This window comes from Paracoccus aerius (assembly GCF_014656455.1).
Lineage (GTDB): Bacteria > Pseudomonadota > Alphaproteobacteria > Rhodobacterales > Rhodobacteraceae > Paracoccus > Paracoccus aerius.
The window spans coordinates 1-56,378 of record NZ_BNCL01000012.1 but is presented as its reverse complement, the minus strand read 5'-3'; the positions used below and the strand labels follow the sequence as shown (position 1 = coordinate 56,378).

General features: G+C 67.2%; 53 protein-coding genes and 1 other annotated feature (1 of these 54 running past the window's edge). Of the genes, 33 read left to right on the top strand and 20 right to left on the bottom strand.

Annotated features, from left to right (window positions below):
- On the bottom strand, positions 1–771 hold the 5' portion of the coding sequence (locus IE224_RS14050) for a hydroxymethylglutaryl-CoA lyase (RefSeq protein WP_191311216.1). It extends 183 nt beyond the left edge of the window; the window shows 771 of its 954 coding nt (coding positions 1–771); it begins with the start codon at positions 769–771; the stop codon falls past the left edge of the window.
- Positions 771–1,913 carry a CaiB/BaiF CoA transferase family protein gene (locus tag IE224_RS14045; protein ID WP_191311215.1) on the bottom strand — a complete coding sequence of 381 codons (1,143 nt, stop codon included), beginning with the start codon at positions 1,911–1,913 and terminating at the stop codon, positions 771–773. The genes IE224_RS14050 and IE224_RS14045 overlap by 1 nt, the downstream gene beginning before the upstream one ends.
- A 105-nt stretch (positions 1,914–2,018) precedes the next feature.
- Here IE224_RS14045 and IE224_RS14040 point away from each other — a divergent pair, with 105 nt between their 5' ends.
- Positions 2,019–2,972 carry a LysR family transcriptional regulator gene (locus tag IE224_RS14040; protein ID WP_191311213.1) on the top strand — a complete coding sequence of 318 codons (954 nt, stop codon included), beginning with the start codon at positions 2,019–2,021 and terminating at the stop codon, positions 2,970–2,972.
- A gap of 31 nt (positions 2,973–3,003) precedes the next feature.
- On the opposite strand, the gene maiA is transcribed toward IE224_RS14040, so the two are convergent.
- From maiA to hmgA, 3 genes are all read right to left on the bottom strand, one after another.
- A complete protein-coding gene (gene maiA, locus IE224_RS14035; RefSeq protein WP_191311211.1) occupies positions 3,004–3,663 on the bottom strand; it encodes a maleylacetoacetate isomerase in 660 nt (219 codons plus the stop codon).
- Positions 3,660–4,865 (bottom strand): fumarylacetoacetase, encoded by a 1,206-nt coding sequence (gene fahA / locus IE224_RS14030; protein WP_191311208.1) that lies wholly within the window; start codon positions 4,863–4,865, stop codon positions 3,660–3,662. Before fahA ends, maiA begins: the two co-directional genes overlap by 4 nt.
- A 75-nt stretch (positions 4,866–4,940) precedes the next feature.
- Positions 4,941–6,272 carry a homogentisate 1,2-dioxygenase gene (gene hmgA / locus IE224_RS14025; RefSeq protein WP_191311206.1) on the bottom strand — a complete coding sequence of 444 codons (1,332 nt, stop codon included), beginning with the start codon at positions 6,270–6,272 and terminating at the stop codon, positions 4,941–4,943.
- A 45-nt stretch (positions 6,273–6,317) separates the two neighbouring features.
- Between hmgA and IE224_RS14020 the strand changes: the two genes are divergently transcribed.
- Complete coding sequence (locus IE224_RS14020) at positions 6,318–6,809, top strand: MarR family winged helix-turn-helix transcriptional regulator (protein WP_308434865.1); 492 nt, start codon at positions 6,318–6,320, stop codon at positions 6,807–6,809.
- 7 nt (positions 6,810–6,816) lie between these two features.
- Here the strand turns inward: IE224_RS14020 and IE224_RS14015 are convergent, their stop codons facing one another.
- Complete coding sequence (locus tag IE224_RS14015; RefSeq protein WP_202380140.1) at positions 6,817–7,707, bottom strand: DMT family transporter; 891 nt, start codon at positions 7,705–7,707, stop codon at positions 6,817–6,819.
- Between the two features lie 169 nt (positions 7,708–7,876).
- Between IE224_RS14015 and IE224_RS14010 the strand changes: the two genes are divergently transcribed.
- The 3 genes from IE224_RS14010 to IE224_RS14000 all read left to right on the top strand — a co-directional run bounded on the left by IE224_RS14010 (position 7,877) and on the right by IE224_RS14000 (position 10,601).
- Positions 7,877–8,770 carry a LysR family transcriptional regulator gene (locus IE224_RS14010; RefSeq protein ID WP_191311202.1) on the top strand — a complete coding sequence of 298 codons (894 nt, stop codon included), beginning with the start codon at positions 7,877–7,879 and terminating at the stop codon, positions 8,768–8,770.
- A gap of 77 nt (positions 8,771–8,847) precedes the next feature.
- Positions 8,848–9,546, top strand: a complete 699-nt coding sequence (locus IE224_RS14005; RefSeq protein WP_191311200.1) for a GntR family transcriptional regulator — start codon at positions 8,848–8,850, stop codon at positions 9,544–9,546.
- 92 nt (positions 9,547–9,638) lie between these two features.
- Positions 9,639–10,601: a dihydrodipicolinate synthase family protein gene (locus IE224_RS14000; RefSeq protein WP_191311198.1), complete on the top strand. Its 963-nt coding sequence runs from the start codon at positions 9,639–9,641 to the stop codon at positions 10,599–10,601.
- A gap of 39 nt (positions 10,602–10,640) precedes the next feature.
- Here the strand turns inward: IE224_RS14000 and IE224_RS13995 are convergent, their stop codons facing one another.
- The gene (locus IE224_RS13995) at positions 10,641–11,672 is read right to left on the bottom strand and encodes an Ldh family oxidoreductase (protein WP_191311196.1); all 1,032 of its coding nucleotides are present in this window, start codon (positions 11,670–11,672) and stop codon (positions 10,641–10,643) included.
- 176 nt (positions 11,673–11,848) lie between these two features.
- Here IE224_RS13995 and IE224_RS13990 point away from each other — a divergent pair, with 176 nt between their 5' ends.
- The 8 genes from IE224_RS13990 to lhpI are packed head-to-tail and all read left to right on the top strand — an operon-like array spanning position 11,849 to position 19,736.
- Positions 11,849–12,661, top strand: coding sequence for an ABC transporter substrate-binding protein (locus tag IE224_RS13990; protein WP_167624203.1), 813 nt, complete (start codon positions 11,849–11,851; stop codon positions 12,659–12,661).
- A 58-nt stretch (positions 12,662–12,719) separates the two neighbouring features.
- A complete protein-coding gene (locus tag IE224_RS13985; protein ID WP_191311194.1) occupies positions 12,720–13,385 on the top strand; it encodes an amino acid ABC transporter permease in 666 nt (221 codons plus the stop codon).
- Between the two features lie 13 nt (positions 13,386–13,398).
- Positions 13,399–14,052, top strand: a complete 654-nt coding sequence (locus IE224_RS13980) for an amino acid ABC transporter permease (protein WP_167624201.1) — start codon at positions 13,399–13,401, stop codon at positions 14,050–14,052.
- The gene (locus IE224_RS13975) at positions 14,045–14,767 is read left to right on the top strand and encodes an amino acid ABC transporter ATP-binding protein (RefSeq protein ID WP_191311192.1); all 723 of its coding nucleotides are present in this window, start codon (positions 14,045–14,047) and stop codon (positions 14,765–14,767) included. Before IE224_RS13980 ends, IE224_RS13975 begins: the two co-directional genes overlap by 8 nt.
- Positions 14,768–14,770: 3 nt before the next feature.
- Positions 14,771–16,003 carry an NAD(P)/FAD-dependent oxidoreductase gene (locus IE224_RS13970; RefSeq protein ID WP_191311190.1) on the top strand — a complete coding sequence of 411 codons (1,233 nt, stop codon included), beginning with the start codon at positions 14,771–14,773 and terminating at the stop codon, positions 16,001–16,003.
- Positions 16,000–17,004, top strand: a complete 1,005-nt coding sequence (locus IE224_RS13965; protein ID WP_191311188.1) for a 4-hydroxyproline epimerase — start codon at positions 16,000–16,002, stop codon at positions 17,002–17,004. Before IE224_RS13970 ends, IE224_RS13965 begins: the two co-directional genes overlap by 4 nt.
- Positions 17,005–17,025: 21 nt before the next feature.
- Positions 17,026–18,066 carry a proline racemase family protein gene (locus IE224_RS13960; protein WP_191311186.1) on the top strand — a complete coding sequence of 347 codons (1,041 nt, stop codon included), beginning with the start codon at positions 17,026–17,028 and terminating at the stop codon, positions 18,064–18,066.
- Complete coding sequence (gene lhpI / locus IE224_RS13955; RefSeq protein ID WP_191311184.1) at positions 18,063–19,736, top strand: cis-3-hydroxy-L-proline dehydratase; 1,674 nt, start codon at positions 18,063–18,065, stop codon at positions 19,734–19,736. Before IE224_RS13960 ends, lhpI begins: the two co-directional genes overlap by 4 nt.
- 2 nt (positions 19,737–19,738) lie before the next feature.
- Here the strand turns inward: lhpI and IE224_RS13950 are convergent, their stop codons facing one another.
- From IE224_RS13950 to IE224_RS13930, 5 genes are all read right to left on the bottom strand, one after another.
- Positions 19,739–21,316 carry an ABC transporter permease gene (locus tag IE224_RS13950; RefSeq protein WP_229849391.1) on the bottom strand — a complete coding sequence of 526 codons (1,578 nt, stop codon included), beginning with the start codon at positions 21,314–21,316 and terminating at the stop codon, positions 19,739–19,741.
- 109 nt (positions 21,317–21,425) lie between these two features.
- Positions 21,426–22,430, bottom strand: coding sequence for a Fe(3+) ABC transporter substrate-binding protein (locus tag IE224_RS13945; protein WP_191311180.1), 1,005 nt, complete (start codon positions 22,428–22,430; stop codon positions 21,426–21,428).
- Between the two features lie 72 nt (positions 22,431–22,502).
- Positions 22,503–23,591: an ABC transporter ATP-binding protein gene (locus IE224_RS13940; RefSeq protein ID WP_167624193.1), complete on the bottom strand. Its 1,089-nt coding sequence runs from the start codon at positions 23,589–23,591 to the stop codon at positions 22,503–22,505.
- A gap of 132 nt (positions 23,592–23,723) precedes the next feature.
- Positions 23,724–24,473, bottom strand: coding sequence for an SDR family oxidoreductase (locus tag IE224_RS13935; RefSeq protein WP_191311178.1), 750 nt, complete (start codon positions 24,471–24,473; stop codon positions 23,724–23,726).
- A gap of 57 nt (positions 24,474–24,530) precedes the next feature.
- The gene (locus IE224_RS13930) at positions 24,531–25,358 is read right to left on the bottom strand and encodes a 2-keto-4-pentenoate hydratase (RefSeq protein WP_191311176.1); all 828 of its coding nucleotides are present in this window, start codon (positions 25,356–25,358) and stop codon (positions 24,531–24,533) included.
- Positions 25,359–25,487: 129 nt separating this feature from the next.
- Between IE224_RS13930 and IE224_RS13925 the strand changes: the two genes are divergently transcribed.
- Positions 25,488–26,303, top strand: coding sequence for a cyclase family protein (locus tag IE224_RS13925; protein ID WP_191311174.1), 816 nt, complete (start codon positions 25,488–25,490; stop codon positions 26,301–26,303).
- On the opposite strand, the gene IE224_RS13920 is transcribed toward IE224_RS13925, so the two are convergent.
- Positions 26,287–26,865, bottom strand: coding sequence for a cytochrome b (locus IE224_RS13920; RefSeq protein WP_191311172.1), 579 nt, complete (start codon positions 26,863–26,865; stop codon positions 26,287–26,289). The two genes, IE224_RS13925 and IE224_RS13920, sit on opposite strands and share 17 nt — an antisense overlap.
- A 105-nt stretch (positions 26,866–26,970) precedes the next feature.
- On the opposite strand from IE224_RS13920, the gene IE224_RS13915 reads away from it, so the two are divergent.
- The 6 genes from IE224_RS13915 to IE224_RS13890 all read left to right on the top strand — a co-directional run bounded on the left by IE224_RS13915 (position 26,971) and on the right by IE224_RS13890 (position 33,660).
- The gene (locus IE224_RS13915; protein WP_229849390.1) at positions 26,971–27,705 is read left to right on the top strand and encodes a CDP-alcohol phosphatidyltransferase family protein; all 735 of its coding nucleotides are present in this window, start codon (positions 26,971–26,973) and stop codon (positions 27,703–27,705) included.
- Entirely contained in the window at positions 27,702–29,252 is a 1,551-nt protein-coding gene (locus IE224_RS13910) for a sulfatase-like hydrolase/transferase (protein ID WP_191311170.1), read from the top strand. Before IE224_RS13915 ends, IE224_RS13910 begins: the two co-directional genes overlap by 4 nt.
- A 62-nt stretch (positions 29,253–29,314) precedes the next feature.
- Positions 29,315–30,307, top strand: coding sequence for an ABC transporter substrate-binding protein (locus tag IE224_RS13905; RefSeq protein WP_191311168.1), 993 nt, complete (start codon positions 29,315–29,317; stop codon positions 30,305–30,307).
- Positions 30,300–31,085 (top strand): ABC transporter ATP-binding protein, encoded by a 786-nt coding sequence (locus IE224_RS13900; RefSeq protein WP_191311166.1) that lies wholly within the window; start codon positions 30,300–30,302, stop codon positions 31,083–31,085. The genes IE224_RS13905 and IE224_RS13900 overlap by 8 nt, the downstream gene beginning before the upstream one ends.
- A complete protein-coding gene (locus IE224_RS13895) occupies positions 31,082–32,617 on the top strand; it encodes an ABC transporter permease (protein WP_191311164.1) in 1,536 nt (511 codons plus the stop codon). The genes IE224_RS13900 and IE224_RS13895 overlap by 4 nt, the downstream gene beginning before the upstream one ends.
- A complete protein-coding gene (locus tag IE224_RS13890) occupies positions 32,614–33,660 on the top strand; it encodes a glycosyltransferase family 4 protein (protein ID WP_191311162.1) in 1,047 nt (348 codons plus the stop codon). Before IE224_RS13895 ends, IE224_RS13890 begins: the two co-directional genes overlap by 4 nt.
- Here IE224_RS13890 and IE224_RS13885 read toward each other — a convergent pair.
- Together IE224_RS13885 and IE224_RS13880 are read right to left on the bottom strand one after the other, a co-directional pair.
- Complete coding sequence (locus IE224_RS13885) at positions 33,657–35,153, bottom strand: phospholipase D-like domain-containing protein (protein ID WP_191311160.1); 1,497 nt, start codon at positions 35,151–35,153, stop codon at positions 33,657–33,659. The two genes, IE224_RS13890 and IE224_RS13885, sit on opposite strands and share 4 nt — an antisense overlap.
- Positions 35,154–35,245: 92 nt before the next feature.
- Positions 35,246–35,917, bottom strand: a complete 672-nt coding sequence (locus IE224_RS13880; RefSeq protein ID WP_167624183.1) for an SOS response-associated peptidase — start codon at positions 35,915–35,917, stop codon at positions 35,246–35,248.
- 109 nt (positions 35,918–36,026) lie between these two features.
- On the opposite strand from IE224_RS13880, the gene IE224_RS13875 reads away from it, so the two are divergent.
- The 4 genes from IE224_RS13875 (at position 36,027) to IE224_RS13865 (ending at position 39,818) form a co-directional block, all read left to right on the top strand.
- Positions 36,027–36,443, top strand: coding sequence for a ribbon-helix-helix domain-containing protein (locus IE224_RS13875; protein WP_167624182.1), 417 nt, complete (start codon positions 36,027–36,029; stop codon positions 36,441–36,443).
- 21 nt (positions 36,444–36,464) lie between these two features.
- Positions 36,465–37,538 carry an extracellular catalytic domain type 1 short-chain-length polyhydroxyalkanoate depolymerase gene (locus IE224_RS13870; RefSeq protein ID WP_191311158.1) on the top strand — a complete coding sequence of 358 codons (1,074 nt, stop codon included), beginning with the start codon at positions 36,465–36,467 and terminating at the stop codon, positions 37,536–37,538.
- A gap of 77 nt (positions 37,539–37,615) precedes the next feature.
- Positions 37,616–37,744, top strand: coding sequence for a hypothetical protein (locus IE224_RS21300; protein WP_255432437.1), 129 nt, complete (start codon positions 37,616–37,618; stop codon positions 37,742–37,744).
- 139 nt (positions 37,745–37,883) lie between these two features.
- Positions 37,884–39,818 carry a potassium transporter Kup gene (locus tag IE224_RS13865; protein WP_191311156.1) on the top strand — a complete coding sequence of 645 codons (1,935 nt, stop codon included), beginning with the start codon at positions 37,884–37,886 and terminating at the stop codon, positions 39,816–39,818.
- Between the two features lie 33 nt (positions 39,819–39,851).
- Here IE224_RS13865 and IE224_RS13860 read toward each other — a convergent pair whose 3' ends face one another.
- Positions 39,852–40,955 (bottom strand): zinc-binding dehydrogenase, encoded by a 1,104-nt coding sequence (locus IE224_RS13860; RefSeq protein WP_191311155.1) that lies wholly within the window; start codon positions 40,953–40,955, stop codon positions 39,852–39,854.
- A gap of 142 nt (positions 40,956–41,097) precedes the next feature.
- Positions 41,098–41,153 (top strand) — a sequence feature (sul1 is cis-regulatory element that is thought to sense ions involved in sulfur or methionine metabolism; They are found in Alphaproteobacteria).
- Positions 41,154–41,192: 39 nt separating this feature from the next.
- Here IE224_RS13860 and IE224_RS13855 point away from each other — a divergent pair.
- A complete protein-coding gene (locus tag IE224_RS13855; protein WP_229849389.1) occupies positions 41,193–42,587 on the top strand; it encodes a SulP family inorganic anion transporter in 1,395 nt (464 codons plus the stop codon).
- 53 nt (positions 42,588–42,640) lie between these two features.
- On the opposite strand, the gene IE224_RS13850 is transcribed toward IE224_RS13855, so the two are convergent.
- Positions 42,641–43,324: a gamma-glutamylcyclotransferase gene (locus IE224_RS13850; protein WP_167624177.1), complete on the bottom strand. Its 684-nt coding sequence runs from the start codon at positions 43,322–43,324 to the stop codon at positions 42,641–42,643.
- Positions 43,325–43,401: 77 nt separating this feature from the next.
- Complete coding sequence (locus IE224_RS13845; RefSeq protein WP_229849388.1) at positions 43,402–43,839, bottom strand: Lrp/AsnC family transcriptional regulator; 438 nt, start codon at positions 43,837–43,839, stop codon at positions 43,402–43,404.
- A gap of 127 nt (positions 43,840–43,966) precedes the next feature.
- Between IE224_RS13845 and IE224_RS13840 the strand changes: the two genes are divergently transcribed.
- Both IE224_RS13840 and IE224_RS13835 read left to right on the top strand, forming a co-directional pair.
- Positions 43,967–44,563: a LysE family translocator gene (locus IE224_RS13840; protein ID WP_191311149.1), complete on the top strand. Its 597-nt coding sequence runs from the start codon at positions 43,967–43,969 to the stop codon at positions 44,561–44,563.
- An 86-nt stretch (positions 44,564–44,649) separates the two neighbouring features.
- Positions 44,650–45,876, top strand: coding sequence for a serine hydrolase domain-containing protein (locus tag IE224_RS13835; RefSeq protein WP_191311147.1), 1,227 nt, complete (start codon positions 44,650–44,652; stop codon positions 45,874–45,876).
- 59 nt (positions 45,877–45,935) lie between these two features.
- Here IE224_RS13835 and IE224_RS13830 read toward each other — a convergent pair whose 3' ends face one another.
- Entirely contained in the window at positions 45,936–46,823 is an 888-nt protein-coding gene (locus IE224_RS13830; RefSeq protein WP_191311145.1) for a LysR family transcriptional regulator, read from the bottom strand.
- A gap of 97 nt (positions 46,824–46,920) precedes the next feature.
- On the opposite strand from IE224_RS13830, the gene hglS reads away from it, so the two are divergent.
- The 4 genes from hglS to IE224_RS13810 are packed head-to-tail and all read left to right on the top strand — an operon-like array spanning position 46,921 to position 52,429.
- On the top strand, positions 46,921–48,291 hold the full coding sequence (gene hglS / locus IE224_RS13825; protein WP_191311143.1) for a 2-oxoadipate dioxygenase/decarboxylase HglS: 1,371 nt from the start codon (positions 46,921–46,923) through the stop codon (positions 48,289–48,291).
- Positions 48,288–49,688 carry an FAD-binding oxidoreductase gene (locus IE224_RS13820; protein WP_191311141.1) on the top strand — a complete coding sequence of 467 codons (1,401 nt, stop codon included), beginning with the start codon at positions 48,288–48,290 and terminating at the stop codon, positions 49,686–49,688. Before hglS ends, IE224_RS13820 begins: the two co-directional genes overlap by 4 nt.
- 8 nt (positions 49,689–49,696) lie before the next feature.
- Entirely contained in the window at positions 49,697–51,208 is a 1,512-nt protein-coding gene (gene amaB, locus IE224_RS13815) for an L-piperidine-6-carboxylate dehydrogenase (protein ID WP_191311139.1), read from the top strand.
- Positions 51,209–51,217: 9 nt separating this feature from the next.
- The gene (locus tag IE224_RS13810; RefSeq protein ID WP_191311137.1) at positions 51,218–52,429 is read left to right on the top strand and encodes a pyridoxal phosphate-dependent aminotransferase; all 1,212 of its coding nucleotides are present in this window, start codon (positions 51,218–51,220) and stop codon (positions 52,427–52,429) included.
- A gap of 9 nt (positions 52,430–52,438) precedes the next feature.
- Here IE224_RS13810 and IE224_RS13805 read toward each other — a convergent pair whose 3' ends face one another.
- Positions 52,439–52,909: an Lrp/AsnC family transcriptional regulator gene (locus tag IE224_RS13805; protein WP_191311135.1), complete on the bottom strand. Its 471-nt coding sequence runs from the start codon at positions 52,907–52,909 to the stop codon at positions 52,439–52,441.
- 114 nt (positions 52,910–53,023) lie between these two features.
- On the opposite strand from IE224_RS13805, the gene IE224_RS13800 reads away from it, so the two are divergent.
- Positions 53,024–55,102: an alpha-ketoacid dehydrogenase subunit alpha/beta gene (locus IE224_RS13800; RefSeq protein ID WP_191311133.1), complete on the top strand. Its 2,079-nt coding sequence runs from the start codon at positions 53,024–53,026 to the stop codon at positions 55,100–55,102.
- A 2-nt stretch (positions 55,103–55,104) separates the two neighbouring features.
- Positions 55,105–56,295, top strand: coding sequence for a dihydrolipoamide acetyltransferase family protein (locus IE224_RS13795; protein WP_191311131.1), 1,191 nt, complete (start codon positions 55,105–55,107; stop codon positions 56,293–56,295).
- The last annotated feature ends 83 nt before the right edge of the window (positions 56,296–56,378 follow it).

Below are 56,378 nucleotides of genomic sequence, written 5' to 3'. Positions count from 1 at the left end.
ATTGCCGGTGGCGCCTGGCGCAAAGGGGCAGCCCCCCAGTCCTGCAAGCGAGGCGTCGAAGACACGCGCCCCCGCGTCATAGGCCGCCAAGGCATTGGCCAGACCCAGACCCCGCGTATCATGCAGGTGAACGACATAAGGCCGGTCGCCCATCAGCGCCGTCATGCGGCGGCAAAGCTCCGCGATCTGGCGCGGCCCGCCATAGCCCACGGTATCCGCGATGCCGACCAGATCGACGCCCGCCCTCAGGCAGGCCTCGGCCAAGCGTTCGACTTCGGCGGGATCGACAGGACCCGCCAGCGAACAGCCGGTCGCCATCGCGATGCCCACGTTGATCAGGGCAGGGGATCGGATCTCATCGCGCAGACGGACTGTTGCGGCGATTTCGGACAGCGATTGCTCGCGCGGGCGGCGGGCATTGGCCATGTTATGGGCTTCCGTGGCGGACAGCACTACGGTCAGTTCCGTCACGCCCGCCTCCAACGCGTCCCGAGCACCCCGCCCGTTCAGCGCCAGCCCCAGCGAATGCGCGCCCAGGCTGTTGACCAGATCGGTCAGTTCGCGCACGTCCGCGAATTGCGGAAAACGGCTGGAGGGCAGGAACGACCCGACCTCGAAGTGGCGCACGCCGGCGGCATGTTCGCGCCGGATCCAATCCGCCTTGGCTTCGGTCGAAGGGAAGCTTTGCGTCAGTTGCAGCCCGTCGCGAAGGCCCACCTCGCGCAGGATCACCCGGTCGGCCGGATAGACGCGTTCCGCATCGCCCGCCATCACGCGCGCTCCATCTGCGGCAGGGCGGACAGGATCTCGGACGTGTGTTGCCCGACCGACGGCAGGTCCGCGTCAACCGGCCTCGGCGCCTCCCCATCGACCGAGAAGGGCAGGCCCGGCGCGCGGAAGTCCTTCTTGTCGGCATAGCGCGAATGGATCAGGCCGCCGGGGCGGGTCACATGCGGATCGTCATACATCTCGGCCGGGCGCGCGATCGGCGAACACAGCAGGGCCGCGGCCTCGCAGGCGGCCAGCAGGTCGGCATAGTCGCGCGTGGCGACGGCCTCGGCGACCATGGGCAGGGTCCAGCTTCGCGCGGCGATCTGGTCGGGGCGGGTCTGAAGCCGCGGATCCAAGAGCATTGCCTCCAGCCCCAGCACCCGGCACAGCGCCGTCCATTGCGTCTTGGTCACGGCGCCCAGGAAAATCTGGCGGCCATCGCGGGTCTGGAAGAGGTCATAAACAGGCCACGAGAAGATGCGTTCCGGCATCGGCGGGCTTTCCGTGCCCTCGATGTCGAACTGCACCATGTGCTGCGCGACCAGCAGCAGGCAATTTTCGAACAGGCCCGCGCGCACGATGCTGCCCTTGCCGTCCTGTTCCCGCGCGATGATCTGCGCCAAGACGCCGTAGGCTGCGAACAACCCCCCCATGATGTCGTTGGCCGAGGATCCGATCCGTAGCGGACGGCCGGTCGGCCCGGTCATATAGGCCATGCCGGTCATCATCTGCACCAGTTCGTCCATGGCGGCGCGGTTTTCGTATGGTCCTTCCAGGAAGCCCTTGCAGGACGCCACGATCAGCCGGGGAAAGCGCTTGCGCAGGCTTTCGGGATCCAGACCCATCTTCGCCAAGCTTTCGGTGCGGAAGTTCTCGACGAAGACGTCGGCCGTGGCCAGCAGGCGCTCCAGGTCAGCGCGGCCCTCGGGCATCTTGATGTCCAGCACCACCGATTTCTTGCCCCGGTTGAAGGTGGGGAAGAAACCCGCGCCCATGCCGGTCAGGTTGCGAGTCTTGTCACCCTCGGGCGGTTCGATCTTGATGACTTCGGCGCCCAGGAAGGCCAGGAACATCCCGCAGGACGGTCCCATGACCATGTGGCTCATCTCGACGACGCGGATGCCGTCCAGGGGCAGATGCATCGGTTATCCTCCCGTTCCTCTGGCCTCGGACGTTGCCAAGCGCCGGGGCTTCGCACAAATAGAAGATTCAGATATGCGGTTTCAGATAAACAGAAGGCTGACCGGATGCCGTTGAACCTGCGCCAGCTTCGCTATTTCGCCGAGATTGCCCGGATCGGCGTGATGGGCCACGCGGCCGAGGAGCTGGGCGTCGCGCAGTCTGCGCTGAGCCATCATATGTCCGAGCTTGAATCGCAACTGGGCGTGCGCCTGTTCGACCGTCGCCCGCGCGGCGTGACGCTGACGCCCGCGGGCGAGCGGCTGTTTGAACATGCCCAAGCCATCCTCGGCGCCCTGGAACGTGCCGAGACGGACGTTCGCGACTTCACGGAACAGGTTTCCGGCCCCTTTGTGCTGGGCTTGTGCCACACGGCGACCGAGGTGGCCGCCCTGGGGATCATGCAGCGCGTGGCCGAGCAACTGCCCGGCCTGCACCTGAGCATCGTCGAAAGTGTCAGCGGCAACCTGCTGGCGATGATGCTGCGGGGCGAGATCGACCTGGCCGTCGCCTATCAGCCGCCTGACGACAGCCGGTTCCACACCCTGCCGATCCTGAACGAACATCTCTATCTGGTGGGGCTTCCGCAGATGATCGGTGCCCAGGATGCCCCGATCTCCTTCGATGACCTGCCACAAGGGAAAGTGCTGGCGCTGAACCTGGTCCGATCCTCGCGCTCGATCGTGCACAGCCAGTTCCTGCGCCGCCAGATCATCCCGCACCCCCAGCTTGAAATCGAATCGCTCAGCGCGCTGATCCAGGCGATGCGCGCGGGCTTGGGCTGTTCCATCCTTGCCCGCGCGACGGTGGCCGATGATCTTGCGAAGGGTGGCCTTCACGCCCGCAAGATCATCCATCCCGAATTGAACCGCACCCTGTATCTTGTCACGATGGCAAACCAGCCAAGGCGACGGGCGGATGACGAGATGAGCAAGCTTGTTCTTGCCGTCCTGGATGAGGCTGTCGCCGACGGTCGATGGCCGGGTGAAAGCCTGACGGGATCAGGGGGACAGGCTCGATGACGATGGATCGGGCGGCGGGCGCCGAAGGGGATCAATGTTCAGGATCAGTTGCAGGAAGCTTGTCCGGATCGAAGCAATCGGGGTGCGCGGCAGCAAAGGCCGGTAACGTAGCGCAATTCCGTGCCACGGCCACAATGCGGGGCAGGTGGCTATAGTCCACGCCCCAGCGGCTGGCATTGTAAAGCTGCGGGATCAGCACGCAGTCAGCCATGGTGGGCCCCTCGCCGTGGCAGAAGCAGCCGGTCGCCCCCTTGGCCAGCAACGCCTCGAAGGACGCAAGGCCGCTGCGGATGTTGTCGGTGTTCCACCTTTCCCGCGCCATGGACCCGCCAAGCGCCTCGACCCGCTTCAGCACGCGGAGATTTGAGATCGGGTGGATCTCGCTTGCGACGGTTTGCGACAAGGCGCGGATCCGCGCCCGCCCGGCCGGGTCCAAGGGCAGCAGTCGGGGGCCAGGCCGCGTCTCGTCTAGGTATTCGATGATCGCCAGGGATTGCGTCAGAACCAGACCGTCGATCTGCAGGACAGGAACCAGGCCCTGTGGGTTCATGGTCAGATGGTCGGGACTGCGCTGCGCGTCCGCCATCAGGTCGACCGGCGCCCGGTGATAGGCGACCCCTTTCAGTGCCAAGGCAATCCGCACCCGATAGGATGCCGAGGAACGCCAGTAATCGTGCAAAACTACCTTCACGGCTGCGCGGGCAGCACGGTGCCGGTGCAGGGACCAAAGCCGATCTGGTAGCCGTCGCCCTGGGCAGTTGCGAACAGCGTGACTTCGTCGCCGTCCTCGATGAAGATGCGGGCCCGACCGGCGACCGTGATGGGCGTCTTGCCACCTTCCGTCATCTCCAGCAGCGCGCCCACCTGATCCGGCGAAGGGCCGCTGATCGTGCCCGACCCCAAGAGGTCGCCAACCCGCATTGGGCAGCCGGAACTGCTGTGATGGGCCAGTTGCTGCGCGGATGAATAATACATGACGTTGTAATTCGTCCGGCACATCACCTGTCCGTTCATGGACCAGCCGACCGCCAGGTCATAAAGGCCGGGACGGCTTTCCTGAAGATGGGGCAGCAAAGGGTTTGCCCGCTCTGCCCCCTTGCAGCGAAACGGCTCCAATGCGGCCTGGGTGACGATCCAGGGGCTGATGGTGGTGGCGAAGGCCTTGGACTGAAATGGACCCAGCGGCTGATACTCCCAAGCCTGGATGTCGCGGGCCGACCAGTCGTTCAGCAGGACATAGCCGAAGATCATGTCCTCGGCCCCATCGACGCTGACGCGGCTGCCCATCTGGCTTGGCTGGCCCACGATGGCCCCCAGCTCCAGTTCCAGATCCAGCCTGCGGCAGGGAACCCATTCCGGGCCGCTCTCACCCTTCACCTGACCCATCGGCCGGCGGACCGGCGTGCCCGAGACGACAACCGACGACGCCCGCCCGTTATAGCCGATGGGCATATGCGTCCATTGCGGGGGCAGGGCGTTTTCCGGCCCCCGGAACAGCACGCCCACGTTGAAGGCATGGTTCCGTGACGCATAGAAATCGGTGTATTCCGTAACCTGGATCGGCAGGTGCCGCGTGGCATCCGCCATTGGCACCAGCGGCACGTCCCCCGCACTGCCCTCGGCCAGCAGATCGGTCAGGCGCGCGCGCACCTTGTCCCATCGGGCACGCCCAAGCGCCATGAAGTCGTTCAACTGCGGTCGGGCGAAGGTGCCGCCCGCATCCAGCAGGCCCCTGGTCTCGCATTCCGCCAGATCCACGATCATGTCGCCAATGGCCGCCCCGCAGCGCGGCATGTCCCCTGCCACGGAAAAGACGCCATAGGGCAGGTTGTTCAGGGGAAACGGGCAGCCGGCATCGTTCGCGCTGTCCAGCCAGGACCGGATCAAGGCCATTCCCGGCCTCCTTTCATCTTGGAAAAAATATCCCACAGGGGTCAGGGGGTGTGAAACCCCTCGTCTTCGGGATCCTCACTTCACGCCGGGCGTGCCGTCGAACTTCTTTTCCAGGCGTTGCCAGACTTCTATGTATTCCTGCTGCATCGGCGCCTCCTTGGCGGCGAATTCCGTCAGGTGCTGGGGAAAGCGCGTTTCGAACATGAAGGACATGGTGTCCTCCAGCTTCTGCGGCTTCAGGTCGGCATTGCTGGCGCCCTCGAAGGCGTCGCGGTCGGGACCGTGGGGCAACATGCAATTGTGCAGGCTGATGCCCCCCGGCGCGAAGCCCTGGGGCTTGGCGTCATAGACGCCATAGATGTTGCCCATCAACTCGGACATGATGTTCTTGTGATACCAGGGCGGGCGGAAGGAATGCTCGGCCACCATCCAGCGTTCGCGGAACAGCACGAAGTCGATATTGGCCGTCCCCTCCTGCCCCGAGGGCGCGGTCAGCACTGTGAAGATCGATGGGTCGGGATGGTCGAACAGGATCGCGCCCACCGGAGAATAGGTCCGCAGGTCGTATTTGTAGGGGCAGTAATTGCCATGCCAGGCCACCACGTCCAGGGGCGAATGACCGATCCAGGTTTCGTGGAACTGGCCGCACCACTTGATCACCACGCGCGACCGTGTTTCGCGATCCTCGAAGGCCGCGACCGGGCATTTGAAGTCGCGCGGGTTCGCCAGGCAATTGGCACCGATCGGGCCACGATGGGGCAGATCGAACTTCTGGCCGTAATTCTCGCAGACGAAACCGCGGCACGGCCCCTCCAGAACCTCGACGCGGTATACGAGGCCGCGCGGAATGATCGCGATTTCCTTAGGCTCAAGGTCGATGACGCCCAGTTCGGTGCAGAACCGCAGCCGGCCTTCCTGGGGCACGACCAGCAGCTCGCTGTCGGCGGAAAAGAAGTATTCGTCCTGCATCGACCGCGTGACCAGGTAGACATGAGAAGCCATGCCGACCTGGATGTTCACATCGCCCGCCGTGGTGATGGTGCGCATCCCGGTGATCCAGGTCAGATCCTGATCCGGCACCGGGATCGGATCCCAGCGATACTGGCCCAGGCTGGTGATGCCGTCGTTGATATGCGGCGCCGTCTTCCAATAAGGAACATCGATGGGCGCAAAGCGTCCCGTGTGATGGACCGATGGACGGATGCGATAGCACCAGGTCCGCTCGTTCTGGCCGCGCGGCGCGGTGAAGGCGGTGCCCGACAACTGTTCCGCGTAAAGGCCATAGTTGCATTTCTGCGGGCTGTTCTGGCCCTGGGGCAGGGCATCCGGCAGCGCCTCGGTCTCGAAGTCGTTTCCGAAGCCCGGCATATAGCCTGCCGTGGCGCGGGTTGCAGCGGATCGGGTCATGGCCATCCCTCAAGACTCATTGCTGATGCAACGAATTATCGTTGCTTGCGCAACGGTGTCAATGATGATCTGCTGGGGCTTGCCGGCTTCAGCCATTTCTTCCGGATCACGATGAGCTTCGAACTCGACGATTTCCTGCCCTACCGCCTGTCGGTCGCGGCCGCCCATGTCAGCCGCCGCTTCGCCGAACGCTATGCGGCCGAAGCGGGGCTGACGATCCCCGAATGGCGGGTCCTGGCGCATCTTTCACGGTCGGGCACGGTCAGTATCCGCGACATCAACCGGCGCGTGAACCTGGACAAGTCGATCGTCAGCCGGGCGGCAAGCCGGCTGGAGGAAGCGGGCCATGTCCTCAAGTCCGGCCACGACCGCGACCAGCGGCTTGTGGCGCTGCAACTGACCCCGCAGGGTCACGCCCTGATGGAAAGGCTGGGCCGGATCGCGCGGGCCTATCAGGCCGAGCTTCTTGCCGAACTGGGCGAGGACGGTCCGGCCTTCCGCCGCGCGCTGCTGCGTCTGGCGCAGCACGCCGAGTGACTGGCGATCACCTTGATGTCAGCCAGACGCCCAGCATCGTCACCGCAAGGCCCGCGAAGATCAGCGCGGTCAGCGGCTCGTCGAACAGCGCCCAGTCCCAGACCATCGTGACGGGCGGACACAGATAGATCGCGGCGCTGACGCGGGCTGCGGAAAACAGGCGCAGGCTGGTGTAGTAGACGGAATAGGCCAGGAAGGTCCCCAGCAGCACAAGCCAGGCGATGCCGATGGCGAAGTCGCGGGTCAGGGGCGGGGCCAGGCTGTCGCCTGTCGCCAGGGCGCAGATCCCGAACAAGGCCGCGCCGGTCAGCGAATGGATGCACAGCGCCTGATGAACCGGCATGTCTAGCGACCTGCGGCCCTTCAGCAGGACCGATGCCAAGGCAAAGACCAGCATCGAGCCCGCCGTCAGCCCATAGGCCCAGACCGGGGCGGCCCCAAAGGCCAGGCTGTCCAGCGACACGATCAGCACCCCTGTGACGGCGACGGCGGTGCCCAGCCATTGACGCGGGCTCAGCCTTTCGCCCAGCACCGGCTGAGACAGGGCGGCAATGGCCAGGGGCAGAAGATCGGCCATCAGCGCCACAAGGCCGGTCGGCACCCCCCGCCCGATCGCCAGGGCAAAGCCACCCAGGTAAAGAAACACCGCCATGACGCCGAAACCCATCTGCGACAGGACGGCCCGCCATTCCAGCCGCGGCCCGAAGGCCAGGGCAAAGGGCATCAGGATCAGTCCCGACAGCAGCGTCCGCCAGAACAGCAGCAGGACGATCCCGGCTTCCTGGTTGGCATAGCGGATTCCGACATAGCCCGAACTCCATCCCAGGATCAGCAGCCCGGCCATGATGGGCCACAGAAGGGGGTGCCGGTCGGCAGCGGGGGCGGCGACAGTGGTCATGGTGTGCTTGTCCGTTCGGGGGCGGTCTTCAGGACCATAACCTTCGAACTGCCCGCCCGAGACATGACAAATCCCGATACGGACATGACAAGCCATTAAGCCCCGTCATATCAGTGTGCATTTTGGCAGTGATCTGTCATACTAGACTTGCAACAATCAGAGGCCGCTCATGTCCGACCAGATGATCGCCCGGCTCGAGATCGACGCGCTGCGCGCCTTGCGGGCGATCCGCCAGCATGGCGGGATCACACGGGCGGCGCAGGCGCTTGGGCTGACGCAATCGGCGGTCAGCCACAAGATCAAGCGGCTGGAAACCAGCCTGGCCTGCGATCTTCTGTCGCGCAGGCCCGGAGCGCCGCTTTTCACGCCTGCCGGGCAGGATCTGCTAGACTATGCGGATCGCATCCTGGATCTGCATGACGAGGCGCTGACCAGCCTGACCCGGACGACGCTGGCCGGGCGCATCATGCTGGGCCTGACCGAGGACACCAGTTGCAGCGACCTTTCGCGCATTCTTGGCCGCTTCCGCCGGCTGCACCCGCAGGTCAGCGTCCGCACCAAGGTCCGGATGAGCCTTGTGCTGCGCGCCATGCTGGACCGCCAGGAACTTGACGCCGCGATTCTGCAGGTCTTCGCCCATGAGGTGCGGCCGACCGACATCGTGCTGTTTCGCGAAAGCCTGCACTGGGTCAAATCCCCGGCGCTGCCGCTGCCGCCCGAAGGCGGCGCGATCCCGTTCCTGTCCTTCGACGAACAGTGCTTCTATCGCCGCTGGGCGGTCGACATCGGGCAGGACGGCGGCGCCAGCCTGGACATCGTCTTCGAATGTTCAAGCGCCGCGGGCATCGCCGCCGCCGTGTCCGCCGGGTTGGGCGTCGCCTTGCTGAACCGCCGCCACCTGCGCCCCGAGATGGAGGTCATCCGCGACCGCCTGCCCGATCCGCCGCCCCTGGCCTATGTCATTCGCCGTGCCCGCAAGGCGCGCAATCCCGCGCTCGACAGCATGGTCAAGGGGATCGAGGCCGAGATCTCGCGCCAGGGCGGTCTGACGCTGGCGGTCTGACGCAAGGCTTGATTGATCTGCCCAGGCACCGCGTGTATTTATACTGTCGACAATCCTCATGATCTGGAGATCGGACGATGCCCGACAGCGCAGCCCTTCCGGAACGCAGGCGCGGCTCGGGCGTCAGGATGGTTTATGACCAGCTTCGCGACGAGATCCTGGATCTGGAACTGCTGCCCGGCAGCCCCATCGACGAGGTCCAGCTTGCCGAACGCTTCGGCATGTCGCGCACGCCCATCCGCGAGGCCTTGGTGCGCCTGGCGGGCGAGGGGCTGGTCGAGACGCTACCCAACCGCTCGACTATGGTGTCCAACATCGACTTCCTGAACCTGCACACCTTCTTCGACGCGATGACGCTGATGTATCGGGTGACGACAAGGCTGGCCGCGACCTATCACCGGCCTGCCGACCTCAAGACGATCCGCAAGCATCAGGCCCGCTTTGCAAAGGCCGTCGAAGCGCAGGACGCCTTGGCCATGATCGCCTCGAACCGCGACTTTCACGCCGCCATCGCCGAGGCCGGCCGCAACCCCTATTACACCAGCCTGTTCCTCCGGATCCTGGACGAAGGGCGGCGCCTGCTGCGGCTGTATTACCAATCCTTCGACGACCGCCTGCCGCAGGAGTTCGTGCAGGAACACGAGGACATTATCGCCGCCATCACCGCTCGCGACATCGACCTGTGCGACCGGCTGGGCAAGGGCCATGCCGACCAGATCATCCGGCAGATCCAGCATTTCCTGGCCCGCGACGAACGGCAGCCGGTGACGCTGTAGCAGTCAATTCTTGTCGACAAGTAAAATGCAAATGCTAGAGTGCCGGTGAAAGAATCGGCGCCGATGCCGCCTGCCTGTCGAAAGGATCCCCGATGAACACCCAGATCTTCACCGGCGTCATTCCCGCCCTGATGACGCCCTGCACCGCCGACCGCCAAGCCGATTACGACGCGCTTGTCCGCAAGGCGCAGGAACTGGTTGCGGCAGGCATGTCGGCCGTCGTCTATTGCGGGTCGATGGGCGATTGGCCGCTGCTGACGGACGAACAGCGGATGGAGGGGGTGGAACGCCTTGTCGGCGCGGGCATCCCGGTGATCGTGGGCACGGGGGCGGTCAATTCCCGGCTGGCGGTGGCGCACGCGGCGCACGCGCAGAAGGTCGGCGCGGCAGGGCTGATGGTGATCCCGCGGGTCCTGTCGCGCGGGCTGTCGGCCACCGCGCAGCGCCACCATTTCAAGGCAATCCTCGCCGCCGCGCCGGACCTGCCCGCCGTGATCTACAACAGCCCCTATTACGGGTTCGAGACCAAGGCCGACCTGTTCTTCGCCCTGCGGGCCGAACATCCGAACCTTGTGGGCTTCAAGGAATTCGGCGGCGCCAAGGCCATGACCTATGCGGCCGAGCATATCACCAGTTCGGATGACGGCGTGGTGCTGATGGCGGGTGTCGATACCGGCGTCTTCCACGGCTATGTCAAATGCGGCGCGACCGGCACGATCACCGGCATCGGCAACGTCATCCCGCGCGAGATCCTGCATTTCGTGGCCCTTGCCAAGGCCGCGGCAAACGGCGACCTGGACGCCCGCGCCCGCGCCAAGGAGATGGGCGAGGCGCTCGAGGTGCTGTCGTCCTGGGACGAGGGGACCGACCTGGTCCTGTATTACAAGCACATGATGGTGCTGCAGGGCGACCCGGAATACAGCCTGCACTTCAACGAGACAGACGAATTGACCCCCAGCCAGAAGGGGTGGGCCGAACGCCAGTTGCGCCAGTTCCAGGCCTGGTACGGGGAATGGAGCAAGCTTCCGGGCGCGGTCCAGGCCTGCAAGCCCTGACCCTGCCAAGGCCCCCGGCGATCCGGGGGCCTTTCGCCTTCAGGCAATCGCATCCAGCCCGAGCGCCAGGAAACGGTCGAGTTGCGCCAGTTCGGCCTGGGTCAGGTCCACCCCCTCGGCCTGGGATCTCGCGCGGGCGGCGAAGCGGCGTTGCGAGGGCAGGCGGGCGCCCTGGCCCTGGATCGCCTCGAACAGCAGTTCCGCCCGCGCGAAGGGATCGCCGCGCCGGCCCGCCGCAAAGCGTTCCGGCGACAGGGCGATGACCAGCTCGCCGTGGAAGGGTGCCAGCGTGGTCGTGCCCAGGAAATCCAGCACCTCGGGACTGGTCAGGTCGCCGATCATGACCCCCGCCAGCAATTCGATCATGGTGCCGATGGCCGATCCCTTGTGCCCGCCAAAGGGCAGCATCGCCCCGCCAAGCGCCGCCTCGGGGTCGGTGGTGGGCTGGCCGTCCGCGTCGATGGCCCAGCCCTCCGGCAGGGACTTTCCGGCGCGGCGGTGCAACTCGATCTCGCCCCGCGCGGCGACCGAGGTGGCGAAGTCGAAGACATAGGGCTGTTGCCCCTGCCGCGGCCAGCCGAAGGCAAAGGGGTTGGTTCCCAGCAGCGGCTTCGTGCCGCCCGCAGGGGCGACGGTCGCGTAGCTGGGGCACATCACCATCGCGGCCAGGCCGTGGGCCGTCACCGCCTCGACCTCGGGCCACAACGCTGCGAAATGGGCGCAATCATTCACCACCATCGCAGCCAGGCCCAGGTCGCGGGCGCGATCCGCCAGCACCGGCAGGCCCAGTTCAAAGGCGGCATTGGAAAACCCGCCACCGGCATTCACCCTGACGATGGCGCCGTTGTCGGCCCCTTCTGCAAAGGGCTTTGCCGTTCCCGAAACCTTGCCCGCCTTCAAGGTCCGCAGCACTCCCTCGATCCGATAGATGCCGTGCGATTTGCAACCGTCGCGTTCACCGGCCGAGATGACGCGCGCCAGCGGTCCCGCCTGCATGGCGTTCATTCCCGCCCGCAGGAAGATCCGCTGGACCCTGTCCTCCAGTTCCGTCATGGAAAGCGTGCTGTTCATGCCCTTGTCCGTCCCCTTCAACCGATGGCTCTGCAACCTGCCGGGGTCATAGCAGATCGGGCACCCGCATTGTATACTGTTTGTATTTTTAATTTGCGTCGCGGGGTCTTCTGCCCGATAGTGACAGGCAGGAATCGGCCGAAAAAGGCCGACAGTGATCCACAGGGAGAAAGTTCATGAAACAGACCACGCTTGGGCTTGGCTTGCTGGCCGCGACCGCGGCCATGGCGGCACCGTCCTATGCCGACAAGCTTGATGACATCATCGCCTCGGGCACGCTGCGCTGCGCGGTGGTGCTGGACTTCCCGCCGATGGGGATGCGCGACGACAGCAACAACCCGATCGGCTTTGACGTCGACTACTGCAACGACCTGGCTGCCGCCCTGGGCGTCACGGCCGAGATCGTGGAAACGCCCTTCCCCGAACGCATTCCCGCGCTGATGTCGGGCCGGGTGGACGTGGGCGTCGCCTCGACCTCGGACACGCTGGAACGGGCCAAGACCGTGGGCATGTCGATCCCCTATTACGCCTTCGAGAACGCCGTGGTCGCCAACGAGGGCGTCGAGATGGCGACATGGGAGGACATGAAGGGCAAGACCGTCGGCGCCACCGCCGGCACCTACGAGGCGATCTGGCTTGAAAAGCAGATCACCGAATGGGGCGAGGGCACTTTCCGTCCCTACCAGACCCAGGCCGACGTCTTCCTGGCGCTGAGCCAGGGCCAGCTTGACGCCACCGTCTCGACCGTCGAGGTGGCCAATGCCAATGTCGCCTCGGGCAATTTCCCGGGCATCAAGATCGTCGACAAGGCGCCGATGGTGCCGGACTATGTGTCGCTGTTCACGCTGCGCGAGGAATACGGGCTGATCAACTATCTGAACCTGTTCGTGAACCAGCAGGTCCGCACCGGCCGCTATGCCGAACTGTACGAGAAGTGGATCGGCGAGGGCGAGCCTGCGGATCTGACCATTCCCGGCGTTTACCGCTGATCCCTGCCGGGGCGGCATCCCGCCGCCCTGACGCTTTCCGGCAGCCGCGGGACGGCCCATGTTCAACTATACCTTCCAATGGAAGCAGGCCCTGGCCCGGCTTCCGCAGATGCTGGATGGCGCGCTTGTGACCATGCAGATCGCCGTCCTGTCGATGGTGATCGGCATCCTTCTGGCGATCCTTCTGACGATGTTCCGACTGTCGGGCATCCGCGTGCTGTCGGCCGTCTCGAAGACCTGGGTCGAGATTGCCCGCAACACGCCCGCGCTGTTCCAGATCTACATGGCGCATTTCGGGCTGGGCAGCTTCGGCATCCACCTGTCGCCCTTCGCGTCCATCCTGCTGGGGATCACCTTCAACAACGCGGGCTACCTGACGGAAAACTTCCGGGGCGCGCTGAAGGCCATTCCCGACACCCAGGCCCGCGCCGCGCGGTCGCTGGGCTTCGGACAGGGCGGGGCGTTTCGGTACGTCGTGCTGCCGCAGATGCTGCGCATCGCCTTCCTGCCGATGACGAACCAGATGGTCTGGGCGATCCTGATGACCTCGCTTGGCGTGACGGTGGGGATGAACACCGACCTTTACGGCGTCACCCAGGGTCTGAACGCGCTGACCTTCCGCACCTTCGAGCTGTTTGCCCTGGCCGCCGTGATCTTCTACCTGATCACCAAGACCATCACCCTTGGGGCGCGGCTGATCGCGACCCGCCTGTTCCGGTATTGAAGGGGCCTGGCCGATGTTCGATACCGCACTGACTGCCGCCGACTTCGCCTTTCTTGCCCGCGGCGCGGGGATGACCATCGTGGTCACGCTGATCTCGGTGATCGCGGGAACCATCCTGGGCATCGTCTTCGGCGTCTTCCGCTATCAGGTGGGTCCCATCTGGGCCGCGCCGCTGACCTTCGTGCTGGACGTGTTCCGGTCCATCCCGCTGCTGATCCAGCTTGTGCTTGCCAATGCCTTCCTGGGCACGATCCTGCGGCTGAACATGTCGGGCTTCACCGTGGCCTGCATCATCCTGTCGCTGTACACCGCCGCCTTCTGCGCGGAGATCGTGCGCGGCGGGATCGAGGCCGTGCCCATGACCACCCGCCGCGCGGCGCGGTCGCTGGGCATGACCTGGGGCCAAGACATGCGCTCCATCGTGCTGCCCCTGGCCACCCGGGTGGCGCTGCCGTCCTGGATCGGGCTGGCGCTTGGGGTGATGAAGGATTCCGCGCTTGTCTATATCGTGCAGGTGACGGAACTGCTGAAATCGACGCAGATCCTGATCACCCGGCTTCAGGAACCGCTGCTTTTGCTGATGATCTGCGGCGCCTTCTACTTTGTCATCTCGTTCCCGCTGGCCCGGTTCGGCGGCTATCTGGAAAAACGGTGGTCCAATGATTGAGATCGAAAACGTCCGCAAGTCCTTCGGCTCGCTGGAGGTGCTGAAGGGCATCGACCTGACCGTCCAGAAGGGCGAGGTGGTGACGATCATCGGCGGATCTGGGTCGGGCAAATCGACGCTGCTGACCTGCATCAACGGGCTGGAGCCGATCGATTCCGGCCGCATCACCGTCGACGGGACCGAAGTTCACGCCAAGTCCACCGACCTGAACAAGCTGCGCCGCAAGATCGGCATCGTCTTCCAGCAGTTCAACGCCTTCCCGCACCTGACCGTGCTGGAAAACGTGATGCTGGCGCAGGTGAAGGTTCTGAAGCGCCCCAAGGCCGAGGCCGAGGCCGAGGCGGTGAAGCAGTTGAACCACGTGGGCCTGGGCGACAAGCTGAAGGTCTATCCCTCGCGCCTGTCGGGGGGCCAGCAGCAGCGCATGGCGATCGCCCGCGCGCTTGCGATGTCGCCAGACTACATGCTGTTTGACGAGGTGACTTCGGCCCTTGACCCCCAGCTTGTGGGCGAGGTGCTGGACACGCTGCGGATGCTGGCGCGCGAGGGGATGACGATGATCTGCGTGACGCACGAGATGAAGTTCGCGCGCGAGGTGTCGGACCGCGTGGCCTTCTTCCACAAGGGCGTCATGGCCGAGATCGCGCCCCCAGACCAGTTGTTCGGCGCGCCCCGGGACCCCGAGCTGCAGAAGTTCCTGTCGGCGACCCATTAGGCCATGACCCAGGACGTGATCGTGATCGGGGCCGGTGTCGTCGGCCTATCGGCGGCTTTGGCCTTGCAGGCACGCGGGGTGCCGGTGACGGTGATCGACCGGGAAGGCCCCGCTGCCGGGGCATCCGCCGGGAACGCGGGGGCCTTCGCCTTTACCGACATCCTGCCCCTGGCCTCGCCCGGGATCATGCGCAAGGCGCCTCGCTGGCTGCTGGACCCGCTGGGGCCGCTGTCGGTGCCGCCCGCCTATGGGCTGCGGATCGCGCCCTGGATGCTGCGCTTCTGGCGGGCCTGTTCGCCCGCCCGCGTCGCCGCCTCGGCCCGGGCGCAGACGGCGCTGATGGATCTGTCCAAGGCCGAGCTTGAGCCCTTCCTGACCGCCACTGGCACACTGCCGATGCTGCGCAAGGAGGGCAACCTGGAAGTCTATGAGGGGCAGCGGCAATTCGACGCCTCGCTGCCCGGCTGGCAAGCGCGAGCCGAGCACGGAATCGACTTCCGCCACATGACGCCCGAAGAGATGGCCGAGATCCAGCCGGGCTTGTCGCCGCGCTTCACCCACGGCACCTTCACGCCAGGCTGGTATTCCATCGCCGATCCCCGGGTTTATGTGCTGGCCCTGGCCGACCGCTTCCGCGCGGGTGGCGGGCGGATCGTGATCGCGCAGGCGACGGGGCTGACCGCCGACGGCGTGCTGACCGCGACCGGCCCGCTGCGAGGCCGGGTCGTGCTGGCGGCGGGGGCGTTCTCGCACCGGCTGGCGCGGACCCTGGGCATCCGCATCCCGCTGGAAACCGAGCGCGGCTACAACACCACGCTGCCGGGCGAGGCATTCGACCTGCGCACCCAGGTGACCTTCGGGGGCCACGGCTTCGTGGTGACGCGGTTGTCGTCCGGCATCCGGGTCGGAGGCGCGGTGGAACTGGGCGGGCTGGACCTGCCCCCGAACTTCCGCCGGTCGCAGGCGATGCTGGACAAGGCGGCCGCCTTCCTTCCGGGCCTGCGCACCACCGGCGGCAAGCAGTGGATGGGCTTCCGCCCCTCGCTGCCCGACAGCCTGCCAGCCATCGGACCTTTGCCAGGCCATCCCCACGTCATTTGCGCCTTCGGCCACGGCCATCTGGGGCTGACCCAATCGGGGGGCACCGCGCGGATCGTGGCGGATCTTGCCACAGGTGCCGTGCCCCCCATCGGCCTTGCGCCCTTTTCGCCTGCGCGTTTCGGAAAATGGACATGACCCAATACATCTTCCCCTGCATCGACGGCCACACCTGCGGCAACCCCGTCCGCCTTGTCGCGGGCGGCGCACCCCGGCTGGAGGGCACTGACATGCTGGAAAAGCGCGCCCATTTCCTGCGCGACTTCGACTGGATCCGTACCGGCCTGATGTTCGAGCCGCGCGGTCATGACATGATGTCGGGCTCGATCCTGTATCCGCCGACGCGGGCGGATTGCGACGTGGCGGTGCTGTATATCGAGACTTCGGGCTGCTTGCCCATGTGCGGCCACGGCACCATCGGCACCATCACAATGGGGATCGAGAACGGGCTGATCACCCCACGCACCCCCGGGCGCCTGTCCATCGAAACGCCGGCCGGCAAGGTCGACATCGAATACCGCCAGGAGGGCCGTTATGTCGAGGAAGTGCGCCTGACCAACGTGCCGGGCTTCCTTTACGCCGAAGGCCTGACCGCCGAGGTCGAGGGTTTGGGCGAGATCGTCGTGGACGTGGCCTATGGCGGCAACTTCTATGCCATCGTCGAGCCGCAGAAGAACTTCCGCGACATGGCCGACCACACGGCGGGCGAATTGATCGGCTGGTCGCCGAAACTGCGCGCGGCGCTGAATGCGAAATACGACTTCGTCCATCCCGAACATCCCGCCATCAACGGGCTGTCGCATATCCTGTGGACCGGACAGCCGACCCAGCCCGGGGCGCATGCGCGCAACGCGGTGTTCTATGGCGACAAGGCCATCGACCGCAGCCCTTGCGGCACTGGCACCTCGGCCCGGATGGCGCAGCTTGTGGCGCGGGGCAAGCTGGCGGTGGGCGACGAATTCCACCACGAATCCATCATCGGCAGCATCTTCAAGGGCCGGGTCGAGGCCGCGACGACCGTGGCGGGCCGCGACGCGATCATCCCCTCCATCGCCGGCTGGGCCCGCCAGACAGGGCTGAACACCATCTATATCGACGCCGAGCGCGACCCCTTCGCCCACGGCTTCGTGGTCAAGTAAACGTCCCCGGAAAGGACCACCATGCGCACCAGTCTTTCCATCTCGGTCATCGGCTGCCATGCCGAGGGCGAGATCGGCGATGTCATCGTCGGCGGCGTGCTGCCCCCGGAAGGCGCCACGATGATGGAGCGGATGATCGCGATGGAACGCGACCATGACCACATCCGCCGCCTGCTGATCTGCGAGCCACGGGGCTCGGTCGCGCGCCACGTGAACCTGATCGTGCCGCCGATCACGCCGGGATGCGCGGCGGGCGCCATCGTGATGGAGCCCACGGAATACGTTCCCATGTCGGGGTCGAACACGATCTGCATCGCGACCGTCCTGCTTGAAACCGGCATGGTGCCGATGCAGGAACCCGTGACCCGCTTCAAGCTGGACATGCCCGGCGGCGTGATCGAGGTCACGGCGGATTGCCAGGGCGGCAAGTGCCGGTCTGTCACCTTCCGCAACGCGCCGGCCTTTGCCGCCGTGCTGGATGGCGCCTTGGAGGTCGAGGGCCAGGGGACCATCCCGCTGGACATCGCCTATGGCGGCATGTTCTTCGGCATTGTCGATGCGCAGGCCCTGGGCTTCCAGGTCCGCCCGGACGAAGCCCGCGACCTGGCCATCCTGGGCGAGAGGATCCGCAAGGCCGCGCGGGAACAGTTCGACGTGGTCCATCCGGATTTCCCGAACGTGCGGGGCGTGTCAATCGTGCAGTTCGCGATGCCCTTCGCGGGCAGCGGCCAGGTCGCGCGCAACACCTGCATCGTGGCGCCGGGGCGGTCCGACCGATCGCCCACCGGGACCGGCACCTCGGCCCGTATGGCAGTGCTGCAGGCGCGGGGGCTGATGGGGCGGGGCGACGTGCTGATCCATGAATCCATCATCGGGTCGCGCTTCACCGGCGAAATCCTGGAGGTCCGGCAGGATGGCGGGCGCACCAGCATCATCCCGCAGATCACCGGCCGGGCCTGGATCACCGGGCAGCACAGCTACTACCTCGACCCCGAGGATCCGTGGCAGGCGGGCTACATGCTGTCCGACACCTGGGGCGTCACGCCGACGCTGAAGCAATGACGGCGCTGTCGATCCTGCCAGGAACGGCCGAGGGCCCGGTGGTCGCGTCCGGCGAACCGCTCAGCTTCTGGGGCGGGGTCGATCCGGCGACGGGGCGGGTCATCGACGTGCATCACCCGCTGAACGGGCAGGCGATCACCGGGGCGGTGCTGATGATGCCGTCCACGCGCGGATCCTGCACCGGGTCGGGGGTGCTGCTGGATCTGGTCCTGTCGGACCGCGGCCCGGCGGCGCTGATCTTTTCCGAACCCGAGGATGTCGTGACCCTGGGCGCCCTTATCGCCTCCGAGATGTTCGGCCATGCCCTGCCGGTCCTGCGCCTGCCGCCCGACGGCTTCGCGGCCCTTGCGCGCGAGACCCAGGCCCGGATCGGCGCCGACGCCATCACGGCAGGTGGACTGTCGCTGCCCGTGCTGCCGCCCGCCACGGCGTCGCTTGACCTGACCAGCGACGACCGGGCGATGCTGGCGGGCCGGGACGGAGAGGCCGTTGCCCAGGCCATGCGGATCATCTGCGCCATGGCGGCCCAGCAGGGGGCCGAACGGCTGATCGACGTGACGCAGGCCCATATCGACGGCTGCATCTATGCCAGCCCCGCCAACCTGACCTTTGCCCGGAAGATGGCGTCGCTGGGGGCAAGGGTGCGGGTGCCGACCACGATGAACGCGATCTCGGTGGACCGAGAGAACTGGCGCGCCCAAGGGGTGCCGCCCGACTTCGGCGGGCCGGCGCAGCGGCTGGCCGATGCCTATGTCGCGATGGGCTGCCGGCCGACCTTCACCTGTTCGCCCTATCTGCTGGACAGCGCGCCCGGCAGCGGAGAAGCCGTGGCCTGGGCGGAATCGAACGCGGTGATCTATGCCAACAGCATCCTTGGCGCGCGAACGGCCAAGCATCCCGATTTCCTGGACCTCTGCATCGCAGTCACTGGCCGGGCGCCGCTGGCGGGCGTCTATCTGGACGATCAGCGCGCGGCGCGCCGCATCATCGACATCGACCTGCCCCATGCACCCGACGACGCCTTCTGGCCGCTGATCGGCTGGCTGGCGGGACGGCTGTCGCCCGACCGCATCCCGCTGCTGCGCGGCCTGGCCCCCGCGCGTCCCGATGCGGATGCGCTGAAGGCGCTGTGCGCGGCCTTTGGCACCACATCCGCCGCGCCCATGCTGCATGTTCAGGGTGTCACGTCCGAGGCGGGCCATGTCGCCCCCGACGCCGACCGCCGCCGGATCACGGCCGCCGACATGGCCGAGGGGTGGCGTCTGCTGAACGACGCCCTGGACGGGATCGACCTGGTCGCCCTGGGCAGCCCCCATGCCTCGCTGTCCGAATGCCGCGCCTTGGCAGACGGGCTGGCGGGCCGCCGGGTGCAGGTTCCCACCATCGTCACGGCGGGCCGCGACACCATCGACCGCGCCCGCGCCGAAGGCGTGCTGGACCGGCTGGAGGCCGCGGGGGTGCAGGTGCTTCCCGATCTGTGCTGGTGTTCGATCTCTCGCCCGGTCTTTCCGGAGCGGACGCGGACCCTGATGACCAATTCGGGGAAATACGCCCATTACGGGCCAGGCCTGTCGGGATGCGCGGTCCGCTTCGGCAACCTGGACCAGTGCATCCGTGCCGCGTTGACCGGGCAGGCCGCGAAGGATCTGCCCGGCTGGATCGGCCGATAGCGTCAGGACCGGCCTCGGCCCGAGCCGACGCGGGCCAGCAGGATCACCGGCAGGATGCCCACCACCACGATCGCAAGCGCCGCGATCGCCGCTTCCTCATAGGTGCCGCGCGCGGCCTCGCCGTAAAGATGGGTCGCCAGCGTCTCGAAGTTCAGCGGGCGCAGCAGCAGCGTGGCCGACAGTTCCTTCATGCAATCGACAAAGACCAGCAGTCCCCCGGCGGCAAGCGCTGCCTTGGACAGCGGCAGGTGGACATTGCGCAGCGTGCTGCCGATGCCGTGGCCCAGGGTGCGCGCCGACTGGTCATAGCTGCGGGGGATGCGCGTCAGCCCGGCCTCGACCGACCCGACCGAGATCGCCAGGAACCGCGCCAGATAGGCATAGCCCAGGGCCACGCCTGACCCGATCAGGACCAGCCCCGGATCGATGTCCAGCCAAGACTTCGCGGTCCGGCCGATCCAGCGGTCCACCCCCCCGGCGGCGATCAGGATGCCAAGCGCCAGGATCGTCCCCGGCATGGCATAGCCCAGCGAGGCCATGCGGTGGATCACCGCCATGCCGCGCTGCGGGAAGATACGCGCGGCATATGCCACCGTCAGGCCGCAGACCAGCACGGCCACGGTCGCCACCGCCGACAAGGCGAAGGTGTTCCAGGCTTCGCCCATCAGACGGGACGACAGGCCCGCGAACTGGAAGCGCTTCCAGGCCTCGACCGACAGATAGATCGCGGGCAGCACGAAGCCCAGCAGCACCGGCACCAAGCAGACGGTAAGCGCGACCCAGCGGAGGGGGCCGGTCAGCGGCTGGCGGGCCATCGGGCGGGCGCGCTGCGCGTTGACCGAATACCGCTGCTTGCGCCGCGCCCATCGTTCCAGCGAGATCAGCGCCACCACCAGCACCAGCATCGCAAGCGCGATCTGCGAGGCACCGGCCAGATCGGACCGCGTGACCCAGGTGGTATAGACGGAGATCGTCAGCGACCGCACGCCCAGGAACTCGGACGCGCCGATGTCGTTCAGCGTCTCCATCAGCGCCAGGCTGACGCCCACGGCAATGGCGGGCCGGGCCAGGGGCAGGGCGACCCGGTGGAAGATCTGGCCCCGGGTGGTGCCCAGCGTATGGGCAACCTCGACCAGGTTGGCGGCCTGTGTCATGAACATCGCCCGCACCGGCAGATAGACATAAGGGTAAAGCACCAGCCCCATCAACAGGATCGCCCCTGGCATCGACCGGATGTCGGGCAGGCGAAAGTCGCGCGGGCTGTCATAGCCCAGCACGGCGCGGACTGCCGACTGGAACGGTCCCAGCGGGTGCAGCATGTCCAGATAGGCGTAAGCCACAATATAGGTCGGCACCGCCAGCGGCAGCAGCAGCGCCCATTCCAGCATCCGCCGCCCCGGAAAGTCATGGGCCGTCACCAGCCAGGCGACGGTGGTGCCGATGCCGGCGGTCAGCACGCCCACGCCAGCCATCAGGATGGCCGTCTGGGTCAGCGCATGGGGCAGGACATGGCGGGCCAGATGCGTCCACAAGCCGTCCGATCCCTGCGCCGCCTGCCAGGCAAGCGCCAGGATCGGCACCGAGACAAGCCCTGCAATGAGCAGGCTTGCAATGACCCAAGACCCCCCGCGAAAGCGGAGGGTCCGGAATGGCGGCGCAAGCGTCCGTTGCCGCCCTGCGGCCCCGTCGTCAGTTGTCGAAGCCAACGCGGTCGACCAGCTCGCTTGCCTGCTGGCGGTTCTTGACGATGTCGGTCAGGGGCACGGGATCGACGTTCAACTCGCCGAAGGATGCGATGATCGGGTCGATGGCCGCGCCCGGCTTGACCGGATATTCGTAATTCGCCTCGGCATAGATCTTCTGCGCCTCGTCGGACACGAGGAACTCCAGCAGCTGCACAGCCTCGTCGCGGTTCGGCGCGTTCTTGGCGACGGCCGCGCCGCTGATGTTCACATGGGTGCCGCCATCCTCGAAGGTGGGCAGGATCACCTTGATCGCCTCGCCCCAGGCCTTCTGTTCGTCGCCGCCCTTGCCGGACCGCATCAGGCCCACGTAGTAGGAATTGGCAATCGCGATGTCGCAGATGCCGCCCAGAATGTCCTTGGCGCCGTCGCGGTCGCCGCCGCCCGCCTGGCGGGCCAGGTTGGCTTTCAGGCCGGTCAGCCATTCCTCGGTCTGGGCCGCGTCGTGATGGGCCATGAAGGCCGAGAAAAGCGCGGTGTTGTAGGGATGCTGGCCCGACCGGATGCAGATGCGGCCCTTCCATTCCGGATCGGCCAGATCCTCATAGGTGATGCTGTCCAGGTCCAGGTCATTGGCCGCATAGACCACGCGGGCGCGCATCGACAGGGCGAACCACTGGTTGGCAGGATCGCGCAGGTTTTCCGGGATGGACGAAGACAGCACCTCGGATTCGACGGGCTGGGTCAGGCCCTTGTCGACCAGGTCGGTCAGGTTGCCCACGTCCACGGCCATCAGCAGGTCGGCGGGCGAGCTTTCGCCCTCGGAAGCCACGCGCTCGGCCAGGCCGTCCTTCAGGAACACCGTGTTCACCTTGATCCCCGTGGATTCGGTGAAGGCCGCCAGCAGCGGCTCGACCAGGCCGGGTTCGCGCGAGGTATAGAGGTTCAGTTCCTGGGCCTGGGCCGCGCCGGCCCCGAAGGTGGCAAGAAGAATGACGGGTGCAAGTTTCATGATGTTCCCTCCGACGTTTGTTCCGTTGCAAAGGGTCTTACGCAGCCGGCAACGGGTAGTCTAGTATTTTCGTCAAGTTTCCGGCTGCAGCGGGTCGACGGCCGGAGGCTCGGGGAAAACATGGATCTGCGCGCCGTTCAGTTGCAGGCTGACCTTTTCCCCGATCGCCATGGGAATGCGGAAATGGGAATGCATCCGCAAGGTCTGCGCCAAGGGATGGACCATGATGTCGATCTGTTCGCTTTCTCCCGTGAAGGTCTTAGCCACGACGCGGGCCGAGATGCCCTGCCCGTCCGGCCCGATCGACAGCGCCTGCGGCCGGATGCAGGCGAGGGCCAGGGATCCGTCGGGCAGGTCCAGATCGGCGGGGAAGGTGCCGATGGGCGTCTCGATCCTGCCGTCGGACCAGATGCCGGTCAGGCGGTTGCAGGGCCCCATGAACTCGGCGGCATAGGGCGAATGGGGGCGGTCATAGATCTCGAACGGTGTGCCTGCCTGTTCGATCCGGCCCGCGCGCATCAGGACGATCAGGTCGCCCACGGCAAGCGCCTCTTGCGGGTCATGGGTGACGATGATCGCGGTGGTGCCGATGCGGCGCAGGGTTTCCACCGTTTCGCGCCGGACCTTTTCTCGAAGCCCCTGGTCAAGGTTTGAAAACGGCTCGTCCATCAGCAGGATCGCTGGTTCGGGGGCAAGCGCGCGGGCCAGGGCCACGCGCTGCTGTTCGCCCCCCGACAGCGAATGGGGATAGCGGTCCAGAAGGCCGGTGATGCCGATGCGTTCGGCCACCCTTGCCACGCGCTTGCGGCGTTCGGCCCGCGGCAGGGCGCGCAACCCGAAGGCCAGGTTGTCGGCCACGCTAAGATGCGGGAACAGCGCGTAATCCTGGAACATGAAGCCGATCTTGCGGTCCTCGGGTTCGACGAACATGCCCGGACCCACTACATCGACGCCGCCCACCCGGATGCGGCCGCCGGGGTCGGGCCGGTCCACGCCCGCGATGATCCGCAACAGAGTCGACTTGCCGCAACCCGATTGTCCCAGCAGGCAGGTGATCCGGCCCGGCGGGATCGACAGAGAGATGTCCGACAGGACGGCCCGCCCCTCGAAATGGCGCGAGATGGCTTCAAGCTCGAGCGATGACGCCGGGTTTGCGTGCATGACAGGCCTTTCGGTTCCGCCCCGGGCCGGGAAAGAGGGGCAGGGTCGCTTGCTGCTTATCCGCTTGCGTCTTTCTCCTCCAGTCACGGAACGATCAGAATCTGCGGCGCGGCAGGACGACCCCTGCCGCGATCAGGGGATCAGCCCGACACGGCGGCGGATGGCTTCGTCCCGCAGCGATACCTCGGTCCCCAGGAACTCGTCGCCGTCAGGGCCGCACAGCCACACAAGGGCACGGGCGGGCCATTCGGGCGGAATGTGGACAGACCAGTCAAGCCGGCTGACCGGGTTGACGCCGCTTTTGCGGATGGCGTCCTGCATGTCGGTCGCGACGGTGCCGGGGGACAGGCTGATGGCGCGGATCCCCTGGCTTCGCGCCTCGTGATCCAGGGCGCGGGTCAGCATCCAGGCGCCTGCCTTGCTGGCGCAATAAGCGCTCCATCCTTCCTGGGGATTGTGGGCCGCGCCCGATCCGACGGTCAGGATCGTGCCGCCGCCCTGCGCCCTCATCACCGGCAGCGCGGCGCGCATCCCGTGAAAGACGCCCTTCAGGTTCACGTCGATGGCCTGGCCCCATTCGCCGGGATCGGCCGCCGAAATCCCGGCAATGGGCCCGATCAGGCCCGCGTTGTTCACCAGGACGTCCAGCCGTCCCGCCTGTTCGACAAGCGTGGCGACCGCGCGTTCCATGTCCGTGGGGCTGGCCACGTCGCCTGACAGGGCGATGCCGCCGATCTGGGCCGCTAGGTCGTTCACGGCGGATTCGCTGCGGGCCATCACGCCGACGCGGGCCCCGGCCTGGGCAAAGGCCCGCGCCGCGGCCGCGCCGATGCCCCGGCTTGACCCGGTAACCAGAACCACCTTGCCCTGCAGGTTGACCATCCCATCCTCCTTGCCATTGGGCGGCGGACCAGGGGCCGCGCCGCAAGCCTGCGGACCTTAGATCAGGTCGATGCGGATGCTGTCCAGCGGCAGCCTGTCGAAATCCGCCTGCCAGGTCTCGCCCGCGCGTACAGGAAGGGCTTGCGTCAAGGTGCCGGTCGTGACGATGTCGCCCGGCATTAAAGGGGCTGCGTCGGGCATCGTTGCAAGGAGATCCGCCAGATGGCCCAAGGCGACCAGAGGCCCGCCACCCAGGACGTTGCGGGCATGGCCCCGGTCCAGAACCACCCCGTCCCGCGACAAGGTAGTCTCGAAATCCCGCAGCCGTTCCACCCAGTCAAACCGTTCGGACGGATCCAGATCCCGGATCGGGCCGTGCAGGAAGGCGCCATGCAGCCCGAAGCCCGCCACGGTATCCGCAGCCTCGAACCGCCAGCCCGGAAAGATCGAATGGACCATCTCGAACCCCGCGCAGATGCCCCCGATGCAGGTGATCAGCGCGTCGGGCGCCATTCCCGGTCCCGGCGCTGCGGCAAGGCGAAAGGCGATCTCGGGTTCGATGCGGGGCTCCATCAGCCCTGTCAGCGGGAAAGGTACGCCCAGCGGCCGGACGGTGCTGTCATACATGGGCCCGAAGATCGGGGCCGAGACGTTGAATTCGTCCCAGATCGTCTTGTTCGTGAAGCCGATCTTGCGCCCCACGACCTGGCTGCCCTGCCCGACGCGCGCGGCCTCGATCAGCGCGCCGATGCGATAGGCGCGGCTCAGGCTCAGGCCGCCGTCCCGTGTGGTCAGGCAGGGGATCTGCCGGCCTTCCGCCAAGGAGCGGATAATCTCGGCCGAAAGCGCGTCGTCTGGCATGGAACGGGTTTGGGTCTGGGTCATGGGGGCAGGGGATCACAAGCCCGCTTGTCCTGCAAGCCGCGCCGGGCCGAACCGTCACCCTTTTGGCGGCGCTTGACAGGCTCGCCCCACAGGCGGTTCCATGGCGAAGCCGCAGAGGGAGATAGCGCGATGTGCAACGCCTGCCTGATCGAGAACGTGAAACACCACATGATGTCGCGTCGCAGGCTGTTTTCGGGCGCGGCCGCCACCGCAGCCCTTGGTGCCGCGGCGGGCCTGGCGGCCGCAAGGCCCGCCATGGCGCAGGCAAGCGGGCGGGTGGTGGACCTGACCCATGCCTATGACAGCGACTTCCCGACCTTCGACGGCAAGCCGGGCATCCTTTTCGAGCCGGACAAGAACTTCGACCCGGACGGCTATCACCTGTTCAAGCTGACCATCTTCGAACATACCGGCACCCATATCGACGCCCCGCTGCATTTCGCGCAAGGCGGCATCTCGGTCGATGCCCTTCCGGTCGAGAACCTGATCGCCCCCCTCTGCATCATCGACATCTCGGCCAAGGCCGCTGAAGACCCGAATGCCACCGTCGAGCCTGCCGATGTCGAGGCCTGGATCTCGGCCCATGGCGATCTTCCGGCGGGCGCCTGCGTGGCCATGAATTCGGGCTGGTCCGCACGGATGGGCGATCCGTCCTGGCGCAACCTGCCGGACGGCACGCTGGCCTTTCCGGGCTTTTCCAAGGCCGCGACGGATCTGCTGGCCGATGCAGGCGCGGCGTCGATCGGGGTGGATACGCTGTCGCTGGATCCGGGAAACTCGGCCGATTTCGCGGTGCATTATTCTTGGCTGCCGTCTGGCCGGTTCGGGATCGAGGGGCTGGCGAACCTGGACCAGCTTCCCGCGACGGGGGCCACCGTCTTCATCGGCGCGCCCAAGCACCGCGGCGGCACCGGTGGTCCTGCGCGGATCATCGCCCTGGTCTGACGGCACGGGTCTTGCCCGGCCCCGCCGGGGGCCACATGCGCGACCAGACGCCGTCGCGGCGGATCAGGGCGTGCTGGATGGCGGCGGCGACGTGGATCGCCAGAACCGCGATCAGGGCATAGGCGCCGATCGCATGGATGGATTGGGCGACCTCGGCCACCCGTTCCGATTTCGGAAGCCATGGCCCGACGCCGAGCCGGTCCAGAAGCTCGATCGGAAAGCCGCCCGCGCGGACGCGGACAAAGCCGCTGACCGGCATGACCACCAGCAGCAGGTAAAGCATCACATGCGACAGCCGCGCCGCAATCCTCTGCCAGCCGGGAACAGTGCGCGGCAGGGGCGGTGCCTTGTGCGTCAGGCGATACAGGATCCGCACCAGGATCACCGGCACCAGCAGCACGCCCATGTTCTTGTGGAACAGGAACAGCGCGTCCTGCACGGGGCGGGAAATCCCGTCCCGGATCATGATCAGGCCTGCAGGGATCATCAGCAGCACGACCGCCGCGACGATCCAGTGCAACCATCGGGCGGCCGGGCGATAGCCCGGCTGGGGATCGGCCATGACTGGGCTCCTTTGTCGGGCCAAGGCTAGCAGAAAAGCCGCCCTCCGCGAAGCGGGATTGCAGGACGCGCTTGACGGATTGCAGCCTTTCCCTAGGCTTCCGTCATGCGCGGCACCCACGCCTTCCAGCTTGCAGGACTTCAACGGTACCTTGCAGGGACCATCCCCGCGCAGGTGGCGGCGACGGCCATGGCCGGCGTCGCGACGATCGCGGCCCTGACCGCTGTCCTGCCTGCAACGGCGCCAGGACTGCTGGGCGCGGTTCTGGCCTTCCTTCTGGCAAGCACGGCGGTTGCGGTCCTGATGCGGCGCTATTATCCGCACCGCCGGATCGGCGGCTGCAATGTCGTGACGCTGCTGCGGGCGGGGCTGGTCTGTGCGCTGTTGATGCCGCTGATGGCGGACCGGCCCGCAGGCTGGACCGTGGCCTTGGTGGCCGGCATCGGCTTGGCGATGGACGGGCTGGACGGGTTCCTGGCCCGCCGCAGCGGCCTTGTTTCCGCCTTCGGCGCCCGCTTCGACATGGAGGTGGACGCGGCCCTGGCCCTGGTCCTAGCGCTACACGTCATTGCCGGAACCGTCGTAGGGGCCGAGGTCCTGGTGCTGGGACTGATCCGCTATGTTTTCGTGCTGGCGAGCTGGGTCTTGCCCTGGCTGCAAGGCGCGCTGCCTGTCCGCCGCTGGCGCAAGGCCATCTGCGTGATCCAGATCGCCGCGCTGATCGTGCTGCAGACGCCGCTGCTTTCGCCCGGTCAGGGGATCGTCCTGGCCCGGATCGCCGCCCTGCTGCTGGTCGGATCCTTCGCGGTGGACATCCGCTGGCTGTGGAGGCACCGTTGACCGCCCTGCGCCTGCTGGCTGCGGCTTTCGTGATCCACCTGCTGCTGGTCCTGCCGCCGGCGCCGATGCCCGCGGCCCAGGCGTTGATCCGCCTTTCCCCCGAACTGCCGCTGATCCTGCTGGGGCTGGCCCTGCTGGGCCGCTGGGGCCGGCTGCTGGTCATGGCGGCCCTGTTGCTGCTGGCGGTGCAGAAGATCGCCGATCTGGCAATGATCTCGGCCCTGGGGCGGCCGTTCAACCTGCTGACCGACGTGACCCTGATCGGATCGGGAATCGAGCTTCTGGTCGACGCGACAGGCGGTTGGCGGCTTCTGGCCATGACGGCTGGCGTCGCGGCCGCAGCCTTGGCGACAGGCGCGGCCTTGTGGTGGGCGACGGGGGTCTGGGCACGGCGACGCTGGCCTCCTTCGCATCGGCTGGCCCTTTGCCTGACGGCGGCGCTGGCCCTGGGCGCTGCCTGGCTGGGGCAGGCCTGGCCGGGGAACGGGCCCTATGTCCTTGCGCGGGCCGAGGTCCTGGGCCGAACCGCGCAGGATCTGCGCCGGATCCGGCAACTTGCGGCCGAGGATCCGCTGGCCGATGCGCCGGGCTTGCTGTCCGCGATCGACCGCGACGTGCTGGTGGTCTTTGTCGAAAGCTATGGCAGGGCCAGCTTTGACGTGCCCTTCCATGCCGGGCGGCACCTGCCGACCCTGCGCCGCGCCGAAAGCCGGCTGGCCGGGGCGGGGCTGGCGATGCGGTCAGGTTTCCTGGCGGCGCCGACGCAGGGCGGGCAAAGCTGGCTGTCCCATGCGACCTTCGCCAATGGGCTGTGGATCGCGGACCAGGCAAGCCATGCCGCCGTTCTGGCCAGCGGGCGGCAGGGGCTGTTCCACCATGCGCGCCGTGCGGGCTTTCGCACGGCGGCGGTCATGCCCGCCATTACCCGCCCCTGGCCCGAGGCCGCGACGATGGGCTTTGACCGCGTGCTGGCGGCCTCCGACCTGGGCTATCGCGGGCTGCCGTTCAACTGGGTCACCATGCCCGACCAGTTCACCCTGGCGGCGACGGACAGGCTGCTGCGCGACGGGGCCGGGCCGCCGCACCTGTTCGCGCAGGTGGCGCTGATCTCATCGCACGCGCCCTGGGTGCCGGTGCCCGATCTGCTGCCCTGGGACCGCCTTGGCGACGGCAGGGTCTTCGACCCCATGGCGGTGGCGGGCGATCCGCCCGAGGTGGTCTGGCGCGACCGCGACCGGGTCCGGGCCGCCTATCGGGATGCGGTGGATTACAGCCTGTCCACCGTGATGGATTACGCCCTGCTGCACGCGGGCGACCCGCCGCTGATGATCGTGCTGGGCGATCACCAGCCCGCCCCCTGGGTCGCGCAGGACGGCGGCCCCGATGTTGCGATCCACCTGATCGGCCCACCCCACCTGGTGGATCGCGCCGCCGAATGGGGGTTCCAGCCGGGCCTGGTGCCGGCCGAGGGCAGCACGGCGATGCCGATGGACCGGATGCGCGACCTGATCCTGCGCGGCTTCGGCGGCAAACTGCCGCAGGCATGAAAGTCTTGCCTGCCCATGCCCTTGCGCCCCATGATGATCCTGTTTCCTGTCGGAGAATTGCCATGACCCCTATCCCCCTGACACGGCGCCGCCTGATGCAAGCGGGGGCGGCGGGGCTTGCCCTGGGGGGCTTGGGGCTGGTGCGGCCCGCTGCGGCGCAGGTGCCGGTCGGGCTGCAACTGTCATGGCTGCATTCGGTGCAGTTCGCCGGCAGCTATATCGCCCGGAAGAACAACTGGTGGCGCGATGCCGGGCTGGAGGTGACGCTGCTGCAGGGCGGACCGAACGCCCCGGTCGAGCCTCCGGTCGTGGCGGGGACGGCGCTGATCGGGATTTCCGCCGCCGACTATACCGCCGCTGCTGTCGCCCAGGGTGCGCCCTTCAGGATCATCGGCGTGGCGATGCAGAAGAACCCCTTTGCCATCGCCTCGATGCCTGCGAACCCGGTGCGGGTGCCCGCTGACCTGGTGGGCAAGCGGATCGGCATGGCGGTGGCGAACACGCCTGTCCTGCAGGCGCTCTGCACGTTGAACGACGTCGACATCGGCGGGGTCCAGGTCGTCCCCACCCAATATTCGGCCCAGCCCCTGCTGGCGGGCGAGGTCGATTGCCTGTTGTGCTGGGAAACCGACCTGCCTGTCGCGATGGAGATGCAGGGCGTCCCGGCCGAAACCATGCTGCTGGCCGATCACGGCTATGCGCTGCATTCCCAGACCTATATCGCCACGACCGACAGCATCGCCAACCGCCGGGCCGAGCTTGTGGCCCTGCTGGGCGGAGAGGTGCGGGGCTGGGACACCTATCGCGCCGACACCGATGCCGCGGCCGTTCTGACGGTCGAGACGTTCCCGGATGCCGGGCTGGACCTTGAGACCCAGAAGCTGCAGGCCCGCCGACAGGTCCCGCTGATGTTTTCCGACCTGACCCAGGCCAACGGCTTTGGCTGGTGGTCCGAGGAAACCGTCGCCCAGAACATCGAGACGCTGGCCCTCTTGGGCCGCAGCGTGACGCCGGATCTGTGGGATCGGTCGATCCTCGAGGAAATCCATGGCTGAGGCCGCCGTCCCGGCCGATATCCAGTGTTCCGGCGTCTCGAGGCTTTTCGACGGCAGCATCCTGGCCGTGGACGGCATTGACCTGACCTTCGCTGCAGGCCGCACCACGGCGCTTCTGGGACCATCGGGCTGCGGCAAGTCCACGCTTCTGCGCCTGATCGCGGGGCTGGAGGATCCGACGGCGGGCCAGGTCCTGATCGCAGGCCAGCCGCCCCAGGCACTGTGCAAGCAGGGCGGTCTGTCCGTCGCCTTTCAGGATCCTTGCCTGCTGCCCTGGCTGACGGTGACGCGCAACGTGGCGCTTGGCCTAAGGCTTGCGCGGCAGGCGCCCGACCCGCAGGCGGTGGATCAGATGATCAACCTGGTGGGCCTGGGCGGTTTCCAGAACGCCCGTCCCGCCGCCCTGTCCGGCGGAATGCGGCAGCGCGCGGCCATCGCCCGCGCCTTGGTCACCCGCCCCCGCGTCCTGCTGCTGGACGAGCCCTTCGGTGCGCTTGACGCCCTGACGCGCCGCCAGCTTGCCCATGACCTTCCGCCCCTGTGGCAGCGGCAGCAGGCCACCACGCTTCTGGTGACCCATTCCGTGGACGAGGCCGTGATGCTGGCAGACCGCATCGTCGTCCTGTCGCCCCGCCCGGCCCGGGTGATGGCCGATCTGGACGTGACCCTGCCCCGGTCGCGCGACCCTGAATCCGCCGCTTTCCGCCGCCTGTCCGCCGAGGTGTTGGCCCTGCTGATCCGCGGGGGCGAACAGGCGCAAGCGCTGGCGGCGCAATGACAGCCCGCACCCGTTGGTTCGGGTTGGCGACCTTTCTGGGCCTGTGGCAGGGGCTTGCCCTGCTGGCGGGTGGCTGGCTTCTGGCCGGGCCGGTGGGCGTGCTGGAATGGCTGGCCGCCCATCCCGGCCTGATGGCGCGCGCCGCCGCCGTCACCTTGGCCAATGCGGCCTGCGGCTTCGTGCTTGGCAACCTGGCGGCGATCCTGCTGGCTGCGATCCCGGCGCTGTGGCCGCGCACGCTGAACCTGGTGGCGGGCCTGGCGCTTGTCGTCTTCTGCCTGCCGCTGATCGCCACCGGCCCGATCCTGCGGGTGCTGATGGGGCCGGGGAACGGCCCGCAGATCGTGCTGGCCGCGCTTGCGGTCTATTACACCACGCTGATCCCCTTGCTGGCTGGCCTGCGGGCGATGCCTTCGGCCTGGCTGGATCTGGTGCAGATCTATGGCCGGGGCCGCTGGGCCGAACTGGTCCATGTCCGCGCGCGCGCCTCGGTCCCCTATCTGCTGGCGGGGCTGCGGATTTCCGCGCCCGCAGCGATCCTGGGGGCCATGGTGGGCGAGTTCACGGGGGCCGAGCGGGGCCTGGGCGTGCTGACGATCCGCTTTAGCCGCGATCTGGACGTGCCGGCGCTGTGGTCGGTGGCGGCGGTGGCGGCGGGACTGGCGATCGCGGTTCATGCCGCGGTCGGCTGGCTGGGCCGCCGCGCGCTGCCCGACGCGCCGCCGGTGATCCTGGCCCCGCCGCGCCTGTTGCGCGGATCGCCGGGGCGCAAGGCGGCCCACGCGGCGCTGCTGGTCGCGCTGATCCTGGTGCTGTGGTGGGTGGCCGTGGCGGGGCTGAATCCGTTCTTCGCCAAGCGGCCCGCCGATGTCGCGGCCGCCGTGATCTGGGCGCCGGACGCGGCCATGACGCGGGCCGCATTGATGACGGCGATGATGCAGACGCTGGCGCTTGCGGTGCCGGGATATCTGGCCGGGCTGGCCCTGGGCGCGGGGCTTGCGATCCTGCTGGCCCTTCGACCGGGGCTGTCGGCAGTGATGACGCCCTGGGCAGTGGCCCTGCGGTCGATCCCCATCGTCACCACCGCGCCGCTGATCGTCCTGCTGCTGGGACGGGGCGCCGCGGGCACCGTGACGCTTGTCGCTCTGATGGTGTTCTTCCCGACTTTCGCAGCCTGCCAGGAGGGGCTGCGGCAGGCGCCGGGGCCGATCCTGGATCTGTTCCGCAGCTATTGCGCCGGGCCGCTGCGCCAGACCTTGCATGTCCGCATCCCGGCGATGCTGCCCGCGCTGTTCGCCTCGGCCCGGATGGGGGTGCCTGCGGCAATCCTGGCCGCAACGGTTGTCGAGTGGCTGGCGACCGGGCGGGGTCTGGGCAACCTGATGGCGCTGTCGGCCTCGGTCTCGGACTATGCGATGCTGTGGCTGACGATGGTGGCGGTGACGGCGATGTCGGCGCTGCTTTATGCCGTCGTGGCCGGGGCCGAGACGCGGGTGCTGGCGGTCATGGCGCCCGAGCAGGTGCGCGCGTGAAGCCCCCGCTGGCCTTTGCCATCCCCGGCGACATCGCCACGCTGACCGGCGGCTATATCTATGAACGCCGCCTGCTTGAAGGACTGCGCCAGGCGGGCCATGACGTGCAGCACCTGCAGCTTGCGGCCAGCTTTCCCGACCCTTCGGCAGCGGACATGACCGAGGCCGTCGCGATGCTGGCGGCAGTGTCCCCGGACCGGCCGCTGATCCTGGACGGACTGGTCTTCGGGTCCATCGACACCACCGGGCTGGCGCGGGTCCGCGCGCCATTGGTGGCGATGATCCACCATCCGCTGGCCCTGGAAACCGGCCTGTCCTCCGACCGGCAGGACCACCTGTTCCAGACCGAGCGTGACAACCTGCGCCTGGCCCGGCACGTGCTGGTGCCCAGCCCCCATACCCGCCGGATCCTCGTGGACCGATACGGCGCCGATCCCCGCGCGATCACCATCCTGCGGCCCGGCGTGGACCGGCCCCGTCTGCCGCCCGCGCCCGATCCCATGCCGCTGATCCTGTCGGTGGGCATCCTGCATCCGCGCAAGGGCCATGACATCCTGCTGGACGCGCTGTCGCGGCTGGCGGATCTGGACTGGCGGGCGGTGATCGTGGGCAATCCCTGGGACGCCGATCACGCGGCTGCCCTGTCACGCCAGCGGGCGGCAAGCCCGGTGGCCGATCGTGTCAGGCTGGCGGGTCGCGTGTCCGCGGATGAGCTTGAGGAGCTTTACGCCCGCGCCTCGATCTTTGCCTTGGCGACCTGGTACGAAGGCCACGGCATCGTCTTCGACGAGGCCTTGGCGCGCGGCCTGCCGGTCGTCACCTGCGATACCGGCGCCGTGCCCGATACCGTGCCGCCCGGCGCGGGGCTGCTGGTGCTGCCGGGCAATCCGGCTGCCCTGGCTGATGCGCTGCGGATGCTGCTGGTCGACCCGGCGCGGCGGCAAGCCATTGCCCGTGCAGCACGCGAGGCAGGGCAGGGGCTGCCGTCATGGCAGGACATGGCAGACAGCGCCAGTCTTGTGCTGTCGGACTGCGCCCCCTAGCGTCGCAGCCGCCGCCAGGCCCAGGCTCCGCCTGCCAGCACGCCTGCGCCCAGCATCAGGTGGCGCGCCGTGATGCCGGTGCGCGCGTGCGCGCTGCGGCGATAGCGTGGATCGAAGAAGCGCGTGTTGGCCAGCAGGCTGCCCAGCCATGACTCTCGCCTCAACGGCAGGGGGCGCAGGCTGCGGCCTGTGTCGCGGATCAGGCCGTCGAGTGCGGGCACGACCCGCCCGTGCCGGTCGATCGCTCGCGCCACCTCGGTCTTGTCGCGCCCCAGGTGTTCCGCCAGCAGCCCGTCGCGGAAATCGCGGATCAGGTCGCGCGTCGCATCGTCCCGGGCCTGGATCGCCACGTCGCATTCCGTGTCGAAGCCCATGGACCGGCGGTCGATATTGCTGGATCCGATCCGCAGCAGCATGTCGTCGACGATCATGATCTTGGCATGGACATAGATCGGCTGGCCGCTGTCCGTGACGGGATACAGGATGCGGAACCGGCCATAGCGGTCGTGTTGGCGCAGCGTGCGGACCATCCGGCTGCGGGTGACATGCATCGCCTGATCCTCGACATGGCCCTGGGCGGCATAGGGGTTGATGACCACCACCTCGGGGCCATCGGGATCCGACAAGCGGCGGCGGATCGCGCGGGTGATGCTGCCTGCGCAGAAATACTGCGATTCGATATAGATGCAGTCCCGGGCCGCGCGGATCGCGTCCAGATACAGATCCTCGATCTCGTGGATGCCGGATCGGCCTGCCTCGGGCGGGGCGGTACGGGCGATGGCCACGGGGATGTCGTGGAAGGCGGGATTGATGCTGTCGGGCCAAAGATTGGCGCCCGGCGCGAAGTCCTCGTCGACCTCGGCGTCATGGGCGCGGGCCCAGCGGGCGCGGGCCAGTTCCGACATGGCCGCCGCCGCGGGCCCGCACATCACCGTTGAGGCGTCGTGCCAGGGTTGGGCCTCGGCCCCGTTCTTGAGGCAGCGCAGCGGGTTGTCGTCCAGATGCTCGCGGTCGTCCCAGCGGCCGTCGGTCATGTCGATCCCGCCGCAGAAGGCCAGGCTGTCGTCGATCACCACGATCTTCTGGTGGTGGCAGGCGCCGATCGGATGGCGGCCGTCAAAGGCCAGGTGAATCTGGTCGGGCGACATCAGCTTGACGGCAAGCGCGGGCAGGATGCCGCCGGGCGCGATCAGGGCACCCCCGCTCCATTTCAGCAGGTAGATGTCAAGATCCTGGCGACGGTCCACGATGGCTTCAAGAAACGGTCCGACCTTGTTCGGAAAGCCGTCCGGGGCCAGCCCGTCCGCATCACTTTCGCCGGGCAGCATCTCGATCTCGAAGTCGAAATCCCAGCCGATCATCATGACCATCCGCTGGGCCTTCAGCATGGCTTCGCGCAGGGCGCGGAAATAGGCCTGGCCATCGATGATGACGGACAGGCGCTCGGCCGTCTCGATCCGCCAGCAGTTCCGCCCCGGCTTCAGTTCGATCATCCTGTCGTCCCCGTTTGCTGGCCTCCTCCGGCGGAGGAAGCGGAAGGGAAATGGCCGCGGGGCTGCGCAGGTTCCGTTGCGGCCTTGCGGCATCATGGCGAACCGTCGGCCAAGATCCCCACCCCCTCGCGCACGATGCGCATCCGGTCCGCGGGATAGGGCCGCAACAGCGCCATGGCCTGGGCGGGGCTGCCCTTCAGCCACTGTTCATGGTCCTGCGGGTCAAGGATCACCGGCATCCGCGTGGGATGCACCGGCCTGACCAGGTCGTTGGCGGTGGTGGTGATCATCGTATGGGTCAGCCACGCCCCCTGGTCCCCCGCCACGCCCGGCTGGCCCGCGCGCCACAACCCGGCAAAGGCGAAGGGCGGCCGGTCGTCATCACCCGCCAGGGCGAACCAGACATCGGTTGCTGGGCTGCGGCCCTTGGCCTCGCGGAAGCTGGTGGCGGGGATCAGGCAGCGGCGGTTCAGGAAACTGTCCTTCCACAGCCCGCCTGTCATCTTGTCGTCACGGGCGTTGTTCCAGGCAACAGGCGCGATCGGCTTGCCGGTCTTCTTTGACACCGCGGGCGTCAGAAAGCCCCAATGGGCGCTGACGAGTTCCCGCGCACCGTCGGGCGCCAACCGGACGACCGGGGCCTCGTATTTCGGCCAGACCGCCGGCCATTCAGCCGCATTGCCCAAGTGGTCCAGGCCCGGCACCACGTCGAAGATCCGCCGCATCTCGTGCTGGCTCATCCGGTTGGAATACAGATTGCACATGCTTGGACCCCCTTGGCCTTCATCCTGCCTGCAACCAGAAACAGCCGCAACCGACCTTGCAATCATCTAAGATACATCCATATACCATCCATACAGATGGAGAAATGCTGTGGCCGATATCAGAACCCTTCGCGACAGGGTACCCGAGACCGAAAAGATCACGATCAACCTGGGTTATGTGGACCTGGGGCGGATCGATCTGCTGGTGCAGGAAGGCTTTTATTCAAACCGCAGCGACTTCATCCGCACCGCCATCCGCGGCCAGTTGGACAGCCACCGCGACGTGGTCAGCAAGTCGCTGGAACGGCACACGATGGAACTGGGCCTGCGCGATTACAACCGAGCCGAACTTGAAGCCCTGCGCGACAAGGGCGAGGTGCTGCATGTCAAGGTCGTGGGGCTTGCGCGCTTTGCCCCCGATGTCACGCCCGACCTGGTTCGCGCCACGATCGGATCGATCTCGGTCCTGGGCGCGTTGCAGGCAAGTCCCGACATCAAGGCGGCCTTGGCCGACCGGATATCCTGAATCCCGCAAGGAGCAAAGCAGATGAAGACACTGAACCTTGGCGCCATGCGCCAGGCCATGGAGGGCTTGCGCCTTGATGGATTCGGCGCAGGCAATGCCCAATCGCTTGTCGAACGCACCCTGGCGCAGCACGGCTTGTCCATGCCGGCACAGGCGGCGGGCGGGGCGCGGCCCTTTCCGGCAGCCGGCGCGCAGCCTGGCGGCGGAACGATCCCGCAGGGGGCCAGCTTCACGACCGATCGATTCACCTGCCCGGCAGGCAGCCGGGAAATGATGGTCTATGTCCCGGCTTCGGTCGCGGCGGGGCAGGGGGCGGAAGGTCTGGTCCTGATGCTGCACGGCTGCACCCAGACCCATGCGGATTTCGCCCGCGGCACTGGCATGAACGACCTGGCCGAACGCCATCGCCTGATCGTCGTCTATCCCCAGCAGGCGCGGGGCGACAATGCCCAGTCGTGCTGGAACTGGTTCAGCATCGGCGACCAGCGTCGCGGCCGCGGCGAACCCGAGATCTTGGCGCAGATGGCGCAGGCCCAGGCGGCGCTGCATCGCGTGCCGTCGGACCGGATCTTCGCGGCGGGCCTTTCGGCAGGCGCGGCGATGGCGGTGATCCTGGGGCAGACCCATCCCGAGGTCTTCGCGGCCATCGGCGCCCATTCGGGCCTGCCCTTTGGCGCGGCCCGCGACGTGCCCGGCGCCTTTGCGGCGATGAACGGCACCGGCATGGCCGATTCCGCGCGGCCGCGCGCCGCCACTGCCACGCCCACGATCATCTTCCACGGCAGCGCCGACCGGACCGTGCATCCCCAGAACGCCGCCAGCATCGCGGCCGACACGCTGGCTGCAGGCCCGGACCAGACGATCGCCGATCAGGCAACCGCCACCACCGGCGGGCGCAGCCACCGGCGCGACATCACCTCGACCCTGGACGGGCAGGTGATCGTCGATCACTGGACGGTCGAGGGGCTGGGCCATGCCTGGTCGGGCGGACGTGCCGGCGGATCCTACACCGATCCGAAAGGCCCCGATGCAAGCGCGGAAATGGTGCGGTTCTTCCTGGCGCAACCGCGTGGGGGCAGCGGCAAGGCGGCCTGACAAATGATCATCCGCCGGAACCCGAGGGCGGGCTGCGGGTGTTGGTCTTTCGAAATCGTGGTGCAAGGATCAGCCCAATGCCCGTCTTCAGCTTCGCCCCCAGCCCCCTTGAATGGACCGTCGGCGTGTTTTCCGACACCGATGAGCGCGGGAACGTGACCGCCCGCCGATACTGCTTCGGACCCTATGTGGTGACGTGGCACTAGGCATTCGTCCCGTCGCCTGCCTTTGCCGGCGACTTGGCGGGGCGGCCGGTGCCGCGGACGCCACGGCACGATCCGATTCTTCTTGAACACCCCCGCCGGCGCGCGCATACCTCCGCCAAATCGCAGTCGGAGCGCCTGAATGGCCAGCGAAGAAGCCGCGTCCAGCCCCCGGGCATCGGACAGCGCAACCCCCCAGCATCATCAACCGTCCCGCCTGACGCCCGCCCTGGTGCTGGCCTGCCTGGGCGTCGTCTATGGCGACATCGGCACCTCGCCGCTTTATGCGCTGCGCGAATCGCTGGTCCACGCGCACGAGGAAGGGCTGCCCGAAACCTCGGTCATTGGCATCGTGTCGCTGCTGTTCTGGACGGTCGTTCTGATCGTCACGATCAAGTATGTCATCCTGATCCTGCGGGCCGACAACAATGGCGAAGGCGGCACCCTGTCGCTGGTCGCCAAGGCGCAGGGCGCGCTGAAGGTCGGGCCGCGCGCGCGCAGGCGGCGGCTGCTTCTGCTGCTGGGGATCGTCGGCGTGTCGCTGTTCTTCGGCGACAGCATGATCACCCCCGCCATTTCCGTCCTGTCCGCGGTCGAAGGCCTGACCCTTGTCCAGCCGGCCTTCCAGCCCTGGGTGGTCCCGGTCACGCTGGGCATCGTGATGGCGCTGTTCTGGGTGCAGAGCGGCGGCACCGACAGGATCGCGCGGCTGTTCGGGCCGGTGATGCTGGCGTGGTTCACGACCATGGCGATCCTGGGGATCAGCCATATCGCGGACGACGCCCGCATCCTGCAGGCGCTGAACCCGCTGCGGGCGGCCAGTTTCCTGACCGACTACGGCATCGCCGCGATGCCGGTGCTGGGATCGGTCTTCCTGGCCGTCACCGGGGCCGAGGCGCTTTACGCCGACATGGGTCATTTCGGCCGCAGCGCCATCCGCACCGCCTGGAGCGTGCTGGTCTTTCCCGCCCTGGCGCTGTCCTATCTGGGGCAGGGGGCAATGGTCCTGGCCCATCCCGAACGGGTGTCCAATCCGTTCTTCCTGATGGCGCCCGACTGGTTCCTGGTGCCGCTGGTGATCCTGGCGACGGCGGCCACGGTGATCGCGTCGCAAGCGGTGATCTCGGGCGCGTTCTCGGTCGCGGCGCAGGCGGTGCAGATGGGCCTACTGCCCCGGCTGCACATCCAGCACACCTCGGACCAGCAGGCGGGCCAGATCTACCTGCCCAAGGTCAACTTCGTCCTTCTGCTGGGGGTCGTGGCCCTGGTGATCTCGTTCGGGTCGTCCGCCCGGCTGGCCAGTGCCTATGGGATCGCGGTGACGGGGGACATGGTCATCACCTCGCTTCTGGCGGTGATCGTGTTCCGCTGGTCCTGGAACTGGGGCTGGCCGCTGATCGCCCTGGTCATGGTGCCGGTCCTGGGGATCGAGCTGATCTTCTTTTCCGCCAACCTGATAAAGCTGCTGGATGGGGGCTATATCCCCCTGCTGTTCGCGGCCCTGGCCATCGCCATGATGATGATCTGGGTCGAAGGAATGCGCCGCCTTCAGGACAAGCTGGCGCAGGAAAGCATCAGCATGGACATGCTGGCCGCGAAGCTGGCCAAGTCGCCGCCCACCATCGTGCCCGGAACGGCAGTGTTCCTGACCGCCGATCCGATGATCGGGCCGCCCGCGCTGCTGCACAACCTCAAGCACAATCGCGTCCTGCATGAACGCAACTTCATCGTGAAGGTCGAAAGCGCGACCACGCCCCGCGTGTCGGACGACACGCGCCTGCGGCTGGAACAGATCGCCACTGGCTTCTGGCGGGCCTGGCTGTCCTTCGGCTATATGGAACAGCCCAATGTCCCCCGTGCCCTGGCCGAGGCCAAGCGCCAGGGGCAGAAGTTCGACATCATGTCCACCTCGTTCTTCCTGAACCGCCGCATCCTGCGGTCGGGCAAGGGAACCCTGATGCCCCACTGGATGAGCAGGGTCTTCGTGCGGCTGTATCGTTCGGCGGCGGAACCCACGAACTATTACCGCCTGCCGTCGAACCGGGTGGTGGAACTGGGGCAGCAAAAGAACATCTGACGCCCCGCCGGCCTGCGACGGGGCGTGCTGGGATCAGGGCGTGATCAGGTATTTCTCGCCCGTCGACTTGCGGACATAGGCCGCCACCGTCTCGGGCTCCAGCACCTGCTCCAGCGGGATGCGGGCGGTATAGTGGCTGGCGAAGGTGGTCGTCATCTCATCCGCGACGCGCTTGCGCATCCGCTGCACGGCGGCCGGGTCCAGCCTTTGCAGCGCGCGGAACAGCAGCCAGCCGCCGATGTTCCAGCTGAAGCCGAAGCCTCGCCGCAGGATCGTCGGCCCCGTGTCAAGCGCGCCATAGATATAGGCCTGCTTGGCCGATGCCGAGCCGTAGCGGTCATAGGCCGCCGCATCGCGCGAGGCGACTGTCTCCATGGCGTTCAGGATGATGCTGGTCGTCTCGCCCCCGCCGATGGCGTCAAAGGCCAGCGTTGCGCCGGTTTCCGCGATGGCCTCGGTCAGGTCGCTGCGGAAGGTGTCGCTGCTGCTGTCCACGACATGGGTCGCGCCCAGTCCGCGCAGCAGCTCCATCTGCCGGGGGCTGCGGACGATGTTGACCAGGCCGATGCCGTCGGCCTTGCAGATCTTGACCAGCATCTGCCCCAGGTTCGAGGCCGCGGGCGCGTGGACGATCGCCTTGTGCCCTTCCGCCCGCATGGTTTCCACGAAACCGAGCGCGGTCAGCGGGTTCACATACAGCGCCGCCCCCTGTTCGGCCGTCGCCCCTTCGGGCAGGACCATGCACTCGGCAGCAGCGATCAGGCGCAGTCGCGCATACATCGCGCCGCCCAGCATCGCCACGCGCTTGCCCATCATGCCCTGCTGGTCGGGCCCGGCGGCAATAACCGTGCCCGCGCCTTCGTTGCCCACGGGCATCGACTGGCCCAGCCGTGGCTTCAGCGAGGCCATTGCCGCATCGGGGATGCGGGCGGTCAGGGCGTCGCCGTCGCGCGCCAGCGTGGACATGTCCGCCGGGCCGAACATCAGGCCCAGGTCGGACGGGTTGATCGGCGCGGCCTCGACCCGCACCAGGACCTGGCCGGGTCCGGGTTCGGGCAGGCTGACCTTTTCGAGGTTGAGCCGCAGCGTCCCGTCGGCTGTCACGGTCGATCTGAGTTCAAGGCTGTCGCGGTCCATGTTCGATCCTTTCCGTTGCGGACCGATCCTTTCGCAGGCGGGGCCGGTGTGCAACCGCATTGCGGCCCGTGGCGCGGAAGGGCGCCTGCCGGACATACCAGCTTGGCAGGGGCGGCATTTGCGGCTAGGACAGCGGCAATCGCATGGACCCGGTGCAAGCCCGGGTGGCTATTCCGGCCGCCGATCCGCCGGACAACGCATCCAAGACGCGTCCGTCGCACCCATATCATCATGACCTTGACACGGCACTATCTGCGCCAGTGGCGGGACAATCCTGTCCGCGAAATCCTGGCCGGGGCGGTGGCGACCTTTGCCCTGATCCCCGAAGTCATTGCCTTTTCCTTCACCGCCGGGATCGACCCGGCGGTCGGGCTTTACGCATCCTTCGTCATCAGCATCGTCATCGCCCTGTTCGGCGGCAGGCCCGCGATGATCTCGGCCGCGGCGGGTTCGATCGCCCTGGTCGTGGCACCCCTGGTGCGCGATCACGGCGTCGAGTACCTGTTCGCGGCGGGACTGCTGGCGGGGGTCTTCCAGATCCTGTTCGGCTTTGCCCGGCTGGCCACGCTGATGCGCTATGTCTCGAACTCGGTGCGCACGGGCTTCGTGAACGCCCTGGCGATCCTGATCTTCGCAGCCCAACTGCCGCATATCCTGAACGCCGGCCTGGCCGGTTACGCCGTGATCGCGGCGGGGCTTGGCGTCATCTACCTGGCGCCGCGCGTGACGACCGCGGTTCCGGCGCCGCTGATCTGCGTGGTGCTGCTGACGGCGGCCTGCGCAGGACTGGGCGTCGACGTGGCCCGGGTTGCGGATCTCGGGGCGCTTCCCGACGGGCTGCCGGTCTTGCATATTCCCGATGTGCCGCTGGGCCTGGACCTGCTGGGCATCATCTTCGTGCCTGCCCTGGCCATCGCCATGGTGGGGCTTCTGGAAAGCCTGATGACGGCGGGGGTGGTCGACGACCAGACCGGCACGCCCTCGGACAAGAATGCCGAGGCGCGGGGCCTGGGCCTTGCCAATGTCGCGGCCAGCCTGTTCGGAGGCATCGCGGGTTGCGGGATGATCGGCCAGACCGTATCCAACGTGAAATATGGCGGGCGTGGCAGGCTTTCCACCATGGCGGCCGGCGGCCTGCTGCTGCTGTTCATGGTCGCGGCGGGCGACCTGATCGCCCAGGTGCCGGTGGCGGCGCTTGTGGCGATCATGATCACCGTGTCGATCGACACGCTGGACTGGGCCTCGCTGAAGCAGCTGCGGACCACGCCCGCGCTGTCGAACCTGGTCATGCTGGCGACGGTTGCGGTGACGATCCTCAGCCACAACCTGTCGCTGGGCGTGCTGGTCGGCGTGCTGATGAGCGGCCTGTTCTTTACCGCCAAGGTGGCCGCGATGCAGCAGGTCCGCCGCGAGGGCGACCGATATGTGGTCGAGGGGCAGATCTTCTTCGCCTCGGCCGAGGCCTTCATCGAGGCCTTCGACCCCATCGACCACGACGGTCCGGTCACCATCGACCTGTCGCGCGCCAGGCTGTGGGACATCACGGCCCTGGCGGCGGTGGACAAGGTGCGCGACCGCTTTCTGCGCCACGACTTGCCGGTCACGATCCACGGGCTGGAACGGCCGGTCTGACAAGGCCATTGCCGCCGCCGGTGCAAGGCCCGGGCATCCTCGGCCCTGACCGGTCAGGCGGCTGCCGCCTCGATTTCTCGGGCGACCTGGTGCTGCAAGGTCCAGATGTAATCGTCGTGGATGCCGTGTTCCGCCAGACCGCGAACGGTGCGCAGAAGATATTCCGCGCCCGATCCGGCGGCACCGGCGGCATGGGCAAGGCGCCGGGCCTGCTGGGGGATCGTCAGCCGCTCGACCGGCGTGCCCACGGGATCGGCATAGAAGGTCAGCGCCTCCTCGATGCCGCGGTCGGTCTCGACGGTGATCCAGCAGGCATTGGCGGCCAGTTCATGGGCAACCAACTCGCGCTTCAGGATGGCGCGCAGGGATTCGGTTTCGGTCCCGGCGGCGATGTCCAGGACCAGCCCCTCGCATTGCCCGCCCGAGGCAAGCGCAAGCATCAGCCCCGGCCGGTCGGGCGAGCCGCGGAAATGCTCAAGCGGGATCGAGAAGCTGCGATGCCAGCCGTTCGCAGTCCCCCGCCTTTGCCCGCCCACTGCAAAGCCGGGGTTCCAGATCAGCGAGCCATAGGCGAAGATCGGGATGGGCCGCGCGCGCCCCGCAGTCAGCCGGGCCGCCAGCAGGTCAAGATCGCCGTCGTCCAGCATCCGCCACCGAGGATCGTAGAGCGGCCCGTCGGCCGCGGGAACCCGCGCCACATGGCAATCGGAAAGGGTAATGGGCCAGGCTTTGGTCATCGGGTTCCTGTGAATGCGGCGTCTTCCCCTGCAAGGTGGGGTCTTCCGGGGCGCGGTCAACCGCCCGCCCTGCGGTGCTAGGTCGCGCGATCATCCTTGGGCGAGCCCATCACGATATAGGACGTGATGGCATTGACATGGGACCGCGTGCCCAGAACTTCGGTGTGAAAACGCTTATAGTCCGCAAGGCCCGCGCATTCCACCCGCAGCAGGTATTCGAAGGCCCCCGCGATATTGTGGCATTCGGCGACCTCGGGCGCGATTGACATTGCCCGCTCGAAGCCTTCCTGCGCGGCCTTGGTGTGCGAGGACAGGCCCACCATCACATAGGCCACGAATCCGCGGCCCATCTTTTCGGGATCGGTGACGACGCGGTAGCCCCTGATGATCCCCGACCGCTCGAGTTCCTGGACACGGCGCAGGCAGGCCGAGGGCGACAGGCCGACGCGCTCGGCCAGTTGCACGTTGCTGATCCGGCCATTGCGCGCCAGTTCATGCAATATCTTTCGGTCCATGCCGGAAACAGCGATCATTTGTTGTCGATTAACTACGAAAGGATCAACTTCTGGCGCATCATTGCGGTGCGGGCAGGATAGATGTCCAGCGAAACATCCTGCATCGGCAAGACCCAAGGCAAGCCACATGACCCTAGCATTGTTTTCCGCCCTTCTGGGGTTTGCATTCGTCACCACCGTCACGCCGGGGCCGAACAACCTGATGCTGATGGCTTCGGGCGCCAATTTCGGCTTCCGCCGCACGCTGCCGCATATGCTGGGCATCGTCGGCGGGGTCTGCCTGATGGCGTTCCTGGTAGGGGCGGGGCTGATGGCGCTTTTCGAAACGGTTCCGGCGCTTGAGATGGCGCTTGGCATCCTGTCTGTCGGCTATCTGCTGTGGCTGGCCTTCAAGATCGCCACCGCCGCGCCGCTTGGCGACAGCGCGGCGGCAGGAAGCCCGATGACCGTCTGGCAGGCGGCGGCGTTCCAGTGGGTCAATCCCAAGGCCTGGGCGATGTGCCTGTCGGCTGTGACGCTTTACGCCCCTGACCGGTCCATCCTGTCGGTCGCGATCGTCACGGGGGCCTTGGCCCTTGTCGCGTTTCCGGCGATCTCGGTCTGGGCCTGGCTGGGCACGGTGATCCGGCAATGGCTGTCCAGCGCCGCCCGATTGCGCGCCTTCAACGTCGGGATGGCGGCGCTGCTGATCGCCTCGCTTTATCCGCTGCTGAACTGGACCTGACCGGCAGGGGCATGTCCAGCGACAACCTGTCCTTGCATCGCAGCCTGATCCGGGGGACCAATATCTGTCAACCGGAGGAGAGTGGAATGCTGACGGGCGGGAAAAACTGGGCTTTTCTGGCGGGCGCCTTGCTGTGCCTTGCGCTTCCGGGGCCGGTTGCGGCACAGGGCTATCCTCATGCAGAGGAGCCCATTGGCACGGTCGAGCAGATCTATGACGGTCACCTGACCCCCGACCTGGCGGTCAGCACCTTCCGCAATATCGACCGCCTGTTCCCTGTCCGCACGATCGAGGCCGGCGACAGCCCCCGCGCCCTGCCCGAGGCGCCGCAGGATCTGCCCGCAATGGTATCCTTCGAAATCGAGGGGCAGGCCTATGACCTTTATGACTTCCTGGCGCTTGACAATGTGACGGGCCTGATCGTGCTGAAGGACGGCGCCGTCGTTTATGAAACCTATCAGCGCGGCAACACGCCACAGACCCGCTGGATGTCGATGTCGGTGGCCAAGTCCATCACCTCGACCCTTGTGGGCGCGGCGATCCGTGACGGCCATATCGGCAGCGTCGACGACATGGTGGTCGATTATGTTCCCGGCCTGAAGGGCAGCGCCTATGACGGGGTCAGCATCCTGGACATCCTGCGCATGGCTTCGGGCGTGGAATGGAACGAGACCTATACCGACCCGCAATCGGACCGCCGCGACCTGCTGCGCGCGCAGATCGCCCAGCAACCGGGCGCCGCGATGAAGGTCATGGCGGCGCTGCCCCGCGCGGCCGAGCCGGGCACGCAGCATACCTATTCCACCGGCGAAACCCAGGTTCTGGCCGAGATCCTGCGTGGCGCGGTGGGCAAGCCCCTTGCCGATTACCTGTCCGAGACGATCTGGCAGCCCTATGGAATGGAAGCCGACGCGACATGGTGGCTGGATTCCCCGGACGGGGTCGAGATCGGCGGCAGCGGCCTGTCCGCGACGCTGCGCGATTTCGCGCGCTTCGGGCAGTTCTTCCTGGAAGGCGGCGTGATCGACGGCACCCCCGTCCTTCCGGACGGCTGGACCGAGGATGCGGGCAAGCCGCAGACGCTGAAGGATGGCAGCGTGATCGAATACGGGCTGATGTGGTGGCCCGGCTGGACCGAGCCGTCCATCGCCGACAAGGCCTTCGCGGCCATCGGCATCCAGGGCCAGAACATCTATATCAACCCGGCGAAGAACATCGTCATCGCCACCCACATGGCGCAGCCCAAGCCGGTCGGCAAGGAACCGATCGACCCCCTGGTGTTCTTCGACGCCGTGGCAAAGGCCCTGGAATAGGTCGGGCGGCGGCCCAACGGGGTCATTGCCTTCCGAAAGCTCGCTCACGGCCGGCCACCCTAACGGGTCGCGACGGTTTCGGTGATCCACTTCAGAAAGGCGCTGCAGGCGGGGTCTGATTTGCGGTCATCGGGAAGCACCACGTAATAGGCCGCGTCGGTCGTCATGGGTGCATCGCGCATCACCTGCAAGCTGCCCTCGCGAAGTTCGCGTTCAATCAGATAGGGCGGAACCAGGGAAACGCCCAAGCCCGCCACCGCCGCCTCGATCAGCAGCGCGAACTGGTCGAAGCGGTGCCCGCGGAAGGCGTCATCGACGCCCTCTCCATTGGCGGTCAGCCAATCGAACCACAGCATCGGCCGCGACTCCATGTGCAGCAGGAAGGGCGTCAGGGGCGCGGACCCCTGGCGTTCCGCAAAGGCGGGAGAGGCGACCGGGACAACCGTCTCGCTGCACAGATAGGTGCAGGTCGCGCCCGGCCAGACCGGCTGGCCATAGTGGATCGCGACGTTCACGCCAGCTTCGCCAAGATCGAACGGCTCGGACCGGCTGATGACCTGGGCCTGCAGGCCCGGGTTCCGTTCCAGGAACCCGGCCAGCCGCGGAACCAGCCAACGGCTGCCAAAGGTGGGCAGGGTCGCGATCGACAGGTGGCCCTGCACGTCGCGCGATCCCGCCGCGCGCAGGGCAAGCGTCTCGACCTGGCGCATCAGGCGCATCGCGTCGGGCAGCAGCCGCGTTCCGGCATTCGACAAGACGACCCGTTGGCGCACGCGCTCGAACAGCGCGACGCCCAGTTGCGCCTCCAAATCCTTGATCTGGCGGCTGACCGCGCTTTGCGTCAGGTTCAATTCCTCGGCCGCGCGGGTGAAGCTGCCGTGGCGGGCGGCGGCTTCGAAAGACTGCAGCGACAGGATGTCGGGGACAAGGCTGCGGCTCAACTTCATTCCGAATCCACATCAACATAGCCAAAATCAGCGCGTTTCGGCCTTGATCCGATACGCTATGGTGATGAACAACGCAAATCTCCCGTTCGCAGGCCCCATGTCATCCCGCATCCCCCGGCTTTCGCCTGACCACATCCGCGCCCGCTTTTCATCGGCCATGTCGGCCATGTATCGCGACGAGGTGCCAGCCTATGGAACGCTGCTGTCGCTTGTGGCCGAGGTGAATGCTGAGGTTCTGGACCGTGACCCGGTCCTGGCTGCCAATCTTGCTGCCACCGACCAGATTGACCGCATCTCCGAGGAACGGCACGGCGCCATCCGCCTTGGCACCGCGCAAGAGCTTGCGACGATCCGCCGCCTGTTCGCAGTGATGGGCATGTATCCGGTCGGCTATTACGACCTCAGCGAGGCGGGCGTTCCCGTCCATTCTACGGCCTTCCGGCCAGTCGGGCAGGCGGCCCTGCGCCGCAACCCGTTCCGGGTCTTCACCTCGCTTCTGCGGCTGGACCTGATCTCGGACCGCGCGCTGCGGAACGAGGCGGCGGCGATCCTGGCCCGGCGCGACATCTTCACCCCCGCCTGCCTGTCGCTGATCGACAGGGCCGAATGCGACGGCGGCCTGTCCGACAGCGAGGCAGAGCAGTTCGTGGCCGAGGCGGTCGAAACCTTCCGCTGGCATTCCGACGCCCTGGTTTTGGCCGACCTCTACAAGCGGCTGCACGGCGCGCACCGGCTGGTCGCGGATGTCGTGTCCTTCAAGGGGCCCCATATCAACCACCTGACGCCGCGGACGCTGGACATCGACGCGGTGCAGGCCCGCATGCCCGCGCTTGGCATCGCACCGAAGGCGGTGATCGAGGGTCCGCCCCGGCGCCACTGCCCGATCCTGCTGCGCCAGACCTCGTTCAAGGCGCTGCAGGAGGCAGTGAGGTTTCCGGGCGATGCGGCTGTCGAGGGGTCGCATACCGCCCGGTTCGGAGAGATCGAGGCCAGGGGAATCGCGCTGACGCCCAAGGGGCGCACGCTTTACGACAGCCTGCTGGACCAGGTTCGCGCCCGCATCGTCCCCGCAGCCGACGGATCGAATGCGTCCGAATACATGCGCATCCTTGGCGATGTCTTCGAAGCCTTCCCCGACGACTGGGACGCGATCCGCAGCCAGGGGCTGGGCTATTTCGAATGGTCCGCGACGGGCAGGCCGGCAGCCGGGGACGACCCGGAAGCCTTGCTGGCCCAAGGCGCGTTGCGCTGCGATCCGATCATCTACGAGGATTTCCTGCCGGTATCGGCCGCCGGCATCTTCCAGTCCAACCTGGGCGACGAGGCGGTCCAGGATTTCGCGGCCAGCCGCAATCAGCGCCAGTTCGAGGACGATCTTGGCGCCCCTGTCCTGGACGAGTTCGCCCATTACGCCGGCATCGAAGCCGCATCCCTGAAAGCCAGCTTGCAGGCGATCGGCCGCGCATGACCCTGCTGGCGAAGATGGAGGCGATCCTTGGCCCGGAGGGTTTGATCCGGCAGGACGCGGACCGCGCGCGCTATGACCAGGGTGCGCGCTATGACCGGGGCGTCAGCCTTGCGGTGCTGCGCCCTGCCGACACACGGCAGGTCGCAGCCTGCGTCGCCGCTGCGGCACGGCATGGTGCGCGGATCGTGCCGCAAGGCGCGAACACGGGGCTTGTGGCAGGATCCACGCCCGATGACAGCGGCACGGATCTGATCCTGTCGCTGGAGCGGCTCAAGGACATCGCGATCGACGGTGACAATGCTTCCGCCCGTGTCGGGGCGGGGGTGCTTTTGTCCGACCTGAACGCGCAGGCCGCGGCCGAGGGTTATGCCCTGCCCATCGATTTGGGCGCCGACCCTTCGGTCGGGGGGATGGTCGCGACCAATACGGGTGGGGCACGGTTCCTGCGCTATGGCGACATGCGTGCCAATGTGCTGGGCCTGAGCGCCGTGCTGCCGGACGGCCGCGTCCTGTCGATGGGCCGTGGGCTGCGCAAGGACAACACCGGCCCCGACTGGAAGCACCTGCTGATCGGCACCAGCGGCGTCTTCGGCATTGTCACCGAGGTCGAACTGCGCCTGTCGCCCCTGCCCGGCGACACGGCGGTCGCCATCCTTGTCCCCGCCGGACCGGACACGATCCTGCCCCTGCTGCGGCAGGCCGAGCGCCGGTTCGGCACGATGCTGACAGCCTTCGAAGGAATGTCCGGCGCGGCCATCCGTGCGGCCCTGGACCATGTTCCGTCGCTTCGCGATCCCTTCGCGCCGGATCCCGTGCCCGATTACGCTATCCTCATGGAGGTCTCCCGGACCGCCGCAATGCCGGGCGATCCGCCCCTTGACGATCTGCTGCAAGGCAGCCTTGGCGCCCTGACCGAGGAGGCCCCCGAGCTTCTTGCCGATGCCCGCTTCGGGCGGCCGGGGCAGGGCTGGGCCTTGCGCCATGCCCTGTCCGAAGGGGTCAGGGCGGCCGGCAAGCTGATCGCCTTCGACCTGTCCTTCCGTCGAGGCGACACCATGCGCTTTTGCGCCCGGATGCGCGAGGAACTGTCCTTGACCCATCCCGAAGCGGTCGTCTGCGACTTCGGCCATATCGGCGACGGGGGCGTCCATTTCAATCTGGTCGTGCCGCCCGGCAGCCCCTGCGCCACCGATCCCGCGGCCGAGGCAGCCTTGCGGGACCGCGTCGTGCGGGTCGCGGTGCGCGATTTCGGTGGCAGCTTCAGCGCCGAACATGCGATCGGTCGGCGCAACCAGGCCTACTATGACGCCTATGCCGATCCGGTGCTGCGCGGGTTGGCAGGCGGGCTTTTGCGGACCCTTGGCGGCGCCGGGATCGGCGCGGCCCGTTTTGACTGAGGAATGACATGACGATCACCGATGACTGCACCCGGATCCTTTCGAAACTGGGCGTTGACGCGGCCCTTTACACGAACGGGACGCTTCACAGCTTTTCCCCCGTCACCGGAGAGCGGGTGGCCGAGCTGCCGCAGCATTCGGCGGCCGAGGTTCAGGCCGCCGTGGCCCGCGCGGCAGACGCCTTCCGCATCTGGCGCGACGTGCCTGCCCCGCGCCGCGGCGAACTGGTCCGCCTGCTGGGCGAGGAACTGCGCGCCGCCAAGGACGATCTGGGGCGCCTTGTCTCGATCGAGGCGGGCAAGTCTCCCTCCGAAGGTGCGGGCGAGGTGCAGGAGATGATCGACATCTGCGACTTTGCCACAGGCCTGTCGCGCCAGCTCTACGGCCTGACCATCGCCACAGAACGTCCAGGCCACCGCATGATGGAAACCTGGCATCCGCTGGGGGTGGTGGGCGTGATATCGGCCTTCAACTTTCCGGTCGCCGTCTGGTCGTGGAACACGGCCCTGGCCCTGGTCTGCGGCAATCCTGTCGTCTGGAAGCCGTCCGAGAAGACGCCCCTGACAGCCTTGGCGTCCCAAGCGATCCTGGACCGCGCCCTGGCCCGGTTCGGCGACGCCCCCGAAGGCCTGAGCCAGGTCGTGATCGGCGGGCGCGAGACCGGAGAGGCGCTTGTTGACGACCCGCGCGTCGCGCTCGTCTCGGCCACCGGGTCCACGCGGATGGGTCGGCAGGTCGGTCCCCGGGTCGCGGCCCGCTTCGGGCGCACGATCCTGGAACTGGGCGGCAACAATGCGGGCATCGTCTGCCCGTCGGCCGATCTGGACATGGCTCTGCGCGCCATCGCCTTTGGCGCGATGGGCACAGCCGGGCAACGCTGCACCACGATGCGGCGTCTGTTCGTCCATGACAGCATCTACGACGCCCTGGTGCCGCGGCTGATCAAGGCCTATGCCTCGGTGTCGGTCGGCAATCCGCTGACGACGCAGGCTTTGGTCGGACCCTTGGTGGACCGGGATGCCTTTGAAGCCATGCAGGCCGCCCTGGAACAAGCGCAAGCAGCCGGCGGAACGGTCCACGGCGGCGAACGGGTCACCGATGCCGGTCCCGGTGCGGCCTTCTATGTCAGGCCCGCCCTGGTGGAAATGCCGTCGCAGACGGGTCCGGTTCTTGAGGAAACCTTCGCCCCGATCCTCTATGTCATGCGCTATGCCGACCTGCCTGCCGCGATTCAGGAACACAATGCCGTCGCGGCGGGCCTGTCGTCGTCGATCTTCACGACCGACCTGCGCGAGGCCGAATTGTTCCTGTCCGCATCCGGGTCCGATTGCGGCATCGCCAATGTCAACATCGGCACATCCGGAGCCGAGATCGGGGGCGCCTTCGGCGGCGAAAAGGAAACGGGCGGCGGGCGCGAAAGCGGATCGGACGCGTGGAAGGCCTATATGCGCCGGGCGACCAACACCATCAACTATTCCCGCGCGCTGCCCCTGGCGCAGGGTGTCGTCTTCGACATCTGAGGGACCGGCATGAACAGCATCTTCCGGCCCGCCAGCCGGATCGAGGATCTCGGCGTGTCCGAGATCCTGGCGATCACCGCACGCGCCGCCGCCCTGAAGCGCGACGGGCGGCCCGTCATCGCCCTTGGGGCGGGCGAGCCCGATTTCGACACGCCCGACCATGTCAAGGAGGCCGCGATCGCCGCGATCCGGCGGGGCGAGACGAAATACACCAACCTCGACGGCTCGCCCCTGCTGAAGCGCGCCATCCGCGACAAGTTCTTGCGAGAGAACGGGCTGGACTTCGGCCCCGACGAGGTGACGGCAGGCGCGGGCGCCAAGCAGATGCTCTACAACGCGATGATGGCCAGCCTTGACCCCGGGGACGAGGTCATCATCCCCACCCCCTGCTGGACCAGCTATTTCGACATCGTGCGGATCGCGGGCGGCGTGCCCGTCGCGATCCCTTGCCCCGGCGAGGGCGGCTTCCGCCTGTCGCCGGCAGCATTGGAGGCCGCGATCACGCCGCGCACAAGATGGCTGCTGCTGAATTCGCCCTCGAATCCGACCGGCGCCGCCTATGCCGAGCGGGATTATCGCGCGCTGCTGGAGGTTCTGGACCGCCACCCGCATGTCTGGCTGATGGTCGACGACATGTACGAACATCTTGTCTATGACGGGTTCCGCTTTGTAACGCCGCTGGCGCTTGACCCGTCGCTGAAGGACCGCTGCCTGACGATCAACGGGGTGTCCAAGGCCTATGCCATGACCGGATGGCGCCTTGGATATGCCGGTGGTCCTGCTGGGCTGATCGCGGGGATGGCGGTGGTGCAAAGCCAGTCGACATCCTGCCCCTGTTCGGTGACGCAGGCAGCGGCCATCGCGGCACTGGACGGGCCGCAGGACTTCCTGGCCGCCCGGCGCGACAGCTTCGCGGCGCGGCGGGACCTTGTGGTCGATGCCCTGAACAGGATCGACGGCATCCAGTGCCGCCGCCCCGAGGGCGCGTTCTATGCCTTTGCAAGTTGCGCAGGCATCCTGGGCCGCACCACGCCAGGTGGCAAGGTGCTGGAAAGCGACCGCGACTTCTGCGCCTGGCTGCTGGACGAGGTGGATGTGGCCGTTGTGCCCGGGTCGGCCTTCGGGCTTTCGCCCTATTTCCGCATATCCTACGCGACATCGGCGGCCGAGTTGACCGAAGCCATGACCCGCATCGGTGACGCCTGCGGCCGCCTGACCTAGGCCTGCCCGTCAGACCGGCAGCGCAGTCTGGTGCTTGATGCGCCTGAGGACGAATTTCGACGAAGAGTTCGCGATGGCGTCATGGTTCAGGATGCCCTGCATCAGCACCTTTTCGTAATCCGCCATGTCGCGGGCGACGATGTGCAGCAGATAGTCCCAGTCCCCGCTGATCGAATAGCAGGCCACGACATCCTCTTGTGCGGCGATGAAGGACTCGAAGGCGGCGCGGTTGGCGCGGTTCTGCGACTTCATGCGGATCTCGCAAAAGATATCGAGGCCGCGCCCCAAGGCCGCCGGATCCACAAGCCGCACGGCCGGGCCCAGCACGCCGGCCTCTTGCATGGCCTTGACCCGGCGCCAGCACGAGGCGGCCGATGACCCGACCCGTTCCGCAAGGTCCTGGTTCGACAGGCCCGCGTCCACCTGAAGCTCCTGCAGGATTCTCCGGTCGATCTGGTCCAGTTGGTATGTCTGGTTCATGTAGTGGATCATCTTGAAACGAACCCATCATCATTAGGCTGATCCTGCCCCGTTTTGAAAGCCCATTTCACCCCTTTCGCGCAATGATGATCCAAACGATACCAAGGGGAAAACATGGCCAGATCGCAAGCCGCCACGGCGTTCCGCAACGCACCCGATGCCGATGTCGACTGGGCCACGGTGCTGCGTCACATGGCGTTGAGCCGCGCCCTGGACGAGATGGAGGAAACCCGCCTCGTTCCCGAAAAGAAGGTGCTCTACCAGTTCTCGGCGCGCGGGCATGACATGGCGCAGATCCTTCTGGGGATGCAGCTGACCGAACGCCATGACGCGGTCTGCGGCTATTACCGGTCGCGGCCGCTGCTGCTGGCGCTTGGCGTGGATCCGGTCGATGCGCTCGGCTCGGCCATGGGGCGCGCGGGGGGCTATTCTGACGGGCGCGACATCGGCGTGGTCTTCAACCACCCCAACCGCGACGGCGCCACGGCCCTGCCGATGTGTGGCGGTGTCGGCGCGCAATACACGCCCACGGCGGGCTGGGCGCAGGCGCTTGAATACCAGGCGAAGGTGCTGGGTTCGGACGCGCATGGCCGTTCGATCGCGGTCGTGCTGGGGGGCGACGGATCGGTCGCGTCCAACGGCTTCTGGTCCGCGCTGACCATCGCCACCACCCAGAAGCTGCCGATGCTGTTCTATGTCGAGGATAACGGCTTCGGCATCTCGGTCGCCTCGACGGTGCAGACGCCGGGCGGCAACATCGCGGCCAACCTGGCGTCGTGGAACGGCCTGCGCATCTTCGCGGGCGACGGCACCGACCCGGTCGAGGCCGCGCAACTGGTGGCCGAGGCCGTGGCCTTCGTGCGCGAGGAACGCGGCCCGGCGATGCTGCGGCTGACCGTGCCGCGGCTTCAGGGCCACAGCTTCCAGGACACGCAGGCCTACAAGCCGGAAACCGTCGTCGCCGCCGAACGCGCCCGCGATCCCTGGTGCAAGCTGCAGGCCCATCTGGTGCCGCGCATCCTGAGCAAGTCGGATTGGGACGGGGCGGTGAAGGACGCAGCCGAGCGGGCCGAAGCCGCGCGCGAGGCGGCCGAGGCGCGGCCGGTGGGCGATCCGGCCACGGTCCTGCGGCACGTGTTCCATGACGGAGAGATGCAGCACCTGGGCGGCCTGATGCCGTTGGGCTGGACCCCGCCGCCTTCGACCGACCAGGCCCGGCCCGAAGGGCAGCGCATCAACATGGTCACCGCGATCCGCCGCGTGCTGGACCAGGAACTGACCCTGAACCCCCGGATGGTGGTGTTCGGCGAGGATGTCGGTCCCAAGGGCGGGGTCCACGCCGTCACGCTGGGCCTTCAGGACAAGCATGGCGCCGACCGGGTCTTCGACACCTCGCTATCGGAAGAAGGCATCATCGGTCGCGCGGTGGGCATGGCTTTGGCCGGGCTGCTGCCCGTGCCGGAAATCCAGTTCCGGAAATACGCCGAACCCGCGACCGAGCAGTTGAACGACTGCGGCTCGATGCGGTGGCGGACCAACAACCGCTTCGCCGCGCCGATGGTGGTGCGGATGCCGGTCGGCTTCTTCAAGTGCGGCGATCCCTGGCACAGCCAGACGAACGAGGTCGCCTTCGTCCACAGTCCTGGCTGGAAGGTCGCCTCGCCGTCCAATGCCGAGGACGCGGTGGGCCTGCTGCGCAGCGCCCTGCGCGGCAACGACCCGGTGATCTTCCTCGAACATCGCGCGATGCTGGATCATTCCTGGGCACGGAGGCCTTGGCCCGGCGACGACTTCGCGCTGCCCTTCGGCAAGGCCCGTCTGGTGGCCGAGGGGACGCAGGCCACGATCGTCACCTGGGGCGGCCTTGTGGATCGCTGCCAGGAAGCCGCGCAGGGCCTGTCGGTCGATGTGATCGACCTGCGCACACTGGTTCCCTGGGACCGCGAGGCCGTGCTGGCCTCGGTCGCCAAGACGCATCGCTGCCTGATCGTCCACGAGGATCTGCAGACGGCGGGCTTTGGCGCGGAGATTGCCGCCGTAGTCGCATCCGAAGGCTTCACCGACCTTGATGCCCCGGTCGAGAGGCTGACGATGCCCGACATCCCCAGCCCGCATAATCCGGTCTATCTGGATTGGGCCGTGCCCTCGGTCGCGGCGATCCGCGCGAAGCTGAACGATCTGGTGGGGTTCTGAAGATGGTTGATGTTCTGGTCCCCCTTGAACAGGAAGGCACCGAGGCCGTTGTGTCATCCTGGCTGCGCCGGATCGGCGATCTGGTGCAGGAAAACGACCCGCTGCTGGAACTGGAGACCGACAAGGTGTCGGTTGAAGTTCCGGCCCCCACATCCGGACGCGTGGCCGAGATCCTGATCGAGGCCGGGCAGAAGGCGGTGCCGGGATCTGTCCTGGCGCGGATCGAGGCTGCCGATGCCGCGCCTGCCCATGACACAGCGGCCCCGGATGCGGCAGAGGATACCCCTGCGGTCCAGCCCGCGCGGCGCGACATGTCGTCCTGGCATTCCCCTGCCGTGCGCAAGGCGCTTGCGGAGACGGGCGTGGATCCTCAGGCCTTGCAGGGCAGCGGCCGCGACGGGCGGCTGACCCGCGCGGACGTGGATGCCGCGGCAGCCCGTTTGCAGGACGAACCGCCCGCCGCCCCTGTTCCTGTTCCTGCCGCCGGACCGCAGCTTGCGGGCCGGTCCGTGGCCCATGACGCAATGCGCCTTGCCATTGCGCGCAACATGCTGAAGTCCGTGACCGAGGCCCCGCAGGTGACAGCCGTCTTCGAGGCCGATTTCAGCGCGATCATGGCCCATCGCAACCGCCACAAGGCGGCCTTCGCGGCGGACGGGATCCCGCTGTCCTACACGGCCTATATCGTCCTGGCGGCCGCCCGCGCGATGCGATCGGTACCCCAGGTCAACAGCCGCCGGCATCCCGACCGGCTAGAGATCTTCGACCAGGTCAATATCGGCATCGGCACCGCGCTTGGCGACAAGGGGCTGGTCGTGCCGGTGATCCGGGACGTCCAGGACCTGTCGCTGCGCGGCGTGGCCGCCCGCCTTCAGGACGTGACGCAGCGGGCGCGCGACAACAGGCTGACGCCCGCCGACATGCGCGACGGCACCTTTACCATCTCGAACCACGGGGTGTCGGGATCGCTGCTGGCGGCGCCGATCATCATCAACCAGCCGCAATCGGCCATCCTGGGCGTGGGCAAGCTGGAAAAGCGGGTGGTGGTGCGCGAGGTGGGCGGCATCGACACCATCCAGATCCGGCCGATGGCCTATGTCTCGCTGACGATCGACCACCGGGTTCTGGACGGGCACCAGACCAATGGCTGGCTGACGGCCTTCGTGGCCGCCCTGGAGGGCTGGCAGGACTGAAAAAGGGCGCCTTCTGGCGCCCTTTTCCCGTGTTTTTCCTGATGCAGGCGTTTGCTTACATCATGCCGCCCATGCCGCCCATG

Coding starts and splice junctions, on each gene's coding strand:
- IE224_RS13830 (WP_191311145.1), bottom strand. CDS start 46,823: ATGAAGTTGAGCCGCAGCCTTGTCCCCGACATCCTGTCGCTGCAGTCT.
- hmgA (WP_191311206.1), bottom strand. CDS start 6,272: ATGACCCGATCCGCTGCAACCCGCGCCACGGCAGGCTATATGCCGGGC.
- IE224_RS13930 (WP_191311176.1), bottom strand. CDS start 25,358: ATGACCCAGACCCAAACCCGTTCCATGCCAGACGACGCGCTTTCGGCC.
- IE224_RS14005 (WP_191311200.1), top strand. CDS start 8,848: ATGCCCGACAGCGCAGCCCTTCCGGAACGCAGGCGCGGCTCGGGCGTC.
- IE224_RS13865 (WP_191311156.1), top strand. CDS start 37,884: ATGGCCAGCGAAGAAGCCGCGTCCAGCCCCCGGGCATCGGACAGCGCA.
- IE224_RS13850 (WP_167624177.1), bottom strand. CDS start 43,324: ATGACCAAAGCCTGGCCCATTACCCTTTCCGATTGCCATGTGGCGCGG.
- IE224_RS14015 (WP_202380140.1), bottom strand. CDS start 7,707: ATGACCACTGTCGCCGCCCCCGCTGCCGACCGGCACCCCCTTCTGTGG.
- IE224_RS13840 (WP_191311149.1), top strand. CDS start 43,967: ATGACCCTAGCATTGTTTTCCGCCCTTCTGGGGTTTGCATTCGTCACC.
- IE224_RS13990 (WP_167624203.1), top strand. CDS start 11,849: ATGAAACAGACCACGCTTGGGCTTGGCTTGCTGGCCGCGACCGCGGCC.
- IE224_RS13980 (WP_167624201.1), top strand. CDS start 13,399: ATGTTCGATACCGCACTGACTGCCGCCGACTTCGCCTTTCTTGCCCGC.
- IE224_RS13820 (WP_191311141.1), top strand. CDS start 48,288: ATGACCCTGCTGGCGAAGATGGAGGCGATCCTTGGCCCGGAGGGTTTG.
- IE224_RS13995 (WP_191311196.1), bottom strand. CDS start 11,672: ATGAACAGCACGCTTTCCATGACGGAACTGGAGGACAGGGTCCAGCGG.
- IE224_RS13970 (WP_191311190.1), top strand. CDS start 14,771: ATGACCCAGGACGTGATCGTGATCGGGGCCGGTGTCGTCGGCCTATCG.
- amaB (WP_191311139.1), top strand. CDS start 49,697: ATGACGATCACCGATGACTGCACCCGGATCCTTTCGAAACTGGGCGTT.
- IE224_RS13945 (WP_191311180.1), bottom strand. CDS start 22,430: ATGAAACTTGCACCCGTCATTCTTCTTGCCACCTTCGGGGCCGGCGCG.
- IE224_RS13905 (WP_191311168.1), top strand. CDS start 29,315: ATGACCCCTATCCCCCTGACACGGCGCCGCCTGATGCAAGCGGGGGCG.
- IE224_RS13975 (WP_191311192.1), top strand. CDS start 14,045: ATGATTGAGATCGAAAACGTCCGCAAGTCCTTCGGCTCGCTGGAGGTG.
- IE224_RS14010 (WP_191311202.1), top strand. CDS start 7,877: ATGTCCGACCAGATGATCGCCCGGCTCGAGATCGACGCGCTGCGCGCC.
- IE224_RS13935 (WP_191311178.1), bottom strand. CDS start 24,473: ATGGTCAACCTGCAGGGCAAGGTGGTTCTGGTTACCGGGTCAAGCCGG.
- IE224_RS13960 (WP_191311186.1), top strand. CDS start 17,026: ATGCGCACCAGTCTTTCCATCTCGGTCATCGGCTGCCATGCCGAGGGC.
- IE224_RS13870 (WP_191311158.1), top strand. CDS start 36,465: ATGAAGACACTGAACCTTGGCGCCATGCGCCAGGCCATGGAGGGCTTG.
- IE224_RS13920 (WP_191311172.1), bottom strand. CDS start 26,865: ATGGCCGATCCCCAGCCGGGCTATCGCCCGGCCGCCCGATGGTTGCAC.
- IE224_RS13915 (WP_229849390.1), top strand. CDS start 26,971: ATGCGCGGCACCCACGCCTTCCAGCTTGCAGGACTTCAACGGTACCTT.
- IE224_RS13965 (WP_191311188.1), top strand. CDS start 16,000: ATGACCCAATACATCTTCCCCTGCATCGACGGCCACACCTGCGGCAAC.
- IE224_RS21300 (WP_255432437.1), top strand. CDS start 37,616: ATGCCCGTCTTCAGCTTCGCCCCCAGCCCCCTTGAATGGACCGTCGGC.
- IE224_RS13810 (WP_191311137.1), top strand. CDS start 51,218: ATGAACAGCATCTTCCGGCCCGCCAGCCGGATCGAGGATCTCGGCGTG.
- IE224_RS13845 (WP_229849388.1), bottom strand. CDS start 43,839: ATGGACCGAAAGATATTGCATGAACTGGCGCGCAATGGCCGGATCAGC.
- IE224_RS14045 (WP_191311215.1), bottom strand. CDS start 1,913: ATGCATCTGCCCCTGGACGGCATCCGCGTCGTCGAGATGAGCCACATG.
- IE224_RS14040 (WP_191311213.1), top strand. CDS start 2,019: ATGCCGTTGAACCTGCGCCAGCTTCGCTATTTCGCCGAGATTGCCCGG.
- hglS (WP_191311143.1), top strand. CDS start 46,921: ATGTCATCCCGCATCCCCCGGCTTTCGCCTGACCACATCCGCGCCCGC.
- IE224_RS13925 (WP_191311174.1), top strand. CDS start 25,488: ATGTGCAACGCCTGCCTGATCGAGAACGTGAAACACCACATGATGTCG.
- IE224_RS13895 (WP_191311164.1), top strand. CDS start 31,082: ATGACAGCCCGCACCCGTTGGTTCGGGTTGGCGACCTTTCTGGGCCTG.
- IE224_RS13800 (WP_191311133.1), top strand. CDS start 53,024: ATGGCCAGATCGCAAGCCGCCACGGCGTTCCGCAACGCACCCGATGCC.
- IE224_RS13860 (WP_191311155.1), bottom strand. CDS start 40,955: ATGGACCGCGACAGCCTTGAACTCAGATCGACCGTGACAGCCGACGGG.
- IE224_RS13805 (WP_191311135.1), bottom strand. CDS start 52,909: ATGAACCAGACATACCAACTGGACCAGATCGACCGGAGAATCCTGCAG.
- lhpI (WP_191311184.1), top strand. CDS start 18,063: ATGACGGCGCTGTCGATCCTGCCAGGAACGGCCGAGGGCCCGGTGGTC.
- IE224_RS13940 (WP_167624193.1), bottom strand. CDS start 23,591: ATGCACGCAAACCCGGCGTCATCGCTCGAGCTTGAAGCCATCTCGCGC.
- fahA (WP_191311208.1), bottom strand. CDS start 4,865: ATGGCCTTGATCCGGTCCTGGCTGGACAGCGCGAACGATGCCGGCTGC.
- IE224_RS13985 (WP_191311194.1), top strand. CDS start 12,720: ATGTTCAACTATACCTTCCAATGGAAGCAGGCCCTGGCCCGGCTTCCG.
- IE224_RS13835 (WP_191311147.1), top strand. CDS start 44,650: ATGCTGACGGGCGGGAAAAACTGGGCTTTTCTGGCGGGCGCCTTGCTG.
- IE224_RS13900 (WP_191311166.1), top strand. CDS start 30,300: ATGGCTGAGGCCGCCGTCCCGGCCGATATCCAGTGTTCCGGCGTCTCG.
- IE224_RS14000 (WP_191311198.1), top strand. CDS start 9,639: ATGAACACCCAGATCTTCACCGGCGTCATTCCCGCCCTGATGACGCCC.
- IE224_RS13795 (WP_191311131.1), top strand. CDS start 55,105: ATGGTTGATGTTCTGGTCCCCCTTGAACAGGAAGGCACCGAGGCCGTT.
- IE224_RS13885 (WP_191311160.1), bottom strand. CDS start 35,153: ATGATCGAACTGAAGCCGGGGCGGAACTGCTGGCGGATCGAGACGGCC.
- IE224_RS13880 (WP_167624183.1), bottom strand. CDS start 35,917: ATGTGCAATCTGTATTCCAACCGGATGAGCCAGCACGAGATGCGGCGG.